This window comes from Rhodococcus sp. YH1 (assembly GCF_009939605.1).
Classification (GTDB): domain Bacteria; phylum Actinomycetota; class Actinomycetes; order Mycobacteriales; family Mycobacteriaceae; genus Rhodococcus; species Rhodococcus aetherivorans.
Genome location: NZ_WVTE01000207.1, coordinates 1 through 53,627, shown reverse-complemented (window position 1 = coordinate 53,627; position 53,627 = coordinate 1). Strand labels below are relative to the sequence as shown.

The window sequence follows — 53,627 nt, the reverse complement described above, 5'->3', positions numbered from 1 at the left end:
GGAGGCCGGGGCTGCCGAGACCGGGGTAGTCGGTGGCGACGACCGCGTATCCCTGGGCGAGCCAGTGCGCCAGGTATCCGTTGTCGATGCGGCCGTCGACGGTGGGGGCGCACCGGTCCGCGATTCCGACCGCGCCGTGTCCCCACGACACCACCGGCCAGCCGCCGGTGGGCGCGGCGCCCGACGGCACGAAGACCGCGCCGGTGCTCAGGGCCGGCACCCCGCGCGGTCCGGTGGTGCGGTAGGTGAGCACCGACGCGGCGGACGCACCCGGCAGCCACCACTGCCGCGGCAACGGATCGACCCGGACGACGGTGCCCGGCGGGTCCGCCTCGCTGCCTGCGGGCCGGGCCGCCGCAACCCCGGCCGTGAGCAGCATCGCCGTCACGAGCGCGGCGACGATCCCGCGGACACGACCACCGGAGAACGTCCGTGCCACCCCATCCCCCTTCGCGGTCCGCGGCGCGTCGGCGCCGAGGTCAGCTCGCGGCCGCCACCTTCCGCGGCGCGCGCTTGCGCGCCGGCTTGCGGGCGGGCGCGGGCTCCTGGGCGACGGACTCGGCGAGCGCCTCGCGCAGGAACGTGCCGGTGTAGCTGCCCTCGACCGCCGCGACGTCCTCGGGCGTGCCCTGCGCGACGACGGTGCCGCCGCCGGAGCCCCCTTCGGGGCCCATGTCGATGATCCAGTCCGCCGTCTTGATCACGTCGAGATTGTGTTCGATCACGATCACCGTGTTGCCCTTGTCGACGAGCCCGTTGATCACGCCGAGCAGCTTGCGGATGTCCTCGAAGTGCAGACCGGTGGTCGGCTCGTCCAGCACGTACACGGTGCGGCCCGTCGACCGCTTCTGCAGCTCCGCGGCGAGCTTGACGCGCTGCGCCTCGCCCCCCGAGAGCGTCGGGGCCGGCTGGCCCAGGCGCACGTATCCGAGGCCGACGTCGACAAGGGTGCGCAGGTAGCGGTGGATCGAGGTGACCGGCTCGAAGAACTCGGCGGCCTCCTCGATGGGCATGTCCAGCACCTCGGCGATGGTCTTGCCCTTGTAGTGCACCTCGAGGGTCTCGCGGTTGTAGCGGGCCCCGTGGCACACCTCGCACGGCACGTACACGTCGGGCAGGAAGTTCATCTCGATCTTGAGCGTGCCGTCACCCGAGCAGGCCTCGCATCGGCCGCCCTTGACGTTGAACGAGAACCGGCCCGGCTGATAGCCGCGCACCTTCGCCTCGGTGGTCGCGGCGAACAGGGTGCGAATCTTGTCGAACACGCCCGTGTAGGTGGCCGGATTCGACCGCGGGGTACGGCCGATCGGCGACTGGTCCACCTGCACGAGCTTGTCGAGCTGGTCGAGCCCGTTGACGCGGGTGTGCCGGCCGGGCACCTGCCGCGCGCCGTTGAGCTTGTTGGCCATGACCGTCGCGAGAATGTCGTTGACCAGGGTCGACTTGCCGGATCCGGAGACACCGGTGATGGAGGTGAGCACGCCGAGCGGGAAGGCCACGTCGATGCCGCGCAGGTTGTTCTCGCGGGCGCCGACGACGGTGACCTGACGCTTGCGGTCCACCGGCCGGCGCTGCTCCGGCACCTCGATCCGCTGACGTCCGGACAGGTACGCGCCGGTGAGCGACTCGGTGCACTCGAGCAGTTCCTTGTAGGGGCCGGTGTGCACGACGCGACCGCCGTGCTCGCCGGCGTACGGCCCGATGTCGACGACCCAGTCGGACGCGCGGATGGTGTCCTCGTCGTGCTCGACGACGATCAGGGTGTTGCCGAGATCACGCAGCCGCGTGAGGGTTTCGATGAGCCGGCGGTTGTCGCGCTGGTGCAGGCCGATGGACGGCTCGTCCAGGACGTACAGGACACCGACCAGGCCCGAGCCGATCTGGGTGGCGAGGCGGATGCGCTGTGCCTCCCCGCCGGACAGGGTGCCGGCCGCGCGGGACAGGGTGAGGTATTCGAGTCCCACGTCGAGCAGGAACCCGAGACGCGCCTGGATCTCCTTGAGCACCTGCCCTGCGATGGCCTCCTCCCGCGCCCCGAGGGTCAGGGCGTTCAGGAACTCGGCGCACTCGGCGATGGACAGGTCGGAGACCTCGGCGATGGACTTGTGTCCGTGCTCGCCCGCGGCGATCGTCACCGCGAGGATCTCCGGACGCAGCCGCGCGCCCTCGCACGTGGGGCACGGGATCTCCCGCATGTACCCGTCGTAGCGTTCCTTCATCTGCTCGGACTCGGTCTGTTCGAGCCGGCGGTGCAGGAACGGCATCACGCCCTCGAACTCGGCGTAATACGACCGTGTCCGGCCGTACCGGTTCTTGTAGCGGACGTGGACCTGTTCCGGGCTGCCCTCGAGGATGGCCTTGCGGGCCTTGGCCGGCAGCTTGTTCCACGGGGTGGACATCTCGAAGCCCATGATGTCGGCGAGCCCGGACAGCAGCCGGGTGAAGTACTCGGAGGTCTGCCCCATCGACCAGGGCGCGATCGCACCGTCCTCGAGGCTGAGTTCCGGGTCCGGCACGACGAGCTCCGGGTCGACCTCCTTGCGGATGCCGAGGCCGGTGCATTCGGGGCAGGCGCCATACGGGGAGTTGAACGAGAAGGACCGGGGTTCGAGTTCGTCGATGGACAGGGGGTGCCCGTTCGGGCAGGCGAGCGTCTCGGAGAAGCGACGCTCGCGGTCGGCGGCGTTCTCGTCCCGGTCCACGAAGTCGAGGACGACGATGCCCTCCGCCAGGCGCAGCGCGGTCTCGATCGAATCGGTGAGCCGCTGCTTGGCGCTCGCCTTGACCGCGAGGCGGTCGACGACCACCTCGATGTCGTGTTTCTCCTGCTTCTTCAGCTTCGGCGGATCGGTGAGGGGATAGACCACTCCGTCGACCCGCACGCGGGCGTACCCCTGCACGGTCAGCTGCTCGAACAGGTCGACGAATTCCCCCTTGCGGGTGCGCACGACCGGGGCGAGCACCTGGAACCGGGTGCCCTGCTCCATGTCGAGGACCTGGTCGACGATCTGCTGCGGCGTCTGCCGGGCGATCTGCTCCCCGCACTGCGGGCAGTGCGCCGTGCCTGCGCGGGCGTAGAGCAGGCGCAGATAGTCGTAGACCTCGGTGATGGTGCCCACCGTCGAGCGCGGGTTCCGGTTGGTGGACTTCTGGTCGATGGACACCGCCGGCGACAGGCCCTCGATGAAGTCGACGTCGGGTTTGTCCATCTGGCCGAGGAACTGGCGTGCGTAGGCGGACAGCGACTCGACGTAACGGCGCTGCCCCTCGGCGAAGATCGTGTCGAACGCCAGGCTCGACTTGCCCGACCCGGACAGGCCGGTGAAGACGATCAGGCTGTCACGCGGCAGGTCCAGGTCGATCCCCCGCAGGTTGTGCTCCCGCGCGCCACGCACGATCAGGCGATCCGCCACGCCACGTCCCTCCTCGTCGGATCCCCTGGACGGTCGGATCCGGTCGCATCTCGATTCACCGACGTCACGTCGCGCAACTCGGCCCTGGACCATGGTAGGCGCGCCCACCGACACGTTCCGGTTCCCGACCGCCGCGCACGCGGGCGACGGGCCTCGGCGGTAACGTGCCTCACATGTCGCAGCAGCCCTTGGTCATCGACGACGACTACACCGGCGAGGTCACCCCCGGCGGTCCCGCGCAGCGCCGCACCGTGCCCGGCGCGACCATCGTCAAGCTGTCCGTCGGACCCATGGACAACAACACGTACCTGGTCACGGATTCCGCCACCGGCAGATCTGTGTTCCTCGATGCAGCGAACGAGCCGGAGTTGCTGACCCGGTTCCTCGCCGAGCACGCCCCGAAACTCGAGCTGATCGTCACGACCCACCAGCACTGGGACCACTGGCAGGGCCTCGAGGCGGTCGCGGCGTCGACCGGGGTTCCCACGGCGGCGCACCCGCTCGACGCCGAGCAGCTCCCGGTCACGCCCGATCGGTTGCTCATGGAAGGCGACACCGTCGCCGTCGGCGAGCTCGGTCTCGAGGTGATCCACCTGTCCGGGCACACCCCCGGCTCGATCGCGCTGGTCCTCACCGAGGCCGGCACCGGACGGCACCACATCTTCACCGGTGACTCCCTCTTCCCCGGCGGCCTGGGCAAGACCGCGGACGCCGAGAAGTTCACCTCGCTGTACGACGACGTCGACACCAAGATCTTCGGCCGCTTCGGTGACGACACGGTGATCTACCCCGGCCACGGCAAGGACACCACCCTGGGCGCCGAGCGTCCGCATCTCCACGAGTGGCGCGAGCGCGGTTGGTGAGGGACGCGACCGCCCGCGGCCTCGCGTCCGCGATCGCTGCATCGAGCAGCCGGGACGCGCCCTGGGCCATCGTCGACAGATTCGCCCACGCCAACCGCCGCGCTCACGTCGTCCCCCAATCCCGGAAGTCCGACGCGGCCGCCACCTGCACCTCACCCAGTGCGTCCAGGTCCGCCAACGTCCAGGCGACAGCGAGTGCACATAGATTGCGGAAGAAGACCGCCCAGAACTGGGCATTTCGGGCTCTTCCGGACTTGGAGTGCATCGATCGCGTGGGTGAGGTTGCCGCAGTGCAGCAACGACCGGATCCGATAATGGAGAAGGTTGCGGAATCCGAGAGCGTGCCGACGTAGCCCTTCGAGCCGGCCGTTGATCGCCTCGGTCGGCCCGTTCGAGGCCCGGTACTCAAAGTACGCCAGCACATCGGCCCTGCGCCGATGCAGCGTGCGCCCGAGCTGAGCGAGTTCATCGAGACCGTCCGGGAGACCGGAGCGGATCGTGTCGATCACCCGGGTCAGTTCCGTCCTGCCACGCCGACGGTCGTGGTCGGCGTAGGCGTCGATGACGTCCTGGTAGACCCGCCACGTGACCGCGAACGGCCGGTGCCGATCGTCGACGACCACGCCTCGAGACGTCGGCGTTTCCGGTCGCTGAGCAACTCCTGCCGGGTGCGGGCGGTGCGGCGGACGCCGTAGAGCGGATCCCCCGATCGGCCCCGGTGCCCGCGGGTGTGCTGCTGGATGCGCTGTCGACACAGATCCAGCTTGGCGCCGGCCAGGGCGACGATGGGGAATGGGTCCCTCACCGCCGGCCGTTGCCGCCAAACTCCCCCTTTCGTCGCTCGAAACCCCGCGGCCACCGCGTCTTCGCCTTCAGCGTGCCCAGTACTGCAGCATCGGTTCGTCGGCCAGTTGCGTACCTCCTCGGGTGATGATGAGTGCGTCCCGGTCGATCCAGTACTGCACGCCGTCGTTTGTCACGACGTACCCGAGTTCGGTGCGGACCGGATCGTCGATCTCGATGGGGGCCCCGTCGCTGAGCCGTACCCCCTTGTAGTACAGCCGACCGACCCCGGTCTCGCAGATGACGACCAGCGACTGCGGGGTACGACCGATGAGTACCGCCAGGTTGGTGTAGTTGCAGCGTCCCCCCGGAACACCGATGAATCCCTGCGCGTCGGTACCGGGAACAGTCGGCAGTTGTGCCGCCGTGCGGGGTGCGCTGACCGTCGAGGAGGGAACGGGGTTGGTCATGCGCGGTGTGGAGGATGGGCCGGTCGGCAATAGCTCAATGATGTTTACGGTGAACTTCGGCACGGTGGTGCGGCCCCCGATCTGGGTGTCGTAAGAGTACGACCCGTCCACCTCGACGTACATCTTGACGATGTCGTCCTCGACCACGTTGGCCACCAACGCGGATTGGTCGGCCTCGAGGGCGGTGTTCTGGTCGTAGTCGTACGGGCTGTCCTGCAGGACGGCGGCGGTGTCGGCTCGGAAGCGGTCGGTGCCGGTGGCTGAGTCGAACTGGGTCACCCGGCCGTAGACGACGATCTTCCGTCCCCTAAAAGCATCCGGGTCTTTCACCAGCAGAGCAAAGTCCCGCTCCGAGATTTCCTGATAGGAGACCGGATCGAGCTTGGCGGGGTCCTCCGGCTGTGTGGTCATCGCGCCGCTATCCACGACTGAGGATCGGCTGGAGCTCAAGGTGGAGTCACCTCCACTGCACGACTGGACGCTGAGGATGAAAACCACAAGGCATGCCAGCACAGCCCAAGGCCATTTCGACTTCTTCCGCTTCCCCGGCTGCGAAGGCGGGACCTGAAAGGCTCCGTAACCTGGCACAGTTCCAGGATTACCGGGATAGCCGTAAGGCTGTTGAGGGTACCCATAGCCTTGCGATGCCGTCCCATACGGCTGTTGCGCCCCTGTAGGTGGCTGGTCGGGATGAGGGTATGGGGGCGGCTGTGTCATGCCTTCGTCCATTCGGTGGAGGCCTGCCCTCGTATTGGAGCGGACCAAGTGGTTCGCTAGGACTATCACGAAGTGACACCGGCCGTTACAGGACCATTCCTGGGAGTCGTCCCCGGGAGCCGTCTCGCCGACGCCGTAAACGTCCAGGCTGCAAGCGGATGGGCTATCAGGGAAGAGGGTTGCGAAGGGCGGTACTCGCGCGTCCAGCGGTCAGAATGAGGCGTCCCACTTTCCGATGCTGACCTGGCATTCCTCGGCCGCAGGCTCCTCAGTGAAGGACATCACCTTCCCGATATGCTCACGGAGCACCTCAAGCACCTCGGCTAGGGTTACCCGACCGGTTCGATGTCCGGGAGCCTCCAGGTCTTGTCGAACCATGGTTCCAGCGGCCCATAGAGGCGGAACATCGCGAACCAGCCCTTGCCGGGCAGGGTCTGGACCCAGCTGTGGCCCTCGGCGGGCGGTTCGGGTCCGAAACAGACGTCGACGGAGCCGTCCTCATTGGTGGTCACGTCCGCGTCCTGGCTGGTCACCGACGGCCACTGCTGATCGGTCTGCAGCATCGAACGGGTCTGGGTGTCGTAGACCAGGATCGACCAGAAGTTGTTCACCGGTACGTTCGGGGGCACGTGCAGCCGGTAGGTGCGGCCGCCGTCGAACGGCGCGCCGGTGGCATCGACGAAGACGTTGGCGTACTGCGACCCGGTCCCGACCATCTTCTGATCCCATGCCGGGCTTGTGCTGCCGTACACGAAGTAGAGCTGGGCGGCGGAATCGAGCAGCAGAACCCCGTCTTCCGTGCAGGAGTAGCCGCCGAGGAAGCCGGAGCGCCATGCGCTGCCGGGGTAGAAATACGCCCCCTGCTGACGGAACCGGTAGGTCAGGGCACGAGCAGTCGCGTCCCCGACCATGGCCGCTTCGGCGAGGATCGCGCGCATCCGCTCGTCGGGGTCGAACGGCCTGTCCTGCCGGATCCCGACCGACGCGAACATCCCCAGGGTGAGCGGGTCGGCCGACTCCGGCGGCTCGGACTGCACCACCTCGTCGAGAAGCTCCCAGAAGCGGTGGTCGGCCGGGGCGACCGCGCACATCGGCTCGGGCGAGACGTTGACGAATCGCGTCGGGGACGGGTCGTCGGCTTGGGCGATCGGGTAGATCCGGGTGCGGTTCTTGATCATCTCCACCGCCGGCTGCGGGTCGCCGCGCTCGTCCCGGAAGCCCCGCCAGCCCACCCAGACGCCGTAGGTGCGTGACCGCACCACGAAATCGCCGTCCGGGGCCTCGCCGTCGTAGCCCGGGGGCACGAACAGGAAGCGGCCGCCCTGGCCCTGGTCGGGTCCTGTGATGCCGACGTCGATCACCCACCGGCACCAGGAGTCGATCGCGGCGCCGTACACCTTCGGGGGCACCTCGACGACGACGGGCCCGTCGTGCAGGTCGAGCCAGGCGTAGTTGTACGAGGTGCTCGTGTTGTACACCAGCCCAATGAAGCGCGGGTGGACCAGGTCCTCCCACATCACCAGCGTGGAGTTCGCCGGCCCCCACTGCACCAGCGCCCGGCGCATCGCCGCCACGGCCACCGGGGCCAGCCCCAGCAGGTACGCCTGCACCGCCCGCTGGAAGTCCAGGTTGTCGAACAGCGTCCGGGTCGTCGCATCGTCGGGGAACCCGTCGAAGAACCGCAACGTGCCCAACCGGGTCCGGACCTCGCCCGGCACCTCGATACCGGGCGGAATCGGCGTGGTGTTCGCATGTGATGTCATCTCGCTGTCCTCCTGTGTCGCATGCCCTTACCGCACCCCTCCGCCGCAGACCGGACCGTGTGCTTCACCCGCCGGGCCGACGTGGACGCCTCGTTCGGGCTTGTGCACCCGGCTTCATCCGAGAAGCGGGTACCGGAGCGCCGGTCCCGACCCCGACGCTGTGCGCGCAACGCTCGGCACCTCTTCGGTTCACAGACCGCGATCGATCATGTCGAGGATCTCCTCGCTGGTCGCGGCACGAATCCTGCCGACGGGATCGGCATGGGTATCGTCGGCCGCAGCAACTTCGGCCAGCAGGTTCCCCAACCGCTGCGCGATCGCCGACCGCGCCGCGCTGTCTTCGCCGAGCTCGGCGATGGTCGCCCGAAGCCGGTCGACATCGGCGAGGGCAACCGACACCGGGTCCGGAATGAGTTCGGCTCGCAGAAACTCGGCGACGGCACGCGGGCTCGGGTGGTCGAACACCATGGTCGGCGGCAACCGCAGCCCGGTGACGGCACCGAGATGGTTGCGGAGCGCAACAGCCGCCAGCGAGTCGAAGCCGAGTTCCTTGAACGCCTGGTCCGGGTCGACCGAGTCCGAGGCGTCGTAGCCGAGTACGGCGGCGGCGCCGGCCCGTACCAGGTCGAGCATCAGGTGTCGCTGTTCGGGAATCGACCGGTCGGCGAGGCGCTGCGCCCACTCCGCCGGCCCGGACGCCGTCGATCCGGTCCCGACCGGATCCGACCCCGCGGCGCGCGGGCGCGATTCCCGGATCAGACCACGCATCGGGGCCGGAACGTGGGGGGCGGCCGAACCGGAGGGGTCGAACCGAGCGGCCGCCAGAGCGGGGGCACCGGCGGTCAACGCGCTGTCGAAGAGCGCCAGCCCGTCGGCAGCGGTCATCGGTACCAATCCGCTGCGGCGTGCCCGGACGAGATCGATCGCACCGAGGTTGTCGGTCATGGCGCTCGGTGGTGCCCACATCCCCCACGCGATCGAGAGGGCGGGCCGCCCGAGGGCGCGGCGGTGATGGGCGAGAGCGTCGAGAAACATGTTCGCGGCCGCGTAGTTCGCCTGCCCGGGGGCTCCCAGGATGCCGGCGAGCGACGAGAACATGACGAAGGCTCGCACGTCGCATTTCGCGGTCAGCCGGTGCAGGTGCCAGGCTGCGTCCACCTTCGGCCGCAGCACCGCGTCGAGACGTTCGGGGGTGAGCGACGCCAGGGTGCCGTCGTCGAGCACTCCGGCCGCGTGGATCACCGCCGTCAGTGGGTGCTCGGACGGTATCCGGGCCAGTAATCCGGCGACTGCCGACTCGTCGGAGGTGTCGCAGGCGACGATGCTCACCTCGGCCCCCATGCCGCCGAGTTCGCGGCGCAGCCGGCCGCAGCCCTCGGCGTCGGGTCCGCGGCGGCTGGTCAACACCAGATTCCGGGCCCCGTGCTCGGTCACCAGGTGGCGCGCCACCAACGATCCGACCGTGCCGGTGCCGCCGGTGACGAGAACGGTGCCGCGGGGATCGAGGGGCGATCCCGACTCGTCGACGGCGCGCATACGCCGCAACCGAGGCGCATACAGGAGGTTGTGCCGGGCCGCCAATTGCGGTTCCCCGCTTGCCGATGCCGAGGTGAGCACGGCCTCGGCGTCCGACTCGTCGTCGAGGTCGATCAGCAGGAACCGGCCCGGGTTCTCGTTCTGCGCGGAGCCCACGAGGCCCCACACCGCCGCGGCCGCGAGGTCGGCGCGAGCGTCCCGGTCCTGCCCGTCGTCGGTGACCATCGCGTTGCGGGTGACGATCACCAGCGGGCTGTCGGCGACAGCGTCCTCGTCCAGCCACTCCTGCAGCAGCCGCAGCACCCGCGCGCACAGTTCGTGGGTCGCGTCCGGACCGTGCTCGCCCTCGGTGCGGCACCCGACCAGCACCGTCCACGGACGCCGATCGTCGTCGCCCGGCCCGCACTCCATCGCGGTGCGCAGGGCCCCCACGTCGGGATAGCGCGGCAGCGCCGCGCCGAGGCCCCGGTCACCCGCCCCCTCGGCACCGAGGACCGCCACCGGACCGCGGGGCCGCTCGGATGAGGCACCCTCCACCCGAACCCAGGTCAGCCGGTGCAGTCGCCGGGGCGCCGCACGGGCTGCCCCGTCCGCGGCGACCGCCCTCGGCACCACCCGCAGCGCATCGACCGTCAGCACCGGTCCCCCTCCGGGGCCGGTGGTGACGACGCGATACCGGCCGTCCTCGCTCGGCGCGAACCGCACCGACACCGCCTCCGCACCGACGGTGTGCAGCCGGATTCCCGACCAGGTCAGCGGCCAGCCGTCCCGCCCGAGAACCGGCTCGAGCGCCGCGTGCAGCAGCTGCGGATGGATACCGAAACCGCTGGTGTCGGTGCCTTCGTCGAGGTGCACTTCGGCCTCGGCGTCGCCCGGGACGCGCGGCGGTGCCCCGGCGACGACGTCGTCGATCGTCGCCGAGGCGTTCGGAATCCAGGTGTCCGCGCCGTCGGTCTCCCCCGGGTTCGACGAGATGGTGACGGTGCGAGTGTCGGGGTTGCCGGCCGGCGACACGAGCACCCGAATCGATGCCGTCCCCGACGACGGGAGGATCAGCGGGCGGTGCAGGGTGAGTTCGTCGATGTGGTCGAGACCGGCTCGTCGGGCGACATGCAAGGTGAGTTCGACCAACACCGCCGGTGACACCGTCCGCGGGCCATCGGTCGACGGCGGGTCGCCGTCGTCGGCGGGCGGTGCCACGAGCCAGGTATCCCGCTCGAGCGAGAGCTGTCCGGTGTACAACGTCGCGTCGTCGTCGAGTGTCACCGCGGCGCCGAGCAGCGGATGATCCGCCGGGCTCAGCCCCAACTCCGTCGGATCGCCGGGATTTCGCGCAGGCGCCGACGGCCAGAAGGAACGACGCTGGAATGCGTAGGTGGGCAGGTCCACCCGGCGACGACCGGGCAGCACCCGATCCCAGTCGATCGTGATGCCCTGCACGTAGGCGGCGGCGACCGCTTCGATGATCTCGTGGGTCTCGTCTCCGTGTCCGGGCAGTGTCGCGATCGCGTTCGGGACGATCTCGGCCGCGTGTGTGGCCAGGGCCGCGCCGGGACCGACTTCGACACAACGGGTGACGCCGAGTTCGTCGAGGGCGCGAATGCCGTCGTGGAATCGCACCGGTTGCCGGATGTGCCGGGTCCAGTAGTCCGCCGACCCGAGTTCGTCGACGGTCGCGAGGCGCCCGGTGACGTTGGAGACGACCGGCATCTTCGGCGACTGTGGGGTCAGGTTCGACACGACGGTGGCGAATTGCCCGAGGATGGGTTCCATCAGGGTGGAATGGAAGGCCCGCTCGACCCGCAGGCTCGTGGTCGTCATGCCGGCCGCGGACAGTTCGGAGGCGACCGCGTGCACGTCGCGTTCGCCGCCCGCGAGGACCACCGATTCGGCGCCGTTGACCGCCGCGAGATCGACCCGGCCATCGATTCGCGTCACGACATCTCCCGCGCGTGCGCGCACGGCGATCATCCGGCCCGGTTCGGTCGACTGCATCAACCGTCCGCGCTCCCCCACCAGGGCGGCGGCATCGGGCAGGCTGAACACCCCCGCGACGTGTGCGGCGGTGATCTCTCCGATCGAATGGCCGATCAGATAGTCGGGGGTGATGCCCCACTCCCACAGCAGCCGGCAGAGCGCGACCTCGACCGCGAACAGCGCCGGTTGGGTGTATTCGGTGCTGTCGAGTTTCGCGGCACCCCCCTCGGTGTCACCCCAGATCACCTGCCGCAGCGGAATTTCCCTGTGCGCGTCGAATGCGGAACACACGTCGTCCAGGGCCGCCGCGAACACCGGGTAGGCATCGTAGAGGCCGCGCCCCATCCCGATCCGTTGCGCACCCTGGCCGGTGAACATGAAGGCCGTCTTGCCGCGGGTGCTCGTCCCGGCGACAACGTTGCCGCCCGGTCGCCCCGCGACGATGCGGGCCAGGCCCTCGCGTAGGTCGGCCCGGGTTTCGCCGATCACCGCGGCGCGGTGGGAGAAGCCGGATCGGGTGGTTGCCAGAGAGTATGCGAGGTCGGCGAGATCCGGAGCGTCGTCCCCGCTCTGCGAGACGAACTCGTCACTGTCGAGGAACTCGGCCAACCGGGCGGCCTGCGCACGCAGCGCATCACCGGTCTTTCCGGAGATCACCCAGATGAGCGGCGTTGCGGATCGGGGCGCCACCTCGGTCGGTGCGGCACCGGGTGGCTGCTCGAGGATCACGTGCGCGTTCGTGCCGCTGATGCCGAACGACGAGACCCCCGCGCGACGGGGCCGTCCGGTGTCCGGCCACGCCACCGGTTCGGCGAGCAGGGAGACCTCGCCGGCGGGCCAATCGACGTGCCGGGTCGGGGCGTCGCTGTGCAGGCTCGGCGGCAGCACCCCGTGCCTCATCGCCATCACCATCTTGATCACGCCGGCCACCCCCGCCGCCGCCTGGGCATGGCCGATGTTCGACTTGACCGAGCCGAGCCACAGCGGTTGCCCCGCCCGACCGTGCCCGTAGGCGGCCAGCAGCGCCTGCGCCTCGATGGGGTCACCGAGCGTCGTGCCGGTGCCGTGTGCCTCCACGGCGTCGATGTCGGCGGGGCCGAGCGCGGCGTCGGCGAGTGCCCGGCGGATCACCCGCTCCTGGGACGGCCCGTTCGGGGCGGTCAATCCGTTGGAGGCCCCGTCCTGGTTGACCGCCGATCCGCGGACGATCGCCAGTACCCGGTGGCCGTTGCGCCGGGCGTCGCCGAGTCGCTCCAGCACCACCATTCCCGCGCCCTCGGCGAGCCCGGTGCCGTCTGCCCGGTCGGAGAACGGCTTGCACCGTCCGTCCGGGGCGAGCCCCCGCTGGCGGCTGAACTCGATCAGCACGCCGGGAGTGGCCATCACCGTCGCCCCGCCGGCCAGCGCGAGCGCGCATTCGCCGTCGCGCAGCGCCCGCGCCGCGAGATGCACGGCCACCAGCGACGACGAGCAGGCGGTGTCGACGGTGACTGCGGGACCGGTGAAGCCGAGGGTGTAGGAGATCCGGCCGGACGCCACGCTGTTGCTGGTCCCGGTCATCAGATAGCCCTCGGCGTCGACAGTGCGCTGAGTCATCAGAGAGAACCCGTAGTCGCCCCCCATCAGCCCGACGTACACCCCGGTGTCGGTGAGTCCGGGCGAATTCGGTGGGATCCCGGCCTGTTCCAACGCTTCCCAGGCGCTCTCCAGGAGCAGCCGGTGCTGCGGGTCCATCGCGATCGCCTCGCGCGGGCTGATGCCGAAGAACGCGGCGTCGAATTCGTCGGCGTCGTAGAGGAATCCGCCTTCGCTCATGTACGTCGTGCCGCTGCGGTCGGGGTCGGGGTGGTAGACGTCGTCGAGATTCCAGCCTCGGTTGCGGGGGTAGGGCCCCACGGCGTCGTTGCCGTCGCGGACGAGTCGCCACAGGTCGTCCGGGCAGTACACCCTGCCCGGGTACCTGCAGGCCATCCCTACGATCGCGATCAGCTCGTCGTCCCCGCGAGTCCGCGTCGGTCGGGTCGGCTGCGGAGCCGCAGCGCTGCCGATCAGCCGAGCCTCGAGCTCCCGGGTGAGCGCCTCCGCGGTCGGATGATCGAACACCACCGTCGCGGGCAGCGTGACGCCGGTGGCGGTGGCGAGCTGATTGCGCAGTTGCACGGCGGTCAGCGAGTCGAAGCCGAGTTGCTTGAAAGCCCGTTCCGGGTCGATCGCTTCTTTTCCGTCGTGGCCGAGCACGGCGGCCACATGGGTGGTGACGAGGTCCAGCAGCCGACTGTGACGCTCTCCGGGATTCAGCGCCCGCAACTCCTCGGCGAGGCCGGTGGGCGGCTCGGCGGCAGCGGCGCGACGATGACGGCTACCGAGGACCCGGCGCAAGATGGGCGGGATCGACTCACCGTCGACCCGAGCGGAACGCGTCGCGAGCCGTATCGGCACGACCAGCGGACTGTTCACGGCAAGCGCCGCGTCGAACAGGGTCAGCCCCGACTCCGGGCTGATGGTGTCGATGCCGGTGCGCCGCAACCGGTCGAGGTCGGCCGCGCCGAGATGGGACGTCATCCCGCTGGGGCGGGCCCACAACCCCCAGGCCATGGCGATCGCCGGCAGCCCGCGGACGCGGCGGTGCTGCGCGAGTGCGTCCAGGAACACATTCGCCGCCGCGTAGTTTGCCTGGCCGGCGCCGCCGAGCACACCCGCCGCGGAGGAGAAGAGCACGAACGCCGACAGCTCGCGGTCGCGCGTGAGTTCGTGCAGATGCCAGGCACCGTCCGCCTTGGGCCGGAGGACGGCGTGCAGCTGGTCCTGCGTCAAGGTGGCGGCGGTGGCATCGTCGAGCACCCCGGCGGCGTGGATCACGCCCGACAGGTCGGGAATGGCGGCCAGCAGAGCGGCCACCGCTGCCCGATCGGCCACGTCGCAGGCGGCGACGCTAACCTCGGCCCCCGACTCGGTGAAATCGGCGCGCAGTGCGGCCGCACTCTCGGCGTCGAGCATGTGTCGGCCGGTCAGCACCAGCCGCCGCACGCCGTATCGCGCTACGAGGTGGCGGGCGATCAGTCTGCCGATGGTTCCTGTGCCACCGGTGATCACGACCGTGCCGCCCGGGCCGAAGGGCGGCGGGCCCGATTCGGGTGCGGCGTCGGGCGGCGTCACCGCGGCGAGCATGGGCGCCAGGAGTACACCGTCGCGGATCGCCAGCTGAGGTTCGTTGCAGGCCAACGCCGTTGCCAGCACCTCAGGACGGGCGAGGGCAGGGGCCGCCGCGTCCAGGTCCACCAGGGTGATGCGGTTCGGATGCTCGTGTTGCACCGCACCGAGCAGCCCCCACGCGGGCGCGGCAGACACGTCGATCGGGTCGTCGTCGCGGACCGCCACCGCGAGCCTGGTCGTCACCAGCAGGCGGGTCTCGGCCAGGTGATCCGCGCGGAGCCAGGACTGGACCGCCCGCAACGTCGCCTCCGCGGCGGCGTGCACCCGGGTCGGCATGTCCGGCCCGTCGCCCGGTTCGCAAGCCAGCCACAGCACGCGACCTGCGTGATCACCGCCGGTGAGCGCCTCCTCGAGCGGCACCAGGTCGGCCGAAGCGGTGGTGGCGGCACCGACGGGCATCCACGCCACTCGGTAGAGGCTGTCGCCGGTCCCGGCGGCCGGTACGCGCGTATCCCCGAGCGGCCTCAGCGCCAACGAATCGGCGGTCAACACCGGTTTACCGGCCGCGTCGTACGCGGATATCCGGTAGCGGTCGGGCCCGATCGGGGTGATGTGCACGCGCAGGGCGGTTGCGCCCACCGCGTGCAGCTGCACTGTGCCCCAGGCGAACGGCAGCCGGAGGTCGCGTGCACCGGTCGCGGCGGTTCCGAGCGCGATCAGGTGCAGCGCCGCGTCGAGCACCGCCGGGTGGATCCCGTATCCCGCGACCGCCGCAGCCGGGTCCTCGCCGTTCAGCCGCACTTCGCCGTACAGGTCGTCACCGCGGCGCCACGCCGCCCGGAGTCCTCGAAAGCTCGGGCCGTACCCGTAGCCGGCCTCGTCGAGCAGTCCGTAGAGCCCTCCGATGTCGATCGGCGTGACGTCGGCGGGCGGCCACCGGTGTTCGGCGAGGTCGGTGGTCTCCGAGCCCGGGGTGAGGGTGCCGGTGGCGTGCCGGGTCCACGGAGTCTGCTGTGCGGCATCCACCGGCCGCGAGTGCACCGACACCGTGGCTCGGCCGGTGTCGCCGTCGGCGAGCACGCTCACCTGTAGGGCGACGTCCCCCTCGGCGGGAATCCTGGCGGGTGCCTCAAGGGCGAGTTCGTCGAGCCGGCCGAACCCGACGCGGTTCCCCGCGTGCAGGGCGAGCTCCACGAACGCCGTGCCGGGCAGGATGACGGTGCCGCTGACCGCATGGTCGCTCAGCCACGGAAGACGTCGCGGCGACAGCACGCCCGTGAACACCACGCCCCGGCCGTCACCGAGTTCGACCGACGCGGCAAGCATCGGGTGTCCACCCGTGTCCATGCCCGCCGACGTGACATCACCCTGCGGCGCGGGACTGTCCAGCCAGTAGCGGCGGTGCTGGAAGGCATACGTCGGCAGGTCCACCCACGGCCGCCCACCGTCGCGGCGAGCCCACCCGACCCGGTCCCACTCGATGTGCGCCCCGGACACGTGTGCCTCGGCGAGGGCGGTGGTGAACTGGCGCAGGCCTGCCCGGTCGCGCCGGAGGGTGCAGAGGGCGCGACCCGCGATGCCGGCCGCGTCCAGGGTCTCCTGCAGCGGCACGGTCAGGACCGGATGGCTCCCCGACTCGACGAACAGCCGATACCCGTCGCGGGCCAGAGATCTCGTCGCGTCCTCGAAGCGCACCGGCCGGCGCAGGTTCCGGTACCAGTAGTCGGCGTCGAGTGCGGTGCCGTCCATCATGTCCCCGCTCACCGTCGAGTAGAACGGGATCCGCGAACGCTGCGGGGTGATCGGGGCGAGAGCGTCGAGAATGGGCCTGCGCAGCACCGAGACGTCCGCGCAGTGGGAGGCGTAGTCGACGGTGATGCGCCGGGCCTGGACACCGTCGGCCTGCCACCGCGCGACCAGTACCTCGAGGGCGTCGCCGGGGCCGGACACGACCGTGGCGGCCGGACCGTTGATCGCCGCCACCTCGACGGTCCCGGCCCAGGGTTCGATCTGCTGCCGCACCGCGTCCGCCGGCAGACCCACCGACGCCATGCCACCGCCGCGCCGGGCCGATTCCGTGATCACCCGGCTGCGGGCCGCGACGACGAGCGCCGCGTCGGGCAGGGTCAGCGCGCCGGCGACGTGGGCGGCGGCGATCTCGCCCTGCGAGTGCCCGACCACGGCCGCCGGTTCGACGCCGTGTGCGTGCCACAGCCGCGCAAGACCGACCATCACCGCGAACAGCGCGGGTTGCACGACGTCGGCCCGGTCCAGGGCCGCCGGATCGCGGTCGCGGAGCACGTCGAGCAGCGCGAACCCGGTGTGCGGGGCCAGGGCGTCGGCGCACTCGCGCAGGCTGTCGGCGAACACCGGGGAGGACTCCAGCAGTTCGGTGGCCATGCCCACCCACTGCGCGCCCTGCCCGGGAAAGACGAACACCGGCCGGTCGCCCGCCTCGACCGCCACGCCGGTGATCACACCGGGGTCGGGGGCGCCTCGGCCGAGCGCGTCGAGACCGGACAGCAGGGCCGTCCGGTCGGTACCGAGCACGGCGGCACGGTGGTCGAAGGTCGCGCGGGAGGTCAGCAGCGGGCCGGCCACCTGGGCGGGTGTCAGCTCGGGGTGGTCGGCGACGTAGTCCCGCAGCCTGTGGGCCTGCGCGCGCAGCGCCGGTTCGGTGTGGCCCGACACGAACCAGGCCACGACGTCGTCCGATCCGTCGATCCCGTCGGTGGGCGCAGCGTCCGGCGGTGGGGTCGGCCGCTCCAGCACGACGTGGGCGTTCGTGCCGCTGATGCCGAACGAGGAGACCGCCGCCCGGCGGGGCCGGTCGGTCGCCGGCCATTCCCGGTTCTCGGTGAGCAGGGACACCGATCCGGCGGACCAGTCGACGTGGGGGGTGGGGCGGTCGACGTGCAGCGTTCTCGGCAGCACACCGTGCCGCATCGCCATGATCATCTTGATCACTCCGGCCACTCCGGCGGCTGCCTGGGTGTGCCCGAGGTTCGACTTCACCGAGCCGAGCCACAACGGCCGGTCGGGGGGCCGATCGCGGCCGTAGCCGGCCAGCAGGGCGGACGCCTCGATGGGATCGCCCAGCGTGGTGCCGGTGCCGTGGGCTTCGACCGCGTCGACGTCGGCCGGGCCGAGTCCGGCGTCGGTCAGGGCCTGCCGGATCACCCGTTCCTGGGCCTGCTTGCTCGGGGCGGTCAGGCCGTTGCTGGCGCCGTCCTGGTTCACCGCGCTGCCGCGGACGACGGCGAGGATCCGGCGGTCGTTGCGCTCGGCGTCGGACAGGCGTTCCAGCGCGAGGATCGCGGCGCCTTCGCCCCACGCCGTACCGTCGGCCGCGGCGGAGAACGCCTTACAGCGCCCGTCGTGGGCCAGTCCACGCTGCCGGCTGAACTCGACGAACACCGCGGGCGTCGACATGACGGTCGCCCCGCCGGCCAGGGCGAGTTCGCACTCGCCGTTGCGCAGTGCCTGCATGGCGAGGTGGACGGAAACCAGGGACGACGAGCATGCCGTGTCGACGGTGATCGCGGGTCCGTTCAGTCCGAAGCTGTATGCGACACGGCCGGAGGCGACACTCATCGCGGTGCCGGTGATGAAGTAGCCCGCGAGTTCCTCGGGCGGGGCGCCGCCCGCCCGTGCCGAGTAGTCGATTCCGGACAGACCGGTGAAGACGCCGATCTGCCTGCCGTGCACGGACCGCGGATCGATGCCGGCGTGCTCGAAGGTCTCCCAGCTCGTCTCGAGCAGGAGTCGCTGCTGCGGGTCCATCGCCAGTGCTTCGCGAGGCGAGATTCCGAAGACCTCCGGGTCGAAACCCGCTGCATCGTCGAGAAAGCTACCTTGCACCGTGTACGTCCTGCCGGCCTGCCGGCCCGTCGGATCGTAGAGATCCGCCGCTTCCCAACCCCGGTCCGTGGGGAACCCGGAGACGGTCTCCGAACCGGATTCCACCAGGTGCCACAGATCCTGTGGGGAGCGGACGCCGCCGGGGAACCGGCACCCCATCCCGACGACGGCGATCGGTTCGCGACTCACCCCCTCGACCTCGCGGAGCTTCTCCCGGGCCTGATAGAGCTCTGCGGTCACCCGTTTCAGATAGTCGAGGAGTTTCGCGTCATCGGCCATAATCGAGCTCCAATCCGAGAGCCGTCGTGCCAGCGCCGAGAACTCGATGGTATCCGCCGCCCCCACCCGGACACAGCGATCTGCTCGTGCGATCGTGACCGGTGCGTCGTGCGAGACGACTGTGGGCACGCCACGGACGAATACCTTCTGGAGCGCTCGGCGACCTCCGAGGCCTTCCGATCGAGTTGCTCGTCGGGCTCCTGCCGTGCACTGAACACGTAACCCGGCCGACACGTATCCGCAGGCACCAGCGGGTCCTAGACTGTGGCGATGGGCATCGCTCCGGATGTCGGGGCACCGCGTCGGCGCGGCACCGCCCGATTCGGTGCCACCCGCCGCCGCGGGCTCGGGCCACCGTCCGGGTGCCGCTTGCGCCGGCGCATCCCCACGACCCGCGCCCGAGGCTCTGTCGTCGTCGACCTCGCCCCGGCCCCCCGTGTCGCCGTCCGCCCATTCGCCGTTCCGCCGCGACAGGCCGACCGCACATCCATCCTCGACTTCCGCCTGGAGGACCACATGACCGTCACATCCACCGACACATCGACCGAACACCTGACCCGACTGCGGAAGGCCTACGCGACCGGACGCACGCGCGATGCCGGATGGCGCATCCGCCAGCTCCGCGGCATCGAGAAACTCGCCGACGAGCGCGAAGCCGAGATTGCGGCCGCCCTGCAGGAGGACCTGGGCCGAAACGCGGTCGAAGCGTGGCTCGGCGACGTCGCTTCCACCCGGGCCGAAGCCGCCTACGCCCGCAAGCGGGTCCGGCGATGGATGCTTCCTCGACCGAAGTCCTTGTCGATCAACCAGTTTCCCGCACTCGGCTGGGTGCAGTACGAGCCGATGGGAGTGGTCCTGATCATCGCACCGTGGAACTACCCGGTGTATCTGACGCTCGGTCCGCTCGTCGCGGCAGTGGCCGCCGGAAACTGTGCCGTGATCAAACCGTCGGAGCTGGCCCCCGCCACGTCCGCGCTGCTCGCCCGGCTGATTCCGCAGTACCTCGACCCGGAGGCCGTCGTGGTCGCCGAAGGCGATGCCGAGCTCACCCAGAGCCTGCTCGCGCAGGGTTTCGATCTCGCCCTGTACACCGGCGGCACCGAGGTGGGCCGCAAGATCATGGCCGCCGCCGCCCCGCAGCTCACGCCGGTGATCCTCGAACTCGGTGGCAAGTCTCCGGTCATCGTCGCCGAGGACGCCGATCTCGAGGTCACCGCGCGGCGCATCGCCTGGATCAAACTCCTCAACTCCGGACAGAGCTGCATCGCGCCCGACTACGTACTGGTCGAGCGGTCCGTCCGCGACGGGCTCGTCGACAAGATCGTCGACACGATCGCCCTGTTCCGCAGCGAGGAACCGCAGCCGGGGATGCGGGTGGTCAACCACCGTCACTTCGATCGGCTCGAGGCGTATCTGGAGTCCACAACCGGACGCATCGTCACCGGCGGCAGGTGCGATCGTGACACTCTCACCGTCGAACCGACCGCGATCGTCGATCCGGCACCCGACGACCCGGTCATGACGGACGAGATCTTCGGGCCCATCCTGCCGATCCTCACCGTCGACTCGGTCGACGCAGCCCTCGACTTCATCGGTGCCCGCCCCAAACCCCTTGCAGCGTACGTGTTCTCCAAATCACTGAACACCCAGAAGAAGATCACGCAGCGAATCAGCGCGGGTGGCGTGGTGGTCAACCACGTCGGCATGCACGTCCTCGCCCCACAACTGCCGTTCGGTGGCGTGGGCGCCAGCGGAATGGGGGCGTACCACGGGCGCTACGGTTTCGAGGCGCTCAGTCACCGCAAGGCGGTGCTCGTCAAGCCGTTCCGCCCGGATCCGGCGATGAACTACCCGCCCTACACCCAAGCTGCGCTGAAGATCATGCGGCGCCTGTTCTGAGCGGTCCACCGACACCGTCGGGAGTGGAGGGCACCGGCACGGCCGAGGAGGGATCGGCCGGTAGCGTCGTGGACGGCCTCGACGACTCGGAACCGACGAGCCGCGCATTGCTGCGGTCCCGACTCGTCGCCCACGGACGCAGGGGCCGCAACTCGGTTACCCGGCACCCTCGGTCCCGACAGCCCCGGCCCCGCGGTCGTGCCCGTACCCTGGGGAGGTGACCACGAGGAGGTCGCCGTGACAACCCGTCCGAGACCCGTCGACCCTGCCGCCGGGCAGGAGTCGGTGTGGGACTACCCGCGCCCGCCCCGCGTGGAGACCTTCACCGGCTCGATCACCGTGGAACTGGGCGGCCGGACCATCGCGTCGAGCACGCGCGCCTGGCGGGTACTGGAGACCAGCCATCCGCCGACCTACTACCTTCCCGCCGACGCCTTCGCCGAAGGGGTGCTTCGGGAGACGCCGGGCTCGTCGTGGTGCGAGTGGAAGGGCAGGGCGGGCTACTACGACCTGGTGACCGACTCGCGGGTCGCGCCGAAAGCGGCATGGACCTACCGTGATCCCACCCCCGCCTTCCGCGCGATCGCCGGGGCCGTCGCGGTGATGGCCGCCCAGGTCGACCGGTGCACCGTCGACGGCGAGGAGGTCGTCCCGCAACCCGGCGGGTTCTACGGCGGCTGGATCACCAGCTCGGTCGTCGGCCCGTTCAAGGGAATCGCCGGATCGGCGGGCTGGTAACCGCTCCGCAGTACGTCGACGCCGATGCGCACCTGCGGGCGAGCGCGAGCATAGACTGGGTCCATGGGCATCGTTTCCGATGTCGATACGCACCGCGTCGGTACAGGGCACTCCCGCTGCGCGGTGGTCGAGTCCAGCTTTCCTTCCGGCACAAGCTTCGAGAGTTCACCCGGGCGGTCACGCACCGGCCCGCACGAAGCCGTACCACCCGGATGCGGCGGCGAACGACCGTCCCTCGGCGCCGCCTGCGTCGAGGATCCCGGCGCCGACCGTTCCGACCGCGCCGGGCAGGAGAGGAGTCGTCGTGACCGATGACGGAATGACCGGCCGCGTCGTGGTCGGAGTGGACGGTTCGGAGCCGTCGAAGGGGGCACTGCGCTGGGCACGATTCGTCGCCCGCTCGGCAGGGTTCGAGGTCGACGCCGTGGCGGCATGGGAGATTCCCTGGGCCGCCGCGGAAGGCTGGCCGAGCGATTGGGATCCGGAGCGGGAAACGTCCGGGATGCTGCACGAGACGGTCACCGGGGTCCTCGGGAGCGAGCCCGGCGTGTCCGTGCAGGAACTGGTTCGCCGCGGCGGAGCCGCGCGCGTCCTGCTCGACGAGAGCCGCGACGCGCAGTTCCTGGTGGTGGGAAGCCGGGGGCACGGCGGCTTCAGCGGCCTGCTGCTCGGTTCGGTCAGCGCCGCATGCGCCGAGCACGCACACTGCCCGGTGCTGGTCATCCACGGCGATACCCCGCCTCCGCCCGTCTCGCCCTGAGGCGATCGCGGCGACGATCCCGCGCCCCCGTCGCACCGCTGTCCCCGATCTGCCGGTCCGGTCGTTCCCTTCCCCGGATCGGTCCCCGCCGCGTGTTCTCGTCCCGGAAAACGCTGCGAACAGCACCCGGTGCGGCGGATGATCGAGAAACAGCGCCCGAGGGCGGTGGATCGTACGCGCGACCCTCCCGTTCCTGCGCGTGTCCGACTCGTTCGCTCGACCTTCGGGAGAGGCCCGCCATGAGACTCGGCATCCTCGTTCTCGCCGTCGGCGCGTCGCTGCTCGCCGGCACCGGTGTTGCAGCGGCCGCCGATCCGGCCGTCCTCGGCGGCGGTTCCGGTATCGTCATGGACGGCCGGAACTACTGCACCCTCACCACGATCGGCCCCGATTCCGGGGGCCAGCTGGTCGGATTCACGGCGGGGCACTGCGGAAACGCCGGGTCCACGGTCGCCTCGGAGGCCGATCCGGACGCCGGTGTGGTCGGCACGATCGCCTACACCGATGCGGACTTGGACTACGCGGTGATCGTGTTCGAGCCGGCGAAGGTGGCGCCCGTGAATCGGGTGGGAAACACGACGATCACGGGGATCGGGGGACCGGCGCAGTTCCCGGACATCGTCTGCAAGCAGGGCCGCACCACGGGGCATACCTGCGGGGTGGCCTACGGCGATGTGTTCGGTTCGGGGCAGACCTGGACGCAGACGTGCGTCGACCTCGGCGACTCGGGAGGTCCGGTGGTGGTCGGAACCACGCTCGTGGGCATGGTGAACGGCTATCTCAGCGTTGCCTGCCTCGGTCCGGAGGTCGGCACGAGCATGACGGCCGTCGTCGGTGACGCCGATGCGCGGGGCGGCGCCGGGGCGGGGTTCCGTCCGATCTAGGAGGCGCAGGTCGAGACGATGTCGCCCGGGTGAGGGGCGGACCTGTCGGACCGGCGGCCACGCACCCCGGGGGTTCTCCTCGGTCAGCCGACCTCGGCGAGAAAACGCTCCAGGATGCCGGTGACCCGGGCCGGGTCTTCCAGCGTCGAACTGTGGCCCACCCCGTCGAGTTCCACCAGTCGCGAGCCCGGGATCAGCGCGTGCATTTCGCGGGAGAGATGCGGTGGCATCTCGACATCCAGTTGTCCCGCGACGATCAGCGTCGGCACGCTCACCGCGGGGAGCTCGTCCCGGATGTCGGGGCGGACCATCATGCCGAGCATCGTGTTCGCCAGTGACGACCGGTCGGCCTGCGCCCACCGCCTGCGCCACGCCTGACGCTCGGGTTCCCGGGCGGGGTCGGTGCGGAACGGTGCGCCGTAGAGTTCCTTCTCGATGCCGCGCAGCACGAGGGCAGGTGACGGCCCGAGGAGCCGGGCCACGGCCGTCAGGGCCAGGTGCAGCGGGTACTTCGCGGGCGGGTGCGGGGTTGCGCCGGTGTTGAGCAGGGTCAGCGAGCGCAACTGGTCCGGTTCCCGCGCTCCGATGCGCATCCCGACGAAGCCGCCCATCGACAGCCCCACCAGATGCGCGGGTGCGAGGTCGAGCCGCCGGATCACGGTGAGCACGTCGGCGGTCAGTTGCTCGAGCTGGTAGCCGCTCCGGGCGTGCCCGGAGCGGCCCTGTCCCCGGAAATCGAGGGTGAGGCAACGGTATCGATCCCTCAGCGCCGCGATCTGCGCCTCGTACATTCGCCCGTCGAAGAAGAACCCGTGCAGGAACAGGATCGGCTCGCCCGCACCGCCGGTGTCCTCGCAGTACAGGTCGACGTCCCGCACCCGCAGGTACGACCGGCGCATGTCCGGAACTCGGGGCGTTGTCATGGCATGCTCCGTTTCGAGCTGTGACGGGGACCGTCGCGGAATGAGGTCGAGGATCGGTTCCGAGCACCGCCGGTGTCAAGGGGGCCGCAGCAACCGCAGTGGCGCCGTGGATCCGTGTGCCCGCGATCTCGCGACACCACTTCAGCACGTGCAGTTGTGCCTCGGTCAGATTCGTGAAAGCCTGATCGGCCCAAGAGCTTCCGCGCACATACTGCACCGCGCGTTCGACCCGGGGTTTACGCTTCGGTGACCGCACCCGCGCCGGATCGGGCCGGGCCGTCCGGTCCGTCGCCGGCGTCGGCAGGGGCCTCGGTGCGACCGTCGCCGCATTCTTCGGCTGCGTCGACGACCGCGCCGGCGCAGCAGCGGTGGTGGTACCGGACTGGACTCGGGTGGTGGGCCGGTACGGGATCAGCCGTTTCGCGGCCGGTGCCCCGTCCCCGACGGCGGCCGGCACCGGCCAGTCCACCAGCCCGGTGCTGCCGAGGGCGGCCAGCGTCGCCGCGGCCGCCGGGGTCGAGTCGGTGACCAGACGAGCGGATGTAGCACGTATTCCCGGAGATCCTCGACCGTCGATTGGCCCACCGCCGAAGACCATCCTGCGGCGGGAACCCGGCGCGTTCACTGCCGAAGCCCGGCCGGATGCGACAGACTCGAAGTCATGGCCTCGTCCGCGCCCGCCCACACCACGTATCTCGCGTCGTCCCGGGGGGACCTGCCGCGATGGCAGGACATCCTGCCGAAGGCACGGCACGTCGAGCACCCCGGCCCCGAGCGCCACAGCATCTACCTCGACACCGACGACCGCGATCTGCGGCACTGGGACAGCGTCCTCCGGTACCGAAATCCCGGCCCCGACGACGACCCCGGCTGGGAACTGGCCGTTCCCGGCGGCACGCTCGGTACCGAACTGCACCTCGCCTCCACCGACAGCGACCTCGTGCCCGACGAACTCACCGCGGCGGTGGCGGGCCTGACGGGCGGGCGGCCGCTGCGACGCTCGGTCACCCTCGGCATCGGCGAGCACCGGCACGAGTGGTACGACCGCAAGGACCGGCTGCTCGCGCAGATCATCGTCGAGACAGTCCAGGCCACCGTGATCGGCCGGGTGGCAACCGTCGAACAGTGGCACCAGCTCCACCTCGACCTCGGTACGGCGGCGACGAAGAAGCACCGCACCGCCGTCACCGCGGCCCTGGCCCGCGCCGGCGCCGCACCGGCCCCGCACCGCAGCGAGCTCGAGCACGCCCTCGCCGCAACCGACCCGGCCCCGGGCCCCCACACCCCCACCGGGAAGGCCCCCACAGCGCGGCGGATGCTCGGTGCCTACCTCGACGCCCAGATCGAGGCGATCGGCGCGGGGGACGTGTGGCTGCGCCGCGGTCTGGACCCGATACATCCCACCCGGGTCGGTATCCGGCGGCTGCGCAGCACCCTCCGGGTGTGGCAGGACCTGTTCGAACCCGCGCAACGCACCTGGCTCGATTCCGAATTGTCTTGGTATTCCGGGCTGCTCGGTCATGTTCGGGATCGGCAGGTGCAGCGCGCCCGGCTGGCCGCCGCGCTCGAGACACTGCCGCCGGAAGTGGTGATGGGCCCGGTGGCGTCCCGGCTCGACACCGATCTGCTCGCCGACGAGCGCCGCCACCTCGACGAGGTGCTGCGCGCCCTGGACTCCGACCGGTATCGCATGCTGCTCGCCGCGCTGGCACGCTGGCGCACGCAGCCACCGCTGATCGACCATGGGGACGGTGCGCGGGTGATCGAGAAGGCGGTGCGCACCGCCGAACGCACGGCCCTGAGCCGGGTGCGGGCCGCCGCCGACGAGGACGAGGCGGCGCCGAGTCGGGCCCGCAAGGCCGCCGAGCGGGCCCGCTACGCCGTCGAGTTGGCTGCCCCGCTGCTGGGCCGCACACGCGCGAAGCGCAAGATCGCCCGCTACACGAACATCCAGCAGGTCCTCGGCGAACATCGGGACAGCGCCGTCGCCACCGACCTGCTGCGCGAGTTCGGTGCCCGGGCCGGGACCACACCTGGGGAGAACGGGTTCACCTTCGGGTTGCTGTACGGGCTCGAGCTGCAGGCGGCCGAGCGGGCCCGTCGCCACGCCGCCGACCTGGCCACCTGAACGGCACCCCTGGTCCGGTCGAGGCGGCGGCGCGCCTCGTCGAGGCTGCCGGCCTCGGTCACCGTGTGCACCACCGCGCCGATCTCCGGGAGCCGTCACTGCACCACCGCGGCGAGGGTCGGTCGATCCATGATCCGAGCGAGGTCGTGATCGACCTGGCGATGGCGACGACTGCCGCGATGCCGCACAGCACCCGCATGGCGGCGTATGCCGCGATGGGGGTCCGACCCCCGGCGGAGCACAGGGCGGGTGCTCGACGTCGAGCAGGCTGCGACGGTAGCCGGCCATGGGCCGCCAGGTCCCCCGGAGGTGGGCGAATGTCGGGGAACGCAGTACCGGGCGGGGCCGCCCCTCGGGTGACGGTCATCGCGGTGCTCTCGTCTGGTGGGCCGGCTGTCCGCTGTCGGCGACCCGGAACACCGGGTAGCGCGGTGCCACAGCCGCCAACTCTTCCAGGGTGGGTGCACCGGCCAGGCCGAAGTACATGTCCGCCTCCCGGGCGATCCGTCGGTTGCCGGGTTGCCGTCCGCCCCGCAGCAAGTAGGCGCGGAGGAGGCCGGCCCGGTCGGCGACCGGCACCTCGACCAACGTGACAGCCCTGCGTCGGCGGCCGCGGGCCAGCACCGCGCGCCCGCCGGCGGCCCCCACGTTGCGGGCCCACTGGGACTGCCCGGCCAGCGACAGCAGGTACTGCTCGCCGTCGTGGTCCAGCAGCACCAGGTTGGTCCGGCGCACGACACCGGAGCGGCGCCCGGGAACCTCGAGCGTCACGACATATCGCGGGCTGAGCCGCAGCCGGGTCAACGCGTGACCCAGCCACTGCAGCCGGGCGTACACCAGCGGTGGGGGCCGATACCGGCCCGCTCCGCCGTACCGGGGTGCGGCCACAGCGACCCGGAGCGTGCGCAGCCCCCGGCGCAGCCGACCGGCCCGAGGCCGGTCCAGTTTCCGGGCCAGGTGGTGCAGTGCCTCGGCCGCTGCGGTGGCCAGCGGCAGCCCGTGCCCGGGAGCGAGCACCCGCGGCTCCAGCGCCGCCAGGGCAGCGACGGACCGCACCGCCGCCGGCTGGTCCCAGGTGGTGTACCGGGGTGGTCCGGCGAGCCGCCGCCGGCCGGTCAGCGTCCCGAGGACCGAGTTCAGGTCCACGGTCACCGCGGCGTCCCCGGCGATCAGCACGCCGTCGCTGCGTCGCAGGTAGGCCACGTGACCCGGGGTGTGCCCGGGGGTGTGCACCCATTGCCAGTCGGGCAGCGCCGGCACCACGCCGCCCGGCCCCAGCGGACGCACCACGTCCGTGAGGCTGCCCGCCTGTTCGATCCGGGCCCGAGTCCGCCGGGGCAGCAGCCGCATCAGCGGGATCACCACCCACCGGTCCAGCGGCATCGTGTACTCCGGCAGGTACCGGCCCGGGGCCATCGGCAGCTCAGCGGGGTGGACGTACACCGGCACCCCCCAGGTCCGGGCCAGGGCCCCGGCGGCCCCGGAGTGATCCGGGTGGAGGTGGGTCAGCAGAATCGCCGCCGGCTTCGTGCCCGTGCCGAACAGCGACTCCGCCGCCGCGGTGATGGTCTCGGCGCTGCCGGCCCAGGCCGCGTCCACCAACACCCACGTCGACCCCGACGCGATCAGGTAGACGTTGGAGGCGGCGGCGCTCCGGCCGGCCCGGAGCAGGTGGACGCCGGGGGCGATCTGGTGCGGTCGGGCACGGAAGGTCATCGGGTGCCCCTGCTGCGGTGGCCGCTGCCGGGTTGCGCGTGCGCGACGCCGCGCCCGGCCTCGAGCCGGTCGCGGGCCCGGGCCGCCGGCAGCGCCAGGATCACCCCGCCGAAGGCCAGCACCATCAGCCCGTACACCCCGGCAGGACTCGTCGAACCCCACACCGCGTGCATCACCAGAGTGCCCGGGACCAATCCCAGGTAGCCGACCACGCCGGCTCCCAGCGCCCACGGCCACATCCGTGCCAGGGAGCGCCTGGCTGCGCCGAAGTGCTGCGGGGATACGGCCGGCCAGGCGGCGCCCAAGCCCAAGACGATGCCCAGCAGGGGCGGCCCGAACCCGCCGCCCACGGCCAACAGCAGCAACGACAGCCCGAGCAGCGGCGGCCCTGCGTGCCGGCGGTGCACGCCGACGATCGCCCAGGCACCCAGCGCGGTCGCCACCACCACGGTGACGACCCCGGAGACCAGCAGGTCGGGGAGCACGGTCAGGGCGGGCTCGCCGCCGAGGGCCTCGAACGCCGCGTGCTCGGGCCAGGACCGGATCACCCACCCCGGCGGTGGGCCCGAGCCCTGAAGCATCTCCCCGACCCCGTGCTCGATGCCGGCCAGGGCGGCCAGCGCCCCGAACACGGCGACCACGGTCCCGGTGGCGGCACCCGGCCGGACCTGCTGCCGGCTGCCGCCGGACTCGGCGTTCTCTGCGGTGGTCACCCGAATCACCCCGGGGCGGTCACGGGGGCGCCGGTCGACTCGACTACGTATTCCGCGGAACCGGCTTCGGATGCAGTCATCTCTCACCTCGGATCCTCGAAGGTGTGCACGGCGCCTTCTCCGACCGCGGTTGCGGTGGCTGCACCCACTGTAGGTGCGCATCGCGGCAGATCGGCACGAGATCTCGTGCCGATCTGCCGAAGAAGCCACACGACCCCAGAAACCGCCACTACAGGCGGCGAGCGGGAACGCCGCCCAGCTGCGGGCTGGTCCCGCCTTCCACCGCGGGAGTGCGGTGTGCGCAGGCGCGGTCATGACTGCCGCGGTGGGTGAAAGTCCAGTTCCTGCAGCGTGGTCAGGGAGGTCGACGGCAGGTCGGGGAAGCGAATCGCTCTCATCGAAAGAGCCATCGAGGTTCGACGTCGAGTTCCACACCCTCCTCGCACACGCCGCCCAGAATCCGCTGCGGGTGACGCTGCACGGTGCCCTCCGAGCCTCGAGCGGCGTCAAACCCGCCCGACGCCCGGACCCGGTCCCCGCCGGCCCCGAACTGCCGGATACACCATCGCCGGCCAAGACGAGGTGAACAGTCCTGTCCCCGGCTACCCGATCATCCTCGAGGACCCGTTCCGCGCCGAATCCTGGCGACAGACGAGGCCCCTCGTACCAGCTCCAGCTCTGGGGTGCGGCCAACACACCGACGTCGCCGCCGCGCGGCCAACCGCTCGCTGAGAAGGCGGTGCGTCACGCGTATCGGCGAATGGCCAACCGGGGCCGACAACCGGCCGACAGCCGACTCCGGCGTCGCGGCCGACGCCGCCGCGACGCGGACGCGTAGGCCGGCGAGTCGGGTTCTGCTGCCGCACAATGGTTCTCGGGGAACATGCGACCCCAGGCGTGAGTGCCCGCCGACAATGCCCGCTCCCTCGATGGACAGGCCGCTGGTCGTCCGTTCGATCGCCCCGCCTCCGATCCCACGGGGATATGATCAGGGCATTCGACCAACCCCGGCTATGAGTGAGGCAGCCGATGGCCGAGAGCGATCCGCTGGCGACGCAGCGGGAGACCCCGCCGCGCATCGTGGCCGAACTTGTCGCGGCCGGGTTCGAGGACGTGCACGAGATCGGCCGGGGTGGTTTCGGCGTCGTCTACCGGTGTCGGCAGCCCGCCCTGGACCGCACCGTGGCGATCAAGGTGCTGACCTCGGAACCGGACCCCGACAACCTCGAACGCTTCCTGCGTGAGCAGCGCGCAATGGGGCGGCTGTCCGGCCACCCGAATATCGTCACCGTCCACGAGGTCGGCGCCACCGCATCCGGTCAGCCGTACATCGTGATGGAATACCACCGCCGCAACTCGCTCGAGGCCCGGATCCGGGAGCAGGGCCCACTGCGGTGGGAGGACGCACTCGGGATTGGCGTCAAGATCGCCGGCGCGTTGGAGACCGCGCACCGCATGGGCATGCTGCACCGGGACGTGAAACCGGCGAACATCCTGCTCACCGACTATGGTGAGCCGCAGCTGACCGACTTCGGAATCGCTCGGGTCGCCGGGGCTTTCGAGACCGCCGCCGGCGCGGTCACGGGATCTCCGGCGTTCACCGCCCCGGAGGTGCTCGCCGGACAATCCCCCTCCCGCTCGGCGGACGTGTACGGGCTCGGCGCGACCTTGTTCTGTGCCATCACCGGGCACGCGGCATACGAGAGGCGCCGCGGCGAATCCGTGGTCGCGCAGTTCCTACGGATCACCCGCGGGCCGGCACCTGACCTGCACGGCGGCACCGGCATCCCGGATGATGTCGGCGAGATGCTCGAGCGCGCGATGGACCGGGATCCGACCTCACGCACCGGCACCGCCGCCGCATTCGGCGAGCAGTTGCGTGCGGTCGAGGAACACCACGGGCTGCCGGTGGACGAGCTACCGGTGCCCGATGCCAGCGAGCCCACCGACCTCGGCGCCGCGCACCCCCGCGCCACGACCGGCACCGGCCGCCGGCGGCGGACCGGATCCGGCCGGCTGACCCGACCGGTGCCTGCCACGCGGCTGCGCCCACCGACGGCGACCCGCCCCCTGGTGGTCCGCGAGCGCCTGCTGCGGCTGCTGCGTGTGGGTGGGCGGCGCATCCTGACGGCCATCACCGCCCCGCCGGGCTTCGGCAAGACCACCCTGGCCGCACAATGGTCGCGCGAACTGGCCGACAACGGCGTCCAGGTGGCCTGGCTGTCCGTCGACAGTGACGACAACGGGGCCGTGCGGCTTCTGGCGCATCTGCTCGAATCCCTCCGACAGGTGCGGCCGGCCCTGGCCCAGGATCTCGGCGCGGTCCTCGAGGAGTACGGCGACGACGCCACGCAGTATGTGCTCACCGCGTTGATCAACGAAATCCAGGAGTCCGAGGAGCACGTCGCTCTGATCATCGACGACTGGCACCGAGTCTCCGACTCAGCGACCATCGCTGCGATGGCGTACCTGTTGGACAACGCCGACCCCAATCACCTGCAGATCATCGTGACCAGCCAGGCGCGCACCGGACTGCCGCTGAGCCGCATGCGGCTGCGCGACGAGCTGATCGAGGTGGACGCGGCCACCCTGCGGTTCGACCCTCCGGAGGTACGACGGCTGCTGGTCGAGCTGGCCGGACTCCGCCTGACCGACAACGACGTCGACGCACTGACCCGCGCCACCGGCGGCTGGGTGGCCGCGCTGCAGTTGGTTTCGCTGTCGCTGCGCGACAGCGACGATCCGGCAGGGCTGATCCGCGGAATCACCGGCCGCCACCATGTCATCGGGGAATACCTCGCCGAGAACGTCCTCGACACCCTCGAACCCCGAATTCTCGAGTTCCTGCTCGCCACCTGCATCTGCGAATACGTCTCTGCAGAGCTGGCAACCGTGCTCACCGGAACGACTCGATGCCAGTCGTTGCTCGAGGAGATCGAGGACCGCGGCCTGTTCCTGCGCCGGATGGACGAGGACCGCACCTGGTTTCGCTACCACCACCTGTTCCGGGAGTACCTGCAACGGCGGATCGAACGCGAGACCCCCGAACGCGTGACGCAGCTGCACCGCACCGCGGCCCAATGGTTCGCCGAGCACGCGATCATCCGCGACGCGGTGACCCACGCCCAGGCCGCGGGGGATCAGGAGATGGCCGTCGACCTGGTCGAACGGCACGGCGCGAGCCTGCTCGAGCACTCCCAGGTGACGTCCACGCTGGCGCTTCTCGACAAGCTACCCCCGGCGGTGCTGTCCAACCGCCCCCGCTTGCAACTGATGGTGGCATGGACCACGATCCTGTTGAACCGCGTTCGCCCCGCCGAACAGGCCCTCGAGGCCGTCGAATCCCTCCTCACCACCGCGCCTCTCACCGCCGACGAGACCGAGGACCTGCGAGCCGAAGTCGGGGTGGTGCGTGCCGTCGTAGCGGCCCGGTGCGACCGCTTCGACACCATCGACGAGCTGGTCCGCCCCAGCCTGGCCCGGGCCGACTCGCTCTCACCCTGGGTAGTGTCCGCGGCCGCGAACCTCGCCAGCATGGCCGCGATCTACCGGTTCGATTTCGACGCGACGGAGCGGCTTCAGGAGTGGGCCGCGCCATACCACGCCCGCAACCACGGGCCATACGCCCACATGCACAGCTATTGCTGCCTCGGCCTCGCCGCGCACGAACGACTCGACATCGCCACCGCCGAGGAGCGGTTCCGGCAGGGTCTGCGGGTATCCCGCAGCCGGGGCGACGGGCACTCTCTCGCCGCCCGACTCGCGGCGTCACTGCTCGGCGAGCTGCTGTACGAGCAGGACCGCCTCGACGAGGCGGAACGACTCCTCGACGAGGCCTACCTGCTCGGTTACGAGGGCGGCGCCGTGGACTTCAAGGTGGCCCGGTACGCGATCGGCGCCCGGATCAAGGCGGTGCGGGGCGATCGCGCGGCGGCCGCGCAGCGCCTGGATGCGGGCGCTCGGGCCGCGCACACGCTGACGTTACCCAGGCTGCGGGCCCGGATCGAGGAGGAACGCGTACGGTTGCGACTGCCCCCGACCGCCGGCATTCCCCCGCGCCCCCCGGTCGCCTATGCGGAGCGGCGCCGGCCGGTGCACGGGGTCGACGCGATCACCGCCCAACTCGACGAGACCGTCGCCATCTGGGCACTGCTCGACGACGACACACCGGCGTCGACGGAGTTGGCCTGCACCTGGGCGCAGGAATGGGTGGACATGCTCGCAGACGCCGGCCGGCCGCGGGCGCTACTGCAGGCACGGCGGCTGCTGGTCGACACCCTCGCCGCGGCCGACCGCGCCGACGAGGCCAAAGAGTTGCTCGCGACGATCACCGCGCAATGCGCCACGCTCGGCATCGTGCGCTACCTGCTCGACGGCGGGCCGCACCTGGTGGCGCTGCTCGCGGATCTGCGCGCGGACTGGGAGGCCGGGCGGTGGCGAGACGAGTGGCCCGCGGTGCCCGACCGATTCTGGGACGCGGTCACCCCGACAGAACCGTGATGCCCCGCCCATGCGCTCATCGCATCGTCCACAGCCTCAGCGGCGCATCCACCCGCATCCCGCGGCCCCACTCCGACCGCGAGAGGGCGCGAACCTGCGGACCAACGCCCGGCCTCGTCGCGCCACCCGCCAGACTGGTCGATGCGTGGGTCAGAATCTGCCGCGCGGGGTGTTCGGCCGACGATCGGGTGTGCGAGAGGATGAAGCGTTCCTGACGCTCTCCTTCACGGTGCGTTGTTCGAGGTAAACCGCCGCAGTGGCCGAATCCGAATTCCGGCGTTCTGCTCGATGCGGTCACCGATGCCGTGGACGAAGCGCACGGCCACATCCGGGCCCTGCTCATCCGTCGTCCTCCACGTGGGCGGGGATCGCTACGCAGCCACCATGGTGGTCCTGCCGGAAGGGCTGTACTTCGGCCGCCTGGGCACCGACAGCGCCCACGACCTCGTCGACACGTATCCGGCCGGCACCCTGGTCCTGCCCCACGTGCGCGGCCGCGCCGCGTTCTCGCTTCCGGCGCAGGCCGTCGAGCACGCCGCACGCCAGGCCGGCGGCATCACCGCCGTCGACGCGCTCGAACACCTCCGCGAGTCCGCCTGACCCGATTCGGACAGCCCCACAGTCGACGCGCATCTGGCGCAGCGCCGGTTCCGGGTGGTGGTGCGCGCAGGGAAGCCGCAGACTCCGCCCACCACGGATGCAGAGCCGGCGCACCGGTCGCCTGGAATCGGTGGATCTCGTCTACCTCGCCGTGGCAGCGGGAAGTGCCGGCAGCAGACCTGCTGCAGCCGCGGCCCAATTGTTGCCGGATGACCGGGGAACTCCGACTTCGCGGGCGGCCGCGGGATTGCTCCAACCGCGGGCGCAACTCACCACCCGATCCTCTATCGGGAGGAGCCGCTACGGGGAGTGCTCGAGTCCCGTCTCGCTCGGTGACCTTCGGACCGCATGGACCCGATAAAGCTCATGCTCGCCGGCGAAGCCTTTCAGCGTGTACCTGCCCGCCGGCTCCGCGGCCACTGCCGCGCTGTCCAGCCGACGCATCGCCGCGACGTCGACAAGCACCTCGAGTGGTTTGGCGATCGAAGCGATGCGGCTCGCCCGGTTGAGCGGTCGACCGATCCAATCACCGGCACTGCGCACGGCAGTGCCCCATGCGATCCCGGCATGCAGCGGCGGAAGACCCTGCCGGTGCGCGGCAGCAAGGAGCTCCAGCACCACCGTGGCCAGACTCGTCGGGTCCGGGGACAGCAGCAGCACCGCGTCCCCGACGGTCTTCACGAACCGCACCGGCGGGGCCACCACATCCGTGGTCAGAGCATCGAGTCGATCGGCCAACTCGCCGAGCTCCGATGGCGACAGTTGCTCCCCGAGACCGGTGAACCCGACCAGATCGGCGAAGCACACCGCGACCTCATGCGCCCCGGGATCACGGTGATCGACCGTGTCGGCGTGGATCTGCTGACGCAGATACTGCCGAAGGCGCGTGGTGACGGCGCGACCGAGCAAGCGGGATTGAAACTCCGCGAACCGTCGCAGCTCGCGGGCATAGCGCAGTGCCATCTCGGGGTGATCGGCGCCGGCATCGAGCTGCCGCTGAATCAAGGACACGGTCGCGCCGGCGAGGGTCGCGGTATTTCTGCCCACAATCCGGGCGAACGCGAACAGGTCTGCGTCCGCGCCGCCGAGAGCGCGGTACTCGGCCAACAGCCGGGCCAGACGCAGGTCGTCCTCGCTGTAGTCCGCCGCCCCCGCGGTCGACACCCCACGGCCCATCGAGCGAAACCACCGCTCCACATCCGACCTGGAGAGGCCGGTCCGCCCCGAGATCTGTTCGATCGTGTAGGTGACCCCGCGGGGAGTCAACGCATCGTCGAACAGCAGATATCCCAGCTGGCCTCGCCGGGTGGCCTCGGTCAGCGCTGCCACGTTTGCGCCATGGTCGGCGAGGTGCAGCAGGACGCGGATGCGGCGTGCTCTGGCTACTCCCCCCAGCCCGTCCAGCAAGCCAGCCGCCGCGAACTCACGAACGCGACGTCGGCGGCGGCACAGCCGGGACGGCGGGGACAGCAGACGCCTCGCCAACGAAAGGAGCACTTCTGGATTGTCCCGGCTCGCGCCGCCTCCTGTCCCAGGAGTCTCGCGTCCATGACGACGACGTCGAAACGACCGGCGTCGGACATGGCCACTGCTGCCGCAAACGTCACTCGGTACCTCGGGGTGACCCGGATGCCCTTCAGGATCAGCACTCGGTACCGGTGCCTCACATGCAGCACACAGAACCGGTCGGTCGATCAGGGCGGTCGCCTCGACGTCGACGAGCCGTGCCTGAACGCCGTGGGCGAGCGCACCGAGAATCCGGGGCGCCGCACCGCCGGAGGACGCGATCGCTCGCGCTGCCGGCTCCGGCCGACGTCCGGTGCTCTAATTCCTCCCCGACTCACACGGCCGCAACCCCCGAAAAAGCCTGTCCGGGTCGAGTTCGGCGGCCGGGGGAACGACCACACCGATCGCCCGCGCCTCGGTCACCGCCCGGGCGAGCAACAGGCGGGCCTGCTCGTAGCGGCACCGAAGGTCCTCGGGCAACGCAACATCGCGCAGTGCGACTCCGGCGGGGACCTCGTCGAGCGCCTCTGCGACCAGGGATCGCACGATGAGAATTCCTGTCTGCACACCCTCGACCGCCCAGCGTTGTTGCCAATCCATGCCGACCGCCCTCGACTCGGCTCAGCACCGATTTCACCTGCCGCAATTATCCGCCCCGCAAGTCCCTGTAGTCACGCCTCGAAACTGGGCATCGCCGTCGGCGTCGGTGCACATCGCCCGTAGTTGCTCGAGGGGGACCGCTTCCGCGAGCGGTCTACTCCGCTTCGGCAGTGAAGTACCCCGCCAGGCGCGCCTCCGCGAGAGCGCGCCTCAACAGATCCGTTGCCTGCACCTCCAACACCAGGCCGATACAGACGAGATCCACCATGTCGGTGATACCTTCGCCTCGTTCCAGGCGCAGGATCGTGTGGTAGCTGACGCCGCTCGCCTTGGCGAGAGCGCCGTGAGTCAGGTGCCTGCGGAGTCGCTCCACTCGAAATTCCTCGCCGAGGAACTCGAGGAGGGAGCGCGACGGTGAACTCACGCGGGCCGCCCCGCCCATCCGCACCGCACGCCCCAGAATCCCACCACCCCGCTGTCGCGTCGAGAACCAGCCGTGAGCATCATGACCTCACGGGTGGCGTCCACTGCGGGGCCGCACCGCGGGCACCGGCAACCGGTCGCTGAGGTCGATTCCGCGGTCGTCGGGACAGATGACCCGGCCATGACTCGAACCTACGTCACCGAACGTGCAGGCGACAGAAGTGCGGGCGACGAAACGGACCCGCCGCCGACCGGCCGAGGATCAGTGCTGAACCCCGTCAGGCTTCGGTGACACTGGGCTTCTGATCCTCGACAACAAAGCTGGCACGGGTGTGGATGGGCGCGCCCGGGCGCCGGACATAGGGAACGACGCGGAAGTCGTTCCGCCACACCTGATGATCCAGGGCGACGCGCACGTATCCACGCTGCGCGTTGAAGAACTTCATGTCGGGATTGGCGGCCAGCAGGCGGCGCCCGGTGTCGTTCATGTCGGCGCCGTCGCCAGCTGAGGTGATCGACGTTCCCGAGAATTCCGCCGCAACGACCGGTGATTCCGGATCTGCGTAGTCCCGGCGCAAGTCGGCGACGATGTTCTGGTGGCGGTCCCCGGTGATCACCACCAGATTGCGGACGCCGCGATCCGCCGCAGCGCCGAGGACGGTGTTGCGATCGGCGACGTACCCGTCCCAGGAATCGGACGACACGACCGTCTCCGGCCCGGGATCGTTGTCGGTCTGGCCCATCGCCACCTGATTGCCGATGATCTGCCAACGGACCGCCGAGTCGATGAATCCATCGATCAGCCAGTCCCGTTGCGGTGCACCCAGTATCGTGCGGTCGGTGTCGAGCCGGTCGGCGCAGTTCGCGGTGACGTCCTCCCCGCAGGCCTGCCGGTCCCGATATTGCCGTGTATCGAGCATGGTGATCTGCGCGAGATCACCGAAGCGATAGCGACGGTGCAGGCGCATCCCCGGCCCGGAGGGCCGCTGCGCGAGTCGCAGCGGCTGATGCTCGTACAGCGCCTGGAAGGCAGCGGCTCGGCGCCGACGGAACAGCGCGGAGATGCGATAGATATCGATGCCCAGTCCCGGCGCATCGGCGGCCCAATTGTTGTCGACCTCGTGATCGTCCATGGTCACAATCCAGGGAAAAGCTGCATGTGCGTCCCGCAGCGGCTGCTCCGCTTTGTACTGTGCGTAGCGCAACCGGTAGCCGGGCAGATCGACGGCTTCGTCACGGTCCACTCCCATCGACATTCCCTCACGGCCGCGCCTCCACCCGCGTTCGTAGATGTAGTCGCCCAGATGGACGACCAAATCGAGGTCCTCATCGCTCATGTGCTCGTATGCGGTGTAGAACCCCGAACTCCACGATTGACAGGAGGCGAACGCAAACCGCATCCGCGAAGTGGGTTGTCCCGGAGCAGGGGCCGTGCGGGTCCGGCCCACCGGAGAGATCGCCGAGCCGGCACGAAACCGGTAAAAGTACCAGCGAGAGGGCTCCAAGCCGTGGATCTCCGGGTGCACGCTGTGGGCGAGTTCGCGCGTCGCGACAGCCGTACCGCGCGTCACCACCTGCCGGAAGCTCTCATCGTGCGCGACTTCGTATTCGACGGTCACCGGATCCCACCCCATGCCGCCGCGCCCGCCGGGGGCAAGAGGGTCCGGTGCCAGACGGGTCCACAGGACGACACCGTCCGGTGTCGGATCTCCCGATGCCACACCGAGTACGAACGGGTCATCTCCTCGCCACCGCGGCGCCGGTAAGCGCGCGCTGCTCACCCCCGACGTACCCACCAGCACCGCAGCCGCTCCGGCCATACCGACTCGCAACACCTGCCGACGGGAGAGGGACATACACCACGGTATATCCCGGCTGCGGTCAGCGAGCCGGACGACGGGGTGCATCACTATCGAGACTGCTCCAGGCCCGCTTCGGCCGCCGGTGCCGCCCTGGCAGCCCGAACCTCACCGCCTGCCCCCGCACCGGCGCAGTACACGTCGCTCGTCGCCCCCGGCCCCGATTGGCTGGCCGAGCGGCTGTGCGACCGACGGATCGTCCGGCTGACGGGTCGTCTCGACCACGCTCGCGCTGCTCGACACCTCCGGCGACGACCCGGTGCAGCCGTGGCCGCACGACGTCGAGGCCGACCGGCAGCAGTTGCGGGCACTGCAGCAACACCTCGTGGACGTCTGCCGGCGCCCCGTGGAAGAGATCGCCGAGAACATGCGCGCACACCGGATCCTGACCGCCGAGCAGGCCCGTGACTACGGCCTGATCGACGCGGTCGGCGGGAACCGGACGCCGCCGCGCCGCGACCGCCGGGTGACGCGGCGGTCAGCCGAGGAACACCGCGACCCGATCCGCGAGATCGAGCAGCGGCTGCGGGAAGACGCCGAGCACCACCGTCATCACCGCCCCGGCGGCGACCGCGACGGTTGTCAGCACACTGGGCACCACGACCGTCGGGGCGTCGCGGTCCGGCTCGTCGAAGAACATCAGCACGATGACGCGCACGTAGAAGTACGCCGCGATCGCGCTACTGACCACGCCGACGATCACGAGCGGAACGGCTCCGCTGCCCGCCGCCGCCCCGAACACGGCGAACTTGCTGACGAACCCGCTCGTGAGCGGTATGCCGGCGAACGCGAGGAGGAACAGGGCGAAGACCGCGCCGACGAGGGGTGAGCGCCGGCCGAGCCCCGCCCATCGGGACATGTGGGTCGCCTCCCCGAGATCGTCGCGGACCAGGGTCACGACGGCGAACGCGCCGAGGGTGCTGAATCCGTAGGCGAACAGGTAGAACATCGTCGACGCCAGCCCCGCCCGGTCGGCGGCGATCAGGCCGGTGAGGATGAAGCCGGCGTGGGCGACCGACGAGTAGGCCAGCATCCGCTTCACGTCGTTCTGTGTCACGGCCAGCACCGATCCCGCCACCATCGTCAGGATCGCGACGCCCCACAGCAGGGGACGCCAGTCGTCGCGCAGCCCGGGCAGCGCCACGTAGAACACCCGCAGCATCGCGCCGAACGCCGCGACCTTGGTGGCCGCCGCCATGAAGGCGGTGATCGGTGTGGGCGCCCCCTGATAGACGTCGGGGATCCACGAGTGGAACGGCACCGCCCCGATCTTGAACAGCAGGCCCACCGCGAGCATCGCCGCGCCGATCAATGCCAGTGTGTCCCCGTCCGCGCGGCCCGCGACGGCGTCGGCGATGCCCGCCAACCGGACCGTGCCCGCGTAGCCGTACAGCAGCGCCACGCCGAAGAGGAAGAAGGCCGAGGAGAACGCGCCGAGCAGGAAGTACTTCAGTGCCGATTCCTGCGAGAGCAGGCGCTGCCGCCGGGCCAGGCCGCACAGCAGGTATAGGGGCAGCGACAGGACCTCGAGCGCGATGAACATCGTGAGCAGGTCGTTCGAGGCCGGGAACAGCAGCATCCCGCCGACCGCGAACAGCACCAACGGAAAGACCTCGGTCTGCGACATCCCCACCGCGGCGGCCTCGCGCTCGGCGAGGCTTCCCGGCACCGCGGACGCCTGCGGGGCGAATGCGTCGGCACTGTCGGCGCCCGTCGCCGCCGCGCCCGGTCCCCCCGCAGTGGCGCCGCGGGCGCCCGGCTCGATTCCGCGTTCGGCGACGAGCAGCACCGCGAGGATCGAGACAAGCAGGATGGTGCCCTGCAGGAACAGAGCGGGCCCGTCGACCGCCACCGCGTCCACCGCGGCGGTGTACCCGGGCGCGGCCTCGGCGGAGAAGTCCAGCCCCGCGGCGAGCACGACGACGGCCACGAACGCGGCCACGAGACCGCCGAGCGCGAGCAGCAGCTGGCTCGCGTACCGGCCGCGGCGGGGAACGAACGCCTCGACGAGCACTGCGGCGACGGCGACCCCGAACACGATCAGCATGGGAGAGAGCGGGCCGTATTCGAGGTCGGGGGCCGGAATCGCCTGAGCGAGAACGGTGGTGCCGTCCGAGAGAGTCACCTGTGCGTCCCTCCGTGAGTGTCGGGCCCGGTCCCGCCGCCCGCGACGGGCTCGGCCGGCGCGGGCGGCGCCGGATCGGGCTGGTCGACCGTGACCAGGACCCGGCTCACCGCCGGGGTGATCACGTCGAGCGCGGGTTTCGGATACACGCCCAGGACGAGGAGCAACGCGATGAGCGGCACCACGACGGCGAGTTCGCGGGGCACCAGATCGGACACGTGCTCGTTGCCGTCGGTGACCGGTCCGGTCATCATGCGCTGGTACAGCCACAGCACGTAGATCGCCGAGAGGACGAGTGCGAGCACTGCGAACACGGCAGCGACCTGGTAACGCGGATACGTGCCGATCAGCACCAGGAATTCGCTGACGAACGGCGCCAGGCCGGGAAGGGACAGGGTCGCCAGTCCCGCGACGAGGAACGTGCCGGCCAGGACGGGGGCGACCTTGCGGACGCCACCGTAGGCGGCGATCGCGCGGGATCCCCGCCGGGAGACGAGGAACCCGGCGATCAGGAACAGCGCCGCGGTGGAGATGCCGTGGTTGACCATGTACAGCGTCGAACCGGCCTGCCCCTGGCTGGTCATCGCGAAGATTCCGAGGATGATGAACCCGAAGTGCGAGATGGAGGTGTAGGCGATCAGGCGCATCACGTCCGTCTGGCCGATGGCGACCGCCGCGCCGTAGACGATGCCGATCACCGCGAGCGTGACGATCACCGGCGCGAAGTACACCGACGACTCGGGAAACAGTTGCAGGCAGTAGCGCAGCATGCCGAACGTGCCGACCTTGTCGACCACGGCCATCATCAGCACCGCCCCGGCCGGGGTGGCCTGCACCGCGGCGCCGGGGAGCCAGGTGTGGAACGGCCACAACGGTGCCTTCACGGCGAAGGCGAACATGAAGCCGAGGAACAGCGCGTGGAGCACCACGGCGTCGGCGCCGAGACCGCCGCCGGTCACGGCGGCGACGATGTCCCGGAAGTCGAAGGTGCCGGCGCCCTGCCGGGCGGTGACCACGTACAGCCCGATGACCGCGGCCAGCATGATCAGTCCGCCGAACAGGTTGTAGAGCAGGAACTTCACCGCCGCGCGGGAGCGCTGCGTGCGATCCCCGAGACGATCCCCGAATCCTCCGATGAGGAAGTACATCGGAATGAGCATCGCTTCGAAGAAGATGTAGAACAGCAGCACGTCGAGGGCGGTGAACGACACCATCACCATCGCCTCGACCGTCAGCATCAGCGCCATGTACAGCTGCGTGGTGCGCCGCGGCGCGGATCCCCGAGCGGTCGCGGCGGACTCGGCCTGTGTCGCGTCGTTCCAGCCCGCCAGCATCAGCAGCGGAAGCAGCACCGCGGTCAGCAGCACCAGCACGAGCGCGATACCGTCCACGCCCAGCGTGTATCGGGTGCCCAGGGCCGGAATCCACTCGTGGGATTCGACGAACTGGTACTGCTCACCTGCCGGATCGAATCCGACCGCCAGTGCGCAGACCAGTACGAGCACCACGGCCGCGACCACCAGCGCCGTCGTCTTGGCGAGGCTTCGCATGCGGGCGGGAAGCGCCAGCACGACGACGGCACCGACGAGCGGAACCACCCACAGGGTCGTCAACCAGGGAAAGTCGTCCACTACAGCCTCCCCAGCACCATCGTCGCGACCACGACGGCCGCGCCTACCAACATGGACAAGCCGTAGGACCGCACGAAACCGGTCTGCAGGTGCCGCATCCGGGCGGACAGCGCGCCGACCGTGGCGGAGATCCCGTCGACCGCGCCGTCGACGCCCTTGTCGTCGACGGTCACCAGGGTCGAGGTCAGGGACCGTCCGGGCCGCATGAACACCGCCTCGTTGACCGCGTCGCCGTAGAGATCCCTGCGGGCGGCGACGGTGAACACCGATACCTCGGCGGGGGCGACCTCGGGAATGTCGCGCCGAGTGTACTGCCGGTAGGCCACCGCGGCACCGGCGAGCACGACGGCGAGGGTGAGGGCGGTGGTCACCCACACCGGCAGCAGGTGTTCGGCCTCGTACGTCCCCACCACCGGCTCGAGCCAGTTCTGCAGCGCTCCCCCCAGGCTGAGCGCAGCACCGGCGCCGACCGAGCCCACGGCCAGCACGATCATGGGCACCGTCATCACGGCCGGCGCCTCGTGGGGATGGACGTCGGCGGCCCAGCGACGCCGGCCGAAGAAGGTCATCAGCATCACCCGCGTCATGTAGAACGCGGTGATGCCGGCACCGAGCAGGGCGGCCGTCCCGAGGACGACGCCTTCGGCGCCGCCCGCTCCGAAAGCGGCCTCGATGATCTTGTCCTTGGAGAAGAAGCCGGCGAACGGCGGGATGCCGATGATCGCGAGGTAGCCGAGGCCGAAGGTGACGAACGTGACGGGCATGACGGTGCGCAGGCCGCCGTAGCGGCGCATGTTCACCTCGTCGTTCATCCCGTGCATCACCGATCCGGCACCGAGGAACAGACCGGCCTTGAAGAAGCCGTGGGTGAGCAGGTGCATGATCGCGAAGGCGTACCCGGCGGGACCGAGGCCGGCGGCGAGGACCATGTAGCCGATCTGGCTCATCGTCGACGCGGCGAGCGCCTTCTTGATGTCGTCCTTGGCGCAGCCGATGACGGCCCCGAACAGCAGCGTCACCGCGCCCACGAGCACGACGGCGAGTTGCGCGGTGGGGGCGAGGTCGAAGATCGCATCGGACCGGACGATCAGGTAGACGCCCGCGGTGACCATGGTGGCGGCGTGGATCAGCGCCGACACCGGTGTCGGGCCTTCCATCGCGTCACCGAGCCAGGACTGCAGCGGCACCTGCGCGGACTTGCCGCAGGCGGCGAGCAGCAGCACGAGGCCGAGTGCGGTGAGCACGCCGTCGCTCGCACCCTCGGCCCCGCCGAAGACGTCGTCGAAGGTGACGGAACCGAACGTCGCGAACATGATCATCATGGCGACGGCCAGGCCCATGTCGCCGACGCGGTTGACGACGAACGCCTTCTTCGCGGCGGTTGCGGCGGACGGCTTGTACTGCCAGAACCCGATGAGCAGGTACGAGGCGAGACCGACACCCTCCCAGCCCACGTACAGGCCGAGGTAGTTGTCGGCGAGGACGAGCAGCAGCATCGCCGCAAGGAAGAGGTTGAGGTAGGCGAAGAACAACCGGCGCCCGGGAGCGACGGAGCGACCCGACGCATCCGGAGCGGAGCCGGCGGAGCGACCCGACGCATCCGGAGCGGAGCCGGCGGAGCGACCCGAGGGGTCGGGGCCGTGTGCCATGTACCCGACCGAGTAGATGTGGATGAGTGAGCCGACGCCGGTGATCAGCAGCACGAAGCACATCGACAGCTGGTCGAGCTGGAGCCCGAAGTCGATCTGCAGGCCCGCGACCGGTATCCATTCGAAGAGGCTCTGGTTCACGGCACGGTCGGCGGCGTCGCGGCCGAGCATGTCGACGAAGAGGGCGACCCCGAGCGCGAACGAGGCGAGTGCCGTCGCGCATCCGAGCAGGTGTCCCCACGTGTCGCTGCGCCGGCCGGCCAGCAGCAGCACGGCCGCGCCGAGCAGCGGCAGCGCGGGCAGCAGCCAGACGGTGGACGAGATTCCGCCGTTCATGCCGGTCCGCCCGTCGGGGCGCCACCGGCGCGGGCCGTCGTCTCGGGCGCGGTCGTCTCGGGCGCGGTCGTCTCGGGCACAGTCTCCTCCTCGTGCGTGTGCGGACGGGCTGTCCGGGGTCGTCAGTACTTCAGGAGGTTGGCGTCGTCGACGGACACCGAACGCCGGGCGCGGAAGATGGTCATGATGATCGCCAGGCCGACGACGACCTCGGCGGCGGCGACGACCATGGTGAAGAACGCGATGACCTGACCGTCGAGGTTGCCGTGCATGCGGGCGAACGTGACGAACGCCAGGTTCGCGGCGTTGAGCATGAGCTCGATGCACATGAACACGACGATCGCGTTGCGGCGCAGCAGGACACCGGCCGCACCGATGGTGAACAACAGGGCGGACAGGTACAGGTAGTTCTCGGGGTTCACCGCGATCCCTCCTCACCGGACGAGCCGCGTGGGGGTGCGTCGCCCGCGCGTGGGCCGGCTGCTCCGTCGGCGGACATCGCCCGCCGCCGGAGCACCTCGCTGACCGACAGGTCCGAGTACGATCCGTCGGGCAGCCGGGCCGGCACGTCGACCGCGTTGTGGCGGGCGTAGACCCCGGGACTCGGCAGCGGGGTGGCGCGGCCGCCGGCGCGGAAGCGTTCCTGCGACAGTTCCTGCTGGGTCTTGCGCAGCCCGAAGCGTTCCCGATGGGCGAGGACCATGGCGCCGATCGTGGCGGTGATCAGCAGGGCTCCGGTGAGTTCGAACGCCCAGACGTACCGTACGAAGATCAGCTCGGCCAGGCCGGCGATGTTGCCTGCGGCGTTCGCGTCGTCGAGGCCGGCGAACTCCCCGACGGCGGCGTTGCCGAGACCGCCGACGAGCAGCAGCCCGAATCCGAGGCCGGCCGCGATCGCGGCGACCCGCTGGCCGCGCAGGGTCTCGACGAGCGCGTCGGAGGAATCGACGCCGACGAGCATGACCACGAACAGGAACAGCATCATGACCGCCCCCGTGTACACCACGATCTGCACGACGCCGAGGAACAACGCGTCCTGGGCGATGTAGAACACCGCGAGGATGATCATGGTGACGGCGAGGAACATCGCCGAGTACACGGCCTTGGTCGCGGTGACGACGCCCAGTGCGCCGATCACCGCGAGTGTTCCGAGGATCCAGAACAGCACGGCCTCACCGGTGGACGTGCGGGTGAAGGCCTCGGCCGCCAGCAGCGCCGGAGTCATCGGGTCCATCGAGACCACTCCCCTCTCCGCCGGTCACGCCACATCGCGGCCGCCTCGCGGCTGCGTCGGTTCCCGGTCGGCTTCGACGGTTCCGTCGGCGGCCGACGTGGTGCCGGGCGCGGCCTCGGTCACCGTGCCGAGGTAGTAGTCCTCGTCCGTCGTGCCCGGGTACATGTCGTGGGGCGGGGCGGCCATGCCGGGCGCGAGCGGCGCGAGCAGCCTGGTCTTGTCGTAGATCAGGTCGGTCCGGTTGTCGTCGGCCATCTCGTACTCGTTGGTCATGGTCAACGCCCGCGTCGGGCAGGCCTCGATGCACAGCCCGCACCCGATGCACCGCAGGTAGTTGATCTGGTAGACGCGTCCGTAGCGCTCCCCCGGCGAGTATCGCTCGGTGTCGGTGTTGTCCGCACCCTCGACGTAGATGGCGTCGGCGGGGCACGCCCAGGCACACAGTTCGCACCCGATGCACTTCTCCAGTCCGTCGGGATGGCGGTTGAGCTGATGTCGGCCGTGGTAGCGCGGTGCGGTCGGTTCCTTCTGCTCGGGGTAGCGCTCGGTCTGGGCCTTGTGGAACATCGCCCTGAAGGTCACTCCGAATCCCGCGATGGGATCGAGGAAGTCAGGCATCGCGGTTCTCCTCGGTGGTCGGATCGGAACGGCGCCCGGCGCCGCCCTCGGCGGCTGCGGCGACGGGGGTGCGTCGCTGCCGCGGCGGCAGCGTCTGGCCGGGCAGCGGCGGGACGGGGAAGCCCCCGGCCATCGGGTCGAACGGCTCGGCGGTCGCCGCAACCGGAGGGGCCGCCGTCCCGCCGGGGGTCCCGGTGGGCCGGGGGCGGCCGGCGCGCATGCGGTTCCACATGAGCGACGGCACCGCCAGGGCGACGACGACACCCGCCGCGGCGAGGACGATCTGCCACCGGTCCAGGCCCTCCGTGCGCAGGACGCGGATCACGGCGACGACCATGATCCAGGCGAGCGCCACCGGAATCAGCACTTTCCAGCCCAGGTTCATGAACTGGTCGTACCGCAGCCGGGGCAGTGTGCCGCGCAACCATACGAACAGGAACAGGAATCCCCACACCTTGAGGACGAACCAGAGCAGCGGCACCCAGCCGGAGTTCGCGCCCTCCCACATGTTCAGCGGCCACGGCGCGCGCCAGCCGCCGAGGAACAGGGTGGTGGCCAGCGCCGAGACCGTCACCATGTTGACGTACTCGGCGAGCATGAACATCGCGAACTTCAGCGACGAGTACTCCGTGTGGAAGCCGCCGACGAGTTCGCCCTCGGCTTCGGGCAGGTCGAACGGTGCCCGGTTGGTCTCGCCGACCATCGCCGTGACGTAGATCAGGAACGAGGGCAGGAGCAGGAAGACGTACCAGACGCCGTCCTGGGCGGCGACGATGCCGGAGGTGGACAGCGTGCCCGACAGCAGGAAGACGGCCGCGAACGAGAGGGCCATCGCGATCTCGTAGGAGATCACCTGCGCCGTCGAGCGCAGACCGCCCAGCAGCGGGTAGGTGGACCCGGACGCCCAGCCGGCGAGCACGATGCCGTAGACGCCGATCGAGGTGGCCGCGAGGATGTACAGCACGGCCACGGGCAGGTCCGTCAACTGCAGCGGCGTGTGCTGGCCGAACACGGAGACCACCGGCCCGAGCGGGATGACGGCGAACGCCATGAACGCCGGCACTGTCGCGATGATCGGCGCGAGGACGTAGATGGGTTTGTCCACGCCCGCGGGCACGATGCCCTCCTTCAGGGCGAGTTTGACGCCGTCGGCGAGGCTCTGCAGCAACCCGCGCGGGCCCACCCGGTTCGGGCCGACCCGCATCTGCATGCGCGCCAGGATCTTTCGCTCCGCAAGAATCGCGACGAGCACCGTCAACACCAGGAAGGCGAAGACGGCCACCGCCTTGACGACGACCAGCCACCACGGATCCTGACCGAACGACGCCGGATCGGGGTACCCGGACTGCGCCGACAGGGCGCCGGGAACCGGCACCGCCGCGGCGCCGAACAGAACGGCGTCACTCATCGGTCACCTCCTGCGACCGGGCGTCGCCCCGGCGGATCCGGACGGTGTCCCCCACGGACGCGGCCAGTTGCCGATGCACCGCGCATCCCGGCGAATTGAGCGGCACCCACACGACCCGGTCGGGCATGTCGGCGATCGCCAAGGGCAGCGTGATCGAGCCCCGGTCCGTCGCGACGGTCACCGGATCCCCGGCGTCGGCGCCGATCTCGGCGGCGGTGGCGGCGGACAGCCGGGCCACCGGCCGGCGGGCGGTCCCGGCGAGATGCGGTTCGCCGTCCTGCATCCGTCCGCGGTCGAGGAGCATCCGCCATCCCGCGAGCACCGCCTCACCGGGGCCCGGCTGCGGGCGGTCCCGCGGCGCGACGTCCGGCGGACCGGCAGGTGCGCCGTCCCAGGAACCCAGCGCCACGAGCTCGTCGAGAGCCGCCGCGGCGTCGACGAGGCCGAGGCGGACGCCCATCTCGTCGGCGATCGCGCCGAGGACCCGCTGATCCGGCAGGGCGCCGGTGTTGCGCAACGCGGCGGCGAAGGGGCGCGCCCGGCCCTCCCAATCGAGGAAGGTTCCCGGTTTCTCCACCGCGGGTGCGACGGGGAAGACGACGTCGGCCCGGTCGGTGATCGCGCTGCGCCGCAGTTCCAGGCTGACGACGAAGCCGGCGGCGTCGACCGCGGCGACAGCGGCGTGCGGGTCGGGCAGGTCGTCGACGTCGACCCCGCCGATCACCAGGGCTCCGAGCGTGCCCGACGCGGCGTCGGTGAGGATCTGCGCCGTGTCCCGGCCGGCGGACGGCGGCAGGTCCGGCACGCCCCAGACGGCGGCGACCTGGCGTCGGGCGTCGGCGTCGGTGACCGGTCGGGCGCCGGGCAGAAGTCCCGGCAGGGTCCCGGCCTCCAGCGCACCGCGTTCACCGGCCCGCCGCGGGATCCACGCCAGCCGCGCGCCGGTGTCGTCGGCGAGACGGCCGACGGCCGACAACGCCCCCGGCACCGCGGCCAGCCGCTCCCCCACCAGGACGACCGCACCGGGTCGGCGCAGGAGCTCGGCGGTCTCCGCTTCGTCCCGGTGTCCGGGCCGACCGGCGAGGCGGAGGGTGTCGAGCAGGTCCGGTTCGGCGCCCGGGACGGCCGGCAGGAGCCGGCCGGACAGCTTCTCGAGGCCACGGCTCGCGAACGGTGCGATCGCGCGCACCGCCAGCCCCCGCCTGCGGACCGCCTTGCGCAGCCGCAGGAACACGATGGGCGACTCGTCCTCGGGCTCGAATCCGGCGAGCAGCACCGCGGGGGCGTTCTCGAGGTCGTCGTAGGTCACGGCGCCGGCGCCGGGCCACCGGCCGGCGACCCGGGCCGCCAGGAATTGTGCCTCCTCCGCGGAATGCGGACGCGACCGGAAGTCGATGTCGTTGGTGTCCAGGCCGATACGCGCGAACTTGCCGTACGCGTACGCGTCCTCGACGGTGACGCGGCCGCCGACGAGCACGCCGGTACGGCCGCGCGCGGCGGTGAGGCCGCGGGCGGCGACCCGCAGGGCGTCGCGCCATGAGGCAGGGGCGAGCGTGCCGTTGTCGCCCCGGACCAACGGGGTGGTGAGGCGGTCGGGCTGGGTGGCGTAGGTGAAGGCCCACCGGCCCTTGTCGCAGTTCCATTCCTCGTTGACCTGCGGGTCGTCACCGGCCAGCCGGCGCAGCACCGTGCCGCGCCGGTGGTCGGTGCGCTGGGCGCAGCCGCTGGCACAGTGTTCGCACACGCTCGGGCTCGACACCAGGTCGAACGGCCGGGCGCGGAACCGGTAGGCCGCCCCCGTGAGCGCGCCGACCGGGCAGATCTGCACGGTGTTGCCGGAGAAGTAGGACTCGAACGGTTCCTTCTCGTAGATGCCGACCTGCTGCAGGGCGCCGCGTTCCATCAGTTCGATGAAGGGGTCGCCGGCGATCTGCTGGGAGAACCGTGTGCACCGGGCGCAGAGCACGCATCGCTCGCGGTCCAGGAGGATCTGCGAGGAGAGCGAGATCGGTTTGGGGAACGTGCGTTTGACCTCGGTGAAGCGGGACTCGGCACGCCCGTTCGACATTGCCTGGTTCTGCAGGGGACATTCGCCGCCCTTGTCGCAGACCGGGCAGTCCAGCGGATGGTTGATCAGCAGCAGCTCCATCACGCCCTTCTGCGCCTTGTCGGCCACAGGCGACGTCAGCTGCGTGTGCACGACCATGCCGTCCGTCACCGGGGTTGTGCACGAGGCGACGGGCTTGCGCTGGCCCTCCACGTCGACCAGGCACTGGCGGCACGCGCCGACGGGTTCGAGCAGCGGGTGGTCGCAGAATCGGGGAATCTGGACGCCGAGCAGTTCCGCGGCGCGGATGACGAGGGTGCCCTTCGGGACGCTGATCTCGACGCCGTCGACGACGACGGTCACCAGATCGGGCGGGGTCGGCAGGCCGGTGGTGTCGTGGTTGGTGTGGACGCTCATCGCGTACCCCCGTCGTTCGGTCGGCCCGCACCGGCGCCCGCCATGAGGGTGGACAGGTGCGGGTCGAACGGGCAGCCGCCGTGCTCGAAGTGCGCCAGGTACTCGTCGCGGAAGTATGTGATCGACGACGTGATGGGGCTGGTCGCGCCGTCGCCGAGTGCGCAGAACGACCTGCCGAGGATGTTGTCGGAGAGGTCGAGCAGCTTGTCCAGGTCGGCTCCGGTTCCGTCGCCCCGCTCGAGCCGCCGCAGGATCTGCACCAGCCAGTAGGTGCCCTCCCGGCACGGTGTGCACTTGCCGCACGACTCGTGCGCGTAGAACTCGGTCCAGCGCAGCACCGCGCGCACCACGCAGGTGGTCTCGTCGAAGATCTGCAGTGCCTTGGTGCCCAGCATGGAGCCGGCCCCGGCGACGCCTTCGTAGTCGAGCGGGACGTCGAGGTGCTCGTCGGTGAAGAGCGGCGTCGACGAGCCGCCGGGGGTCCAGAACTTCAGCCGGTGCCCGGCCCGCACGCCGCCCGCGTAGTCGAGCAGTTCCCGCAGGGTGATTCCCAGGGGCGCCTCGTACTGGCCGGGTGTCGTCACGTGACCGGACAGGGAGTAGAGCGTGAAGCCCGGTGACTTCTCGGTGCCCATGGAGCGGAACCACTCGATCCCGTTGTGGAGGATCGACGGCACGCTCGCGATCGACTCGACGTTGTTGACGACCGTCGGGCGCGCGTACAGGCCCGCGACGGCGGGGAACGGCGGGCGCAGCCGGGGCTGGCCGCGTCGGCCCTCGAGCGAGTCCAGCAGCGCGGTCTCCTCACCGCAGATGTACGCCCCGGCGCCGGCGTGCACGACGAGTTCGAGGTCGTAGCCGCTGCCGAGGATGTCGCGGCCGAGGAAGCCCGCGGCGTAGGCCTCGGCGACCGCGGCCTGCAGCCGGCGCAGCACCGGCACCACCTCGCCGCGGACGTAGACGAAGGCGTGCGCGGCGCGGATGGCGTACGCCGCGATGACGGCGCCTTCGACGAGCGCGTGCGGTGTGGCCAGCAGCAGGGGCATGTCCTTGCAGGTGCCCGGCTCGGATTCGTCGGCGTTGACCACCAGGTAGTGGGGCTTGCCGTCGCCCTGGGGGATGAAGCTCCACTTCACGCCGGTGGCGAAGCCGGCGCCGCCGCGGCCGCGCAGGCCCGCCTCCTTGACGGTGGCGATCACCTCGTCCGGGGGCATGCGCAGTGCCTTGCGCAGGCCCTCGTATCCGTCGTGGCGGCGGTAGGTGTCGAGTGTCCAGGACTCGGGCTCGTCCCAGTACCGGCTCAGGACAGGGGTCAACGGCACGTCAGCCTCCTTCGGATCGGGGTCCGGCGACCGGGCCCGGGTCGGAGGACTGTTCCGGCTCCGGCGCGGGGGCCCGCATGCCCCGCTCACGGGCGATGCGCAGGCCCGCGAGCGATGCCGCACCCGCGCTGCCGCCCGCCGCCAGGGCGCCGGGACGCTCGTCCGGGAACCCGGCGAGGATGCGGGCGGTCTGCCGGAAGGTGCACAGCGGTGCGCCCCGGGTGGGCGTGACGGGGCGGCCGGCGCGCAGGTCGTCGACGAGCGCGCGGGCCGAGTCCGGGGTCTGGTGGTCGAAGAACTCCCAGTTGACCATCACGACGGGTGCGAAGTCGCAGGCGGCGTTGCATTCGAGGTGCTCGAGGGTGATGGTGCCGGCCTCGGTGGCGTCGCCGGCGGCGTCCTCCGCGGTGCCGGCGGCTGCGGTGCGCAGCCCGAGGTGTCCCTCGAGCGCTTCGAGGATCTCGTCGCCGCCCATGATCGCGCACAGGGTGTTGGTGCAGACGCCGACGAGGTAGTCGCCGGTGGGCTCGCGCCGGTACATGGAGTAGAACGTGGCCACCGCGCCGACCTCGGCGCCGGTGAGCCCGAGCCGGTCGGCGCAGAACTCGACGCCGGCCGGGGTGATGTACCCGTCCTCGGACTGCACCAGGTGCAGCAGCGGCAGCAGGGCGGAGCGTGGCTGCGGGTAGCGGCCGATGATCTCCGCGGCGTCGGTCTCGAGGCGGGCCCGCACGTCCGCCGGGTACCGCTCGCGGGCGCCCGGCCGCACCAATCGGGTCCGCTCCTCGGGTCGTGGGCCGAATTGGATGAACACCGGGCCGGGGGCCGGGTCCGGCTCGATCGCCACTCGCTGCTCCTGCGTCAACGGTCCACTCCCCCCATCACGGGATCGATGCTGGCGACCGCGGCGATGACGTCGGCGACCATGCCGCCCTCGCACATCGCGGACACCGCTTGCAGGTTCGTGAAGGACGGGTCCCGGAAGTGCACCCGGTACGGCCGGGTGCCACCGTCGCTGACCATGTGCACGCCCAGTTCCCCGCGCGGGGACTCGACGGCGGTGTACACCTGGCCGGGTGGGACGCGGAAACCCTCGGTGACGAGCTTGAAGTGGTGGATCAGGCCCTCCATCGAGTTGCCCATGATCTTCCGGATGTGCTCCGGGGAGTTACCGAGACCGTCCGCGCCGAGGGACAGGTCGGCCGGCCACGCGATCTTCTTGTCCTCCACCATGACCGGCCCGGGTCGCAGCCGGTCGAGACACTGCTCGACGATCCTGATCGACTGCTTCATCTCGTCGATCCGGATCAGGTAGCGGCCGTAGGCGTCGCATCCGGTGTCGGTGCACACGTCGAACTCGTAGGTGTCGTAGCCGCAGTACGGTTGCGACTTGCGCAGGTCGTGCGGCAGGCCGGTCGAGCGCAGGACGGGGCCGGTGATGCCGAGGGCCATGCAGCCGGTCAGGTCGAGGTAGCCGATGCCCTGGGTGCGGGCCTTCCAGATATGGTTCTCATTGAGCAGGTCCGCCATGTCCCGCAGCCGCCGGGGCAGCAGGTCGAGCAGGTCGCGGATCTTCTCGACCGCCCCGGCCGGCAGGTCCTGCGCGAGCCCGCCCGGACGGATGTAGGCGTGGTTCATGCGCAGACCGGTGATCGTCTCGAACACGTCGAGGATCAGTTCCCGCTCCCGGAAACCGAGGAACATCGCGGTCATCGCGCCGAGTTCCATGCCGCCGGTGGCCAGGGCGACGAGGTGCGAGGAGATCCGGTTGAGCTCCATGAGCAGCACGCGGATCACGGTGGCCCGTTCGGGGATCGCGTCGGTGATGTCGAGCAGCTTCTCGACGCCGAGGCAGTAGGCGGTCTCGTTGAAGAACGGCGACAGGTAGTCCATCCGGGTGACGAAGGTGACGCCCTGGGTCCAGGTGCGGTATTCGAGGTTCTTCTCGATGCCGGTGTGCAGGTAGCCGATTCCGCAGCGGGCCTCGGTGACGGTCTCGCCCTCGATCTCGAGCACGAGCCGCAGGACGCCGTGGGTCGACGGGTGCTGGGGCCCCATGTTGACCACGATGCGTTCGTCGCCGCGGTCGGCGGCCGAGGCGCGGGCGGCCTCGACGATGCTGTCCCAGTCCTCGCCGACGACGGTGTGGACCGGCCCCTCGGTGATGTCGGTCATCAGCTGTACGCCCTCCGCTCGTCGGGCGGCGGGATCTCCGCCCCGTGGTACTCGACGGGGATGCCGCCGAGCGGATAGTCCTTGCGTTGCGGATGCCCCGACCAGTCGTCGGGCATCTCGATGCGGGTCAGCGACGGGTGGCCGTCGAACACGATCCCGAAGAAGTCGTAGGTCTCGCGCTCGTGCCAGTCGTTGGTCGGATACACCCCGTACAGCGACGGGATGTGGGGGTCGGCGTCCGGGGCCGACACCTCGAGCCGGATGCGGCGGTTGTGGGTGATCGACATGAGCGGGTACACCGCGTGCAGTTCGCGGCCGGTGTCCTGCGGGTAGTGCGCCCCGTCGACGCCGAGGCACAGTTCGAAGCGCAGGTCCGGTTCGTCGCGCAACCGCCGGGCCACCTCGGGAAGGTGCTCGCGACGGACGTGGAAGGTCAGCTCACCGCGGTGGACGACGACCTTCTCGATCGCCGCCTCGACATCTACCTACCCGGGTGCCCGCCCCGGCCGGAGATGCTGCTGCACGCCGTCCTGATGCTGCACGAGAAGATCCAGCAGATGCCGCTCGGCGTGGACCGGGAGAAGGCCGTGCAGGCCGCCGA

General features: G+C 70.6%; 31 protein-coding genes and 5 pseudogenes. 10 read left to right on the top strand and 26 right to left on the bottom strand.

The genetic code is table 11. The features are described from left to right. Both AIIKEEIJ_RS14970 and uvrA read right to left on the bottom strand, forming a co-directional pair. A pseudogene (locus tag AIIKEEIJ_RS14970) lies at nucleotides 1-439 on the bottom strand (lipase); the annotation flags it as partial. Between the two features lie 40 nt (nucleotides 440-479). Next, complete coding sequence (gene uvrA / locus AIIKEEIJ_RS14965) at nucleotides 480-3,413, bottom strand: excinuclease ABC subunit UvrA (protein WP_006936517.1); 2,934 nt, start codon at nucleotides 3,411-3,413, stop codon at nucleotides 480-482. A 173-nt stretch (nucleotides 3,414-3,586) separates the two neighbouring features. Here uvrA and AIIKEEIJ_RS14960 point away from each other — a divergent pair, with 173 nt between their 5' ends. Next, nucleotides 3,587-4,276: an MBL fold metallo-hydrolase gene (locus AIIKEEIJ_RS14960; RefSeq protein WP_029543903.1), complete on the top strand. Its 690-nt coding sequence runs from the start codon at nucleotides 3,587-3,589 to the stop codon at nucleotides 4,274-4,276. A 284-nt stretch (nucleotides 4,277-4,560) separates the two neighbouring features. Here AIIKEEIJ_RS14960 and AIIKEEIJ_RS34325 read toward each other — a convergent pair. The 5 genes and pseudogenes from AIIKEEIJ_RS34325 to AIIKEEIJ_RS14940 all read right to left on the bottom strand — a co-directional run. Beyond that, nucleotides 4,561-4,830: pseudogene (locus AIIKEEIJ_RS34325) on the bottom strand (transposase); the annotation flags it as partial. After that, entirely contained in the window at nucleotides 4,791-5,081 is a 291-nt protein-coding gene (locus AIIKEEIJ_RS34320) for a transposase (RefSeq protein WP_202917061.1), read from the bottom strand. The gene AIIKEEIJ_RS34320 and the pseudogene AIIKEEIJ_RS34325, both read right to left, overlap by 40 nt. Nucleotides 5,082-5,148: 67 nt before the next feature. Then, a complete protein-coding gene (locus tag AIIKEEIJ_RS14950) occupies nucleotides 5,149-5,940 on the bottom strand; it encodes a hypothetical protein (RefSeq protein ID WP_051359191.1) in 792 nt (263 codons plus the stop codon). 635 nt (nucleotides 5,941-6,575) lie between these two features. After that, entirely contained in the window at nucleotides 6,576-8,009 is a 1,434-nt protein-coding gene (locus AIIKEEIJ_RS14945) for a DUF1254 domain-containing protein (protein WP_029543908.1), read from the bottom strand. 189 nt (nucleotides 8,010-8,198) lie between these two features. Further along, nucleotides 8,199-18,815, bottom strand: coding sequence for a type I polyketide synthase (locus AIIKEEIJ_RS14940; RefSeq protein WP_161995979.1), 10,617 nt, complete (start codon nucleotides 18,813-18,815; stop codon nucleotides 8,199-8,201). Between the two features lie 516 nt (nucleotides 18,816-19,331). Between AIIKEEIJ_RS14940 and AIIKEEIJ_RS14935 the strand changes: the two genes are divergently transcribed. The 4 genes from AIIKEEIJ_RS14935 to AIIKEEIJ_RS14920 all read left to right on the top strand — a co-directional run bounded on the left by AIIKEEIJ_RS14935 (nucleotide 19,332) and on the right by AIIKEEIJ_RS14920 (nucleotide 23,096). Beyond that, on the top strand, nucleotides 19,332-20,714 hold the full coding sequence (locus AIIKEEIJ_RS14935; protein ID WP_161995978.1) for an aldehyde dehydrogenase family protein: 1,383 nt from the start codon (nucleotides 19,332-19,334) through the stop codon (nucleotides 20,712-20,714). A gap of 237 nt (nucleotides 20,715-20,951) precedes the next feature. Continuing rightward, on the top strand, nucleotides 20,952-21,452 hold the full coding sequence (locus AIIKEEIJ_RS14930; RefSeq protein WP_102799333.1) for a DUF427 domain-containing protein: 501 nt from the start codon (nucleotides 20,952-20,954) through the stop codon (nucleotides 21,450-21,452). A gap of 304 nt (nucleotides 21,453-21,756) precedes the next feature. Then, nucleotides 21,757-22,212, top strand: a complete 456-nt coding sequence (locus AIIKEEIJ_RS14925) for a universal stress protein (RefSeq protein ID WP_080688533.1) — start codon at nucleotides 21,757-21,759, stop codon at nucleotides 22,210-22,212. 239 nt (nucleotides 22,213-22,451) lie between these two features. Beyond that, complete coding sequence (locus AIIKEEIJ_RS14920) at nucleotides 22,452-23,096, top strand: serine protease (protein ID WP_161995977.1); 645 nt, start codon at nucleotides 22,452-22,454, stop codon at nucleotides 23,094-23,096. 83 nt (nucleotides 23,097-23,179) lie between these two features. Here AIIKEEIJ_RS14920 and AIIKEEIJ_RS14915 read toward each other — a convergent pair whose 3' ends face one another. Further along, nucleotides 23,180-24,019, bottom strand: coding sequence for an alpha/beta fold hydrolase (locus AIIKEEIJ_RS14915; protein ID WP_202917060.1), 840 nt, complete (start codon nucleotides 24,017-24,019; stop codon nucleotides 23,180-23,182). Between the two features lie 661 nt (nucleotides 24,020-24,680). On the opposite strand from AIIKEEIJ_RS14915, the gene AIIKEEIJ_RS14910 reads away from it, so the two are divergent. Beyond that, nucleotides 24,681-26,147: a CHAD domain-containing protein gene (locus tag AIIKEEIJ_RS14910; protein ID WP_161995976.1), complete on the top strand. Its 1,467-nt coding sequence runs from the start codon at nucleotides 24,681-24,683 to the stop codon at nucleotides 26,145-26,147. Nucleotides 26,148-26,510: 363 nt separating this feature from the next. Here the strand turns inward: AIIKEEIJ_RS14910 and AIIKEEIJ_RS14905 are convergent, their stop codons facing one another. Continuing rightward, entirely contained in the window at nucleotides 26,511-27,863 is a 1,353-nt protein-coding gene (locus AIIKEEIJ_RS14905) for a nitroreductase/quinone reductase family protein (protein ID WP_161995975.1), read from the bottom strand. Next, a complete protein-coding gene (locus AIIKEEIJ_RS14900) occupies nucleotides 27,860-28,576 on the bottom strand; it encodes a hypothetical protein (RefSeq protein ID WP_161995974.1) in 717 nt (238 codons plus the stop codon). Before AIIKEEIJ_RS14900 ends, AIIKEEIJ_RS14905 begins: the two co-directional genes overlap by 4 nt. 1,029 nt (nucleotides 28,577-29,605) lie before the next feature. On the opposite strand from AIIKEEIJ_RS14900, the gene AIIKEEIJ_RS14895 reads away from it, so the two are divergent. Both AIIKEEIJ_RS14895 and AIIKEEIJ_RS14890 read left to right on the top strand, forming a co-directional pair. Then, a complete protein-coding gene (locus tag AIIKEEIJ_RS14895; protein ID WP_161995973.1) occupies nucleotides 29,606-33,076 on the top strand; it encodes a protein kinase domain-containing protein in 3,471 nt (1,156 codons plus the stop codon). Between the two features lie 384 nt (nucleotides 33,077-33,460). After that, nucleotides 33,461-33,676, top strand: coding sequence for a hypothetical protein (locus tag AIIKEEIJ_RS14890; RefSeq protein ID WP_161995972.1), 216 nt, complete (start codon nucleotides 33,461-33,463; stop codon nucleotides 33,674-33,676). A gap of 300 nt (nucleotides 33,677-33,976) precedes the next feature. Here AIIKEEIJ_RS14890 and AIIKEEIJ_RS14885 read toward each other — a convergent pair whose 3' ends face one another. The 4 genes from AIIKEEIJ_RS14885 to AIIKEEIJ_RS14870 form a co-directional block, all read right to left on the bottom strand. Then, the gene (locus AIIKEEIJ_RS14885; RefSeq protein ID WP_161995971.1) at nucleotides 33,977-35,173 is read right to left on the bottom strand and encodes an adenylate/guanylate cyclase domain-containing protein; all 1,197 of its coding nucleotides are present in this window, start codon (nucleotides 35,171-35,173) and stop codon (nucleotides 33,977-33,979) included. Between the two features lie 327 nt (nucleotides 35,174-35,500). Continuing rightward, the gene (locus AIIKEEIJ_RS14880; protein WP_043799581.1) at nucleotides 35,501-35,782 is read right to left on the bottom strand and encodes a hypothetical protein; all 282 of its coding nucleotides are present in this window, start codon (nucleotides 35,780-35,782) and stop codon (nucleotides 35,501-35,503) included. 154 nt (nucleotides 35,783-35,936) lie between these two features. Continuing rightward, nucleotides 35,937-36,206: a helix-turn-helix transcriptional regulator gene (locus tag AIIKEEIJ_RS14875; protein WP_161995969.1), complete on the bottom strand. Its 270-nt coding sequence runs from the start codon at nucleotides 36,204-36,206 to the stop codon at nucleotides 35,937-35,939. A gap of 277 nt (nucleotides 36,207-36,483) precedes the next feature. After that, the gene (locus AIIKEEIJ_RS14870) at nucleotides 36,484-38,061 is read right to left on the bottom strand and encodes an alkaline phosphatase D family protein (RefSeq protein WP_161995968.1); all 1,578 of its coding nucleotides are present in this window, start codon (nucleotides 38,059-38,061) and stop codon (nucleotides 36,484-36,486) included. A gap of 262 nt (nucleotides 38,062-38,323) precedes the next feature. On the opposite strand from AIIKEEIJ_RS14870, the pseudogene AIIKEEIJ_RS34050 reads away from it, so the two are divergent. Beyond that, nucleotides 38,324-38,440: pseudogene (locus AIIKEEIJ_RS34050) on the top strand (hypothetical protein); the annotation flags it as partial. 102 nt (nucleotides 38,441-38,542) lie between these two features. On the opposite strand, the gene nuoN reads toward AIIKEEIJ_RS34050, so the two are convergent. From nuoN to AIIKEEIJ_RS14805, 12 genes and pseudogenes are all read right to left on the bottom strand, one after another. Beyond that, nucleotides 38,543-40,111: an NADH-quinone oxidoreductase subunit NuoN gene (nuoN, locus tag AIIKEEIJ_RS14860; RefSeq protein WP_238406376.1), complete on the bottom strand. Its 1,569-nt coding sequence runs from the start codon at nucleotides 40,109-40,111 to the stop codon at nucleotides 38,543-38,545. Nucleotides 40,112-40,185: 74 nt separating this feature from the next. Continuing rightward, nucleotides 40,186-41,820 (bottom strand): NADH-quinone oxidoreductase subunit M, encoded by a 1,635-nt coding sequence (locus AIIKEEIJ_RS14855; protein ID WP_161995966.1) that lies wholly within the window; start codon nucleotides 41,818-41,820, stop codon nucleotides 40,186-40,188. Next, nucleotides 41,820-43,805, bottom strand: a complete 1,986-nt coding sequence (gene nuoL, locus AIIKEEIJ_RS14850; RefSeq protein ID WP_161995965.1) for an NADH-quinone oxidoreductase subunit L — start codon at nucleotides 43,803-43,805, stop codon at nucleotides 41,820-41,822. The genes AIIKEEIJ_RS14855 and nuoL overlap by 1 nt, the downstream gene beginning before the upstream one ends. 122 nt (nucleotides 43,806-43,927) lie before the next feature. Next, entirely contained in the window at nucleotides 43,928-44,227 is a 300-nt protein-coding gene (nuoK, locus tag AIIKEEIJ_RS14845) for an NADH-quinone oxidoreductase subunit NuoK (RefSeq protein WP_006930999.1), read from the bottom strand. After that, complete coding sequence (locus AIIKEEIJ_RS14840) at nucleotides 44,224-45,030, bottom strand: NADH-quinone oxidoreductase subunit J (protein WP_202917065.1); 807 nt, start codon at nucleotides 45,028-45,030, stop codon at nucleotides 44,224-44,226. The genes nuoK and AIIKEEIJ_RS14840 overlap by 4 nt, the downstream gene beginning before the upstream one ends. 33 nt (nucleotides 45,031-45,063) lie before the next feature. After that, nucleotides 45,064-45,657, bottom strand: a complete 594-nt coding sequence (gene nuoI / locus AIIKEEIJ_RS14835) for an NADH-quinone oxidoreductase subunit NuoI (RefSeq protein WP_029543953.1) — start codon at nucleotides 45,655-45,657, stop codon at nucleotides 45,064-45,066. Next, nucleotides 45,650-47,065 (bottom strand): NADH-quinone oxidoreductase subunit NuoH, encoded by a 1,416-nt coding sequence (gene nuoH / locus AIIKEEIJ_RS14830; protein ID WP_161995963.1) that lies wholly within the window; start codon nucleotides 47,063-47,065, stop codon nucleotides 45,650-45,652. The genes nuoI and nuoH overlap by 8 nt, the downstream gene beginning before the upstream one ends. Further along, entirely contained in the window at nucleotides 47,058-49,529 is a 2,472-nt protein-coding gene (locus tag AIIKEEIJ_RS14825) for an NADH-quinone oxidoreductase subunit G (protein WP_161995962.1), read from the bottom strand. Before AIIKEEIJ_RS14825 ends, nuoH begins: the two co-directional genes overlap by 8 nt. Further along, nucleotides 49,526-50,851 (bottom strand): NADH-quinone oxidoreductase subunit NuoF, encoded by a 1,326-nt coding sequence (nuoF, locus tag AIIKEEIJ_RS14820; protein ID WP_161995961.1) that lies wholly within the window; start codon nucleotides 50,849-50,851, stop codon nucleotides 49,526-49,528. The genes AIIKEEIJ_RS14825 and nuoF overlap by 4 nt, the downstream gene beginning before the upstream one ends. Nucleotide 50,852: 1 nt before the next feature. Next, complete coding sequence (gene nuoE / locus AIIKEEIJ_RS14815; protein ID WP_443217107.1) at nucleotides 50,853-51,698, bottom strand: NADH-quinone oxidoreductase subunit NuoE; 846 nt, start codon at nucleotides 51,696-51,698, stop codon at nucleotides 50,853-50,855. Nucleotides 51,699-51,712: 14 nt separating this feature from the next. Next, nucleotides 51,713-53,026, bottom strand: a complete 1,314-nt coding sequence (gene nuoD, locus AIIKEEIJ_RS14810; protein ID WP_006931006.1) for an NADH dehydrogenase (quinone) subunit D — start codon at nucleotides 53,024-53,026, stop codon at nucleotides 51,713-51,715. Beyond that, nucleotides 53,026-53,511 (bottom strand): annotated as a pseudogene (locus AIIKEEIJ_RS14805) (NADH-quinone oxidoreductase subunit C); the annotation flags it as partial. The pseudogene AIIKEEIJ_RS14805 and the gene nuoD, both read right to left, overlap by 1 nt. Here AIIKEEIJ_RS14805 and AIIKEEIJ_RS14800 point away from each other — a divergent pair. Beyond that, nucleotides 53,500-53,627 (top strand): annotated as a pseudogene (locus tag AIIKEEIJ_RS14800) (NADH-quinone oxidoreductase subunit B); the annotation flags it as partial. The pseudogenes AIIKEEIJ_RS14805 and AIIKEEIJ_RS14800 sit on opposite strands and share 12 nt — an antisense overlap.

Excerpts from the sequence above, each read along its gene's own strand:
- AIIKEEIJ_RS14960 (WP_029543903.1), top strand. The coding sequence starts at position 3,587 with ATGTCGCAGCAGCCCTTGGTCATCGACGACGACTACACCGGCGAGGTC.
- AIIKEEIJ_RS14950 (WP_051359191.1), bottom strand. The coding sequence starts at position 5,940 with ATGACCACACAGCCGGAGGACCCCGCCAAGCTCGATCCGGTCTCCTAT.
- AIIKEEIJ_RS14945 (WP_029543908.1), bottom strand. The coding sequence starts at position 8,009 with ATGACATCACATGCGAACACCACGCCGATTCCGCCCGGTATCGAGGTG.
- AIIKEEIJ_RS14940 (WP_161995979.1), bottom strand. The coding sequence starts at position 18,815 with ATGGCCGATGACGCGAAACTCCTCGACTATCTGAAACGGGTGACCGCA.
- AIIKEEIJ_RS14935 (WP_161995978.1), top strand. The coding sequence starts at position 19,332 with ATGACCGTCACATCCACCGACACATCGACCGAACACCTGACCCGACTG.
- AIIKEEIJ_RS14920 (WP_161995977.1), top strand. The coding sequence starts at position 22,452 with ATGAGACTCGGCATCCTCGTTCTCGCCGTCGGCGCGTCGCTGCTCGCC.
- AIIKEEIJ_RS14915 (WP_202917060.1), bottom strand. The coding sequence starts at position 24,019 with ATGACAACGCCCCGAGTTCCGGACATGCGCCGGTCGTACCTGCGGGTG.
- AIIKEEIJ_RS14910 (WP_161995976.1), top strand. The coding sequence starts at position 24,681 with ATGGCCTCGTCCGCGCCCGCCCACACCACGTATCTCGCGTCGTCCCGG.
- AIIKEEIJ_RS14905 (WP_161995975.1), bottom strand. The coding sequence starts at position 27,863 with ATGACCTTCCGTGCCCGACCGCACCAGATCGCCCCCGGCGTCCACCTG.
- AIIKEEIJ_RS14895 (WP_161995973.1), top strand. The coding sequence starts at position 29,606 with ATGGCCGAGAGCGATCCGCTGGCGACGCAGCGGGAGACCCCGCCGCGC.
- AIIKEEIJ_RS14890 (WP_161995972.1), top strand. The coding sequence starts at position 33,461 with ATGGTGGTCCTGCCGGAAGGGCTGTACTTCGGCCGCCTGGGCACCGAC.
- AIIKEEIJ_RS14880 (WP_043799581.1), bottom strand. The coding sequence starts at position 35,782 with ATGGATTGGCAACAACGCTGGGCGGTCGAGGGTGTGCAGACAGGAATT.
- AIIKEEIJ_RS14870 (WP_161995968.1), bottom strand. The coding sequence starts at position 38,061 with ATGTCCCTCTCCCGTCGGCAGGTGTTGCGAGTCGGTATGGCCGGAGCG.
- nuoN (WP_238406376.1), bottom strand. The coding sequence starts at position 40,111 with ATGCTGATCGTGTTCGGGGTCGCCGTCGCCGCAGTGCTCGTCGAGGCG.
- nuoL (WP_161995965.1), bottom strand. The coding sequence starts at position 43,805 with ATGAACGGCGGAATCTCGTCCACCGTCTGGCTGCTGCCCGCGCTGCCG.
- AIIKEEIJ_RS14840 (WP_202917065.1), bottom strand. The coding sequence starts at position 45,030 with ATGACTCCGGCGCTGCTGGCGGCCGAGGCCTTCACCCGCACGTCCACC.
- nuoI (WP_029543953.1), bottom strand. The coding sequence starts at position 45,657 with ATGCCTGACTTCCTCGATCCCATCGCGGGATTCGGAGTGACCTTCAGG.
- nuoH (WP_161995963.1), bottom strand. The coding sequence starts at position 47,065 with ATGAGTGACGCCGTTCTGTTCGGCGCCGCGGCGGTGCCGGTTCCCGGC.
- AIIKEEIJ_RS14825 (WP_161995962.1), bottom strand. The coding sequence starts at position 49,529 with ATGAGCGTCCACACCAACCACGACACCACCGGCCTGCCGACCCCGCCC.
- nuoD (WP_006931006.1), bottom strand. The coding sequence starts at position 53,026 with ATGACCGACATCACCGAGGGGCCGGTCCACACCGTCGTCGGCGAGGAC.